The 57671-nt window shown below is 28.8% G+C and carries 51 protein-coding genes (1 of these 51 running past the window's edge); 21 read left to right on the top strand and 30 right to left on the bottom strand.

Annotated elements, in window-relative coordinates; all coding sequences use genetic code 11:
• The 12 genes in view from OWK30_RS09725 to OWK30_RS09670 are tightly spaced (at most 34 nt apart) and all read right to left on the bottom strand, a layout consistent with a single transcriptional unit that may run on beyond the window.
• On the bottom strand, positions 1-741 hold the 5' portion of the coding sequence (locus tag OWK30_RS09725) for a DMT family transporter (protein ID WP_423325999.1). 117 nt of this gene lie to the left of the window's left edge; 741 of the gene's 858 nt are visible here — the first part of the coding sequence; its start codon is at positions 739-741; its stop codon lies beyond the left edge, outside the window.
• Positions 738-1364 (bottom strand): HAD family hydrolase, encoded by a 627-nt coding sequence (locus OWK30_RS09720; protein WP_423325997.1) that lies wholly within the window; start codon positions 1362-1364, stop codon positions 738-740. Before OWK30_RS09720 ends, OWK30_RS09725 begins: the two co-directional genes overlap by 4 nt.
• Positions 1357-2268, bottom strand: coding sequence for a tRNA dihydrouridine synthase (locus OWK30_RS09715; RefSeq protein WP_423325995.1), 912 nt, complete (start codon positions 2266-2268; stop codon positions 1357-1359). Before OWK30_RS09715 ends, OWK30_RS09720 begins: the two co-directional genes overlap by 8 nt.
• A 34-nt stretch (positions 2269-2302) precedes the next feature.
• On the bottom strand, positions 2303-3292 hold the full coding sequence (gene tsaD / locus OWK30_RS09710; RefSeq protein WP_423325993.1) for a tRNA (adenosine(37)-N6)-threonylcarbamoyltransferase complex transferase subunit TsaD: 990 nt from the start codon (positions 3290-3292) through the stop codon (positions 2303-2305).
• 2 nt (positions 3293-3294) lie between these two features.
• Positions 3295-4461: a divergent polysaccharide deacetylase family protein gene (locus OWK30_RS09705; protein WP_423325991.1), complete on the bottom strand. Its 1167-nt coding sequence runs from the start codon at positions 4459-4461 to the stop codon at positions 3295-3297.
• The gene (locus OWK30_RS09700) at positions 4439-5734 is read right to left on the bottom strand and encodes a S41 family peptidase (protein ID WP_423325989.1); all 1296 of its coding nucleotides are present in this window, start codon (positions 5732-5734) and stop codon (positions 4439-4441) included. Before OWK30_RS09700 ends, OWK30_RS09705 begins: the two co-directional genes overlap by 23 nt.
• On the bottom strand, positions 5727-6893 hold the full coding sequence (locus tag OWK30_RS09695; RefSeq protein WP_423325987.1) for a murein hydrolase activator EnvC family protein: 1167 nt from the start codon (positions 6891-6893) through the stop codon (positions 5727-5729). The genes OWK30_RS09700 and OWK30_RS09695 overlap by 8 nt, the downstream gene beginning before the upstream one ends.
• Positions 6883-7779 (bottom strand): cell division protein FtsX, encoded by an 897-nt coding sequence (locus tag OWK30_RS09690; RefSeq protein ID WP_423325985.1) that lies wholly within the window; start codon positions 7777-7779, stop codon positions 6883-6885. The genes OWK30_RS09695 and OWK30_RS09690 overlap by 11 nt, the downstream gene beginning before the upstream one ends.
• A complete protein-coding gene (locus OWK30_RS09685) occupies positions 7776-8441 on the bottom strand; it encodes a cell division ATP-binding protein FtsE (protein ID WP_423325983.1) in 666 nt (221 codons plus the stop codon). The genes OWK30_RS09690 and OWK30_RS09685 overlap by 4 nt, the downstream gene beginning before the upstream one ends.
• Complete coding sequence (locus OWK30_RS09680; protein WP_423325981.1) at positions 8434-8649, bottom strand: hypothetical protein; 216 nt, start codon at positions 8647-8649, stop codon at positions 8434-8436. The genes OWK30_RS09685 and OWK30_RS09680 overlap by 8 nt, the downstream gene beginning before the upstream one ends.
• A complete protein-coding gene (locus OWK30_RS09675; protein ID WP_423325979.1) occupies positions 8646-9683 on the bottom strand; it encodes a DUF4388 domain-containing protein in 1038 nt (345 codons plus the stop codon). Before OWK30_RS09675 ends, OWK30_RS09680 begins: the two co-directional genes overlap by 4 nt.
• 1 nt (position 9684) lies before the next feature.
• Positions 9685-11283, bottom strand: a complete 1599-nt coding sequence (locus OWK30_RS09670) for a hypothetical protein (RefSeq protein ID WP_423325977.1) — start codon at positions 11281-11283, stop codon at positions 9685-9687.
• Between the two features lie 151 nt (positions 11284-11434).
• Here OWK30_RS09670 and argS point away from each other — a divergent pair, with 151 nt between their 5' ends.
• Genes argS through hemG form a run of 4 tightly spaced genes read left to right on the top strand, consistent with a single transcriptional unit; the run spans position 11435 to position 16361 of the window.
• Positions 11435-13069 (top strand): arginine--tRNA ligase, encoded by a 1635-nt coding sequence (gene argS, locus OWK30_RS09665; RefSeq protein ID WP_423326001.1) that lies wholly within the window; start codon positions 11435-11437, stop codon positions 13067-13069.
• Complete coding sequence (locus tag OWK30_RS09660) at positions 13069-13848, top strand: SPOR domain-containing protein (RefSeq protein ID WP_423325974.1); 780 nt, start codon at positions 13069-13071, stop codon at positions 13846-13848. The genes argS and OWK30_RS09660 overlap by 1 nt, the downstream gene beginning before the upstream one ends.
• Complete coding sequence (locus OWK30_RS09655; protein ID WP_423325972.1) at positions 13845-14966, top strand: poly-beta-1,6-N-acetyl-D-glucosamine N-deacetylase PgaB; 1122 nt, start codon at positions 13845-13847, stop codon at positions 14964-14966. The genes OWK30_RS09660 and OWK30_RS09655 overlap by 4 nt, the downstream gene beginning before the upstream one ends.
• 36 nt (positions 14967-15002) lie before the next feature.
• Positions 15003-16361, top strand: a complete 1359-nt coding sequence (gene hemG / locus OWK30_RS09650) for a protoporphyrinogen oxidase (RefSeq protein ID WP_423325970.1) — start codon at positions 15003-15005, stop codon at positions 16359-16361.
• Here hemG and OWK30_RS09645 read toward each other — a convergent pair.
• A complete protein-coding gene (locus tag OWK30_RS09645; RefSeq protein WP_423325968.1) occupies positions 16356-16751 on the bottom strand; it encodes an RrF2 family transcriptional regulator in 396 nt (131 codons plus the stop codon). The two genes, hemG and OWK30_RS09645, sit on opposite strands and share 6 nt — an antisense overlap.
• Before the next feature lie 118 nt (positions 16752-16869).
• On the opposite strand from OWK30_RS09645, the gene OWK30_RS09640 reads away from it, so the two are divergent.
• From OWK30_RS09640 to OWK30_RS09580, 13 genes are all read left to right on the top strand, one after another.
• Positions 16870-17268, top strand: coding sequence for a hypothetical protein (locus OWK30_RS09640; protein WP_423325966.1), 399 nt, complete (start codon positions 16870-16872; stop codon positions 17266-17268).
• Complete coding sequence (locus tag OWK30_RS09635; protein ID WP_423325964.1) at positions 17261-17710, top strand: N-acetyltransferase; 450 nt, start codon at positions 17261-17263, stop codon at positions 17708-17710. The genes OWK30_RS09640 and OWK30_RS09635 overlap by 8 nt, the downstream gene beginning before the upstream one ends.
• Positions 17711-19030 carry a TldD/PmbA family protein gene (locus OWK30_RS09630; protein WP_423325962.1) on the top strand — a complete coding sequence of 440 codons (1320 nt, stop codon included), beginning with the start codon at positions 17711-17713 and terminating at the stop codon, positions 19028-19030. It abuts the gene before it with no gap.
• Positions 19031-19061: 31 nt separating this feature from the next.
• Positions 19062-20183 (top strand): peptide chain release factor 2, encoded by a 1122-nt coding sequence (gene prfB / locus OWK30_RS09625; protein ID WP_423325960.1) that lies wholly within the window; start codon positions 19062-19064, stop codon positions 20181-20183.
• The gene (gene alr, locus OWK30_RS09620; protein ID WP_423325958.1) at positions 20167-21258 is read left to right on the top strand and encodes an alanine racemase; all 1092 of its coding nucleotides are present in this window, start codon (positions 20167-20169) and stop codon (positions 21256-21258) included. The genes prfB and alr overlap by 17 nt, the downstream gene beginning before the upstream one ends.
• The gene (locus OWK30_RS09615) at positions 21248-22021 is read left to right on the top strand and encodes an MlaE family ABC transporter permease (protein WP_423325956.1); all 774 of its coding nucleotides are present in this window, start codon (positions 21248-21250) and stop codon (positions 22019-22021) included. Before alr ends, OWK30_RS09615 begins: the two co-directional genes overlap by 11 nt.
• Positions 22022-22029: 8 nt before the next feature.
• Complete coding sequence (locus OWK30_RS09610) at positions 22030-22785, top strand: ABC transporter ATP-binding protein (protein ID WP_423325954.1); 756 nt, start codon at positions 22030-22032, stop codon at positions 22783-22785.
• Between the two features lie 12 nt (positions 22786-22797).
• On the top strand, positions 22798-24375 hold the full coding sequence (locus OWK30_RS09605) for an MlaD family protein (protein WP_423325952.1): 1578 nt from the start codon (positions 22798-22800) through the stop codon (positions 24373-24375).
• 8 nt (positions 24376-24383) lie between these two features.
• A complete protein-coding gene (locus tag OWK30_RS09600) occupies positions 24384-24623 on the top strand; it encodes a MoaD/ThiS family protein (protein WP_423325950.1) in 240 nt (79 codons plus the stop codon).
• Positions 24620-25411, top strand: a complete 792-nt coding sequence (locus tag OWK30_RS09595) for a 1,4-dihydroxy-6-naphtoate synthase (protein ID WP_423325948.1) — start codon at positions 24620-24622, stop codon at positions 25409-25411. Before OWK30_RS09600 ends, OWK30_RS09595 begins: the two co-directional genes overlap by 4 nt.
• A 122-nt stretch (positions 25412-25533) precedes the next feature.
• The gene (locus OWK30_RS09590) at positions 25534-26076 is read left to right on the top strand and encodes a methyltransferase family protein (RefSeq protein ID WP_423325946.1); all 543 of its coding nucleotides are present in this window, start codon (positions 25534-25536) and stop codon (positions 26074-26076) included.
• Positions 26073-26930 carry a diacylglycerol/lipid kinase family protein gene (locus OWK30_RS09585; RefSeq protein WP_423325944.1) on the top strand — a complete coding sequence of 286 codons (858 nt, stop codon included), beginning with the start codon at positions 26073-26075 and terminating at the stop codon, positions 26928-26930. The genes OWK30_RS09590 and OWK30_RS09585 overlap by 4 nt, the downstream gene beginning before the upstream one ends.
• Before the next feature lie 54 nt (positions 26931-26984).
• The gene (locus tag OWK30_RS09580; RefSeq protein WP_423325942.1) at positions 26985-29159 is read left to right on the top strand and encodes a hybrid sensor histidine kinase/response regulator; all 2175 of its coding nucleotides are present in this window, start codon (positions 26985-26987) and stop codon (positions 29157-29159) included.
• A gap of 84 nt (positions 29160-29243) precedes the next feature.
• On the opposite strand, the gene purB is transcribed toward OWK30_RS09580, so the two are convergent.
• The 17 genes from purB to OWK30_RS09495 all read right to left on the bottom strand — a co-directional run bounded on the left by purB (position 29244) and on the right by OWK30_RS09495 (position 50800).
• Positions 29244-30680, bottom strand: a complete 1437-nt coding sequence (gene purB / locus OWK30_RS09575; protein WP_423325940.1) for an adenylosuccinate lyase — start codon at positions 30678-30680, stop codon at positions 29244-29246.
• Positions 30681-30685: 5 nt separating this feature from the next.
• Positions 30686-31981 carry an amidohydrolase family protein gene (locus OWK30_RS09570; protein WP_423325938.1) on the bottom strand — a complete coding sequence of 432 codons (1296 nt, stop codon included), beginning with the start codon at positions 31979-31981 and terminating at the stop codon, positions 30686-30688.
• Positions 31978-32631: an HAD family hydrolase gene (locus OWK30_RS09565; RefSeq protein ID WP_423325936.1), complete on the bottom strand. Its 654-nt coding sequence runs from the start codon at positions 32629-32631 to the stop codon at positions 31978-31980. The genes OWK30_RS09570 and OWK30_RS09565 overlap by 4 nt, the downstream gene beginning before the upstream one ends.
• A complete protein-coding gene (locus OWK30_RS09560) occupies positions 32618-32995 on the bottom strand; it encodes a hypothetical protein (RefSeq protein ID WP_423325934.1) in 378 nt (125 codons plus the stop codon). The genes OWK30_RS09565 and OWK30_RS09560 overlap by 14 nt, the downstream gene beginning before the upstream one ends.
• Positions 32996-33240: 245 nt before the next feature.
• On the bottom strand, positions 33241-34161 hold the full coding sequence (locus OWK30_RS09555; RefSeq protein ID WP_423325932.1) for a dihydroorotate dehydrogenase: 921 nt from the start codon (positions 34159-34161) through the stop codon (positions 33241-33243).
• Positions 34154-34933, bottom strand: a complete 780-nt coding sequence (locus tag OWK30_RS09550) for a dihydroorotate dehydrogenase electron transfer subunit (RefSeq protein WP_423325930.1) — start codon at positions 34931-34933, stop codon at positions 34154-34156. The genes OWK30_RS09555 and OWK30_RS09550 overlap by 8 nt, the downstream gene beginning before the upstream one ends.
• Positions 34934-34944: 11 nt before the next feature.
• Positions 34945-38175 carry a carbamoyl-phosphate synthase large subunit gene (carB, locus tag OWK30_RS09545; RefSeq protein WP_423325928.1) on the bottom strand — a complete coding sequence of 1077 codons (3231 nt, stop codon included), beginning with the start codon at positions 38173-38175 and terminating at the stop codon, positions 34945-34947.
• Between the two features lie 245 nt (positions 38176-38420).
• Positions 38421-38963, bottom strand: a complete 543-nt coding sequence (locus tag OWK30_RS09540; protein WP_423325926.1) for an SWIM zinc finger family protein — start codon at positions 38961-38963, stop codon at positions 38421-38423.
• A 94-nt stretch (positions 38964-39057) separates the two neighbouring features.
• Positions 39058-41352, bottom strand: coding sequence for an ATP-dependent DNA helicase RecG (recG, locus tag OWK30_RS09535; RefSeq protein WP_423325924.1), 2295 nt, complete (start codon positions 41350-41352; stop codon positions 39058-39060).
• On the bottom strand, positions 41352-41801 hold the full coding sequence (locus tag OWK30_RS09530; RefSeq protein ID WP_423325922.1) for a chemotaxis protein CheW: 450 nt from the start codon (positions 41799-41801) through the stop codon (positions 41352-41354). Before OWK30_RS09530 ends, recG begins: the two co-directional genes overlap by 1 nt.
• An 83-nt stretch (positions 41802-41884) precedes the next feature.
• A complete protein-coding gene (cimA, locus tag OWK30_RS09525) occupies positions 41885-43462 on the bottom strand; it encodes a citramalate synthase (RefSeq protein WP_423325920.1) in 1578 nt (525 codons plus the stop codon).
• Positions 43452-44681, bottom strand: a complete 1230-nt coding sequence (locus tag OWK30_RS09520) for an aspartate kinase (protein ID WP_423325918.1) — start codon at positions 44679-44681, stop codon at positions 43452-43454. Before OWK30_RS09520 ends, cimA begins: the two co-directional genes overlap by 11 nt.
• Complete coding sequence (locus tag OWK30_RS09515) at positions 44678-45838, bottom strand: cofactor-independent phosphoglycerate mutase (RefSeq protein WP_423325916.1); 1161 nt, start codon at positions 45836-45838, stop codon at positions 44678-44680. The genes OWK30_RS09520 and OWK30_RS09515 overlap by 4 nt, the downstream gene beginning before the upstream one ends.
• Positions 45838-47154 carry a homoserine dehydrogenase gene (locus tag OWK30_RS09510; protein WP_423325914.1) on the bottom strand — a complete coding sequence of 439 codons (1317 nt, stop codon included), beginning with the start codon at positions 47152-47154 and terminating at the stop codon, positions 45838-45840. The genes OWK30_RS09515 and OWK30_RS09510 overlap by 1 nt, the downstream gene beginning before the upstream one ends.
• An 86-nt stretch (positions 47155-47240) precedes the next feature.
• A complete protein-coding gene (gene miaA, locus OWK30_RS09505; RefSeq protein WP_423325912.1) occupies positions 47241-48158 on the bottom strand; it encodes a tRNA (adenosine(37)-N6)-dimethylallyltransferase MiaA in 918 nt (305 codons plus the stop codon).
• Positions 48159-49841 (bottom strand): DNA mismatch repair endonuclease MutL, encoded by a 1683-nt coding sequence (mutL, locus tag OWK30_RS09500; RefSeq protein ID WP_423325910.1) that lies wholly within the window; start codon positions 49839-49841, stop codon positions 48159-48161.
• Positions 49838-50800, bottom strand: a complete 963-nt coding sequence (locus tag OWK30_RS09495) for an acetyl-CoA carboxylase carboxyltransferase subunit alpha (RefSeq protein WP_423325909.1) — start codon at positions 50798-50800, stop codon at positions 49838-49840. The genes mutL and OWK30_RS09495 overlap by 4 nt, the downstream gene beginning before the upstream one ends.
• Positions 50801-51091: 291 nt before the next feature.
• On the opposite strand from OWK30_RS09495, the gene ald reads away from it, so the two are divergent.
• The 4 genes from ald (at position 51092) to OWK30_RS09475 (ending at position 57512) form a co-directional block, all read left to right on the top strand.
• The gene (ald, locus tag OWK30_RS09490) at positions 51092-52201 is read left to right on the top strand and encodes an alanine dehydrogenase (RefSeq protein ID WP_423325908.1); all 1110 of its coding nucleotides are present in this window, start codon (positions 51092-51094) and stop codon (positions 52199-52201) included.
• 492 nt (positions 52202-52693) lie between these two features.
• A complete protein-coding gene (locus OWK30_RS09485) occupies positions 52694-53965 on the top strand; it encodes a cytochrome ubiquinol oxidase subunit I (RefSeq protein WP_423325907.1) in 1272 nt (423 codons plus the stop codon).
• Positions 53966-53975: 10 nt separating this feature from the next.
• A complete protein-coding gene (locus OWK30_RS09480; RefSeq protein WP_423325905.1) occupies positions 53976-55055 on the top strand; it encodes a hypothetical protein in 1080 nt (359 codons plus the stop codon).
• Between the two features lie 150 nt (positions 55056-55205).
• Positions 55206-57512 carry a vitamin B12-dependent ribonucleotide reductase gene (locus OWK30_RS09475; protein WP_423325903.1) on the top strand — a complete coding sequence of 769 codons (2307 nt, stop codon included), beginning with the start codon at positions 55206-55208 and terminating at the stop codon, positions 57510-57512.
• The last annotated feature ends 159 nt before the right edge of the window (positions 57513-57671 follow it).

The following is a 57671-nucleotide window of genomic DNA, read 5'->3' as shown; positions in this document are numbered from 1 at the left end:
TACTAGATATATAAATACTGAAGCTCGAGTTGCTCCTATTTCTTTAATTCCGTTATAAAACCATATAAAACCTAATATTGTTGCAAACACAGATAATACAATCAAAGATAATGCTACATTAAAATTAAAAACCAGACTTTTTGTAAAAAAGTCATTTATAGCAAAAGGTATTAGTAATGTAGTACCCCAGAATATGGAATATGCTGTTGATTCAATTGGAGAAAGTGTGTTAAGAGCCATTTTGCCAAAAATTGTGTAAGCAGACCAAGATAAAGCTGCAAATACTATTAGAATATCACCAATGTTAAGATTTAAAAAAGCTGTTTTGTCAATATGGCCGTTTGTGATAATAAATAGTAAACCAATGAATGATAATATCAAGCCAATATAATTTAAAACTTTTAATTTTTCTTTTAAAAAAAGATGCGTTATTAATGCAGTAATAGCAGGATTTATTGCAACGATAATTGAAGCTTTTGATGCATCTGTGAGGTCTAACCCTTTCAAAAAAAATATATTATAAAGAAATATTCCTGTGAATCCGCCTATGAAACACATAAGAAATTTTTTTTTATTGAAGCGTGTAATACTTCGATTGATAATTAAAACAAATATCATTGAACTAATTAAAAACCTAAAAAAAGCAACAGAAAAAATAGGAAGATATTTAACAGCTACTTTTCCAGCTGTAAATGATGCTCCCCAGAATATAGTTGATAAAATTAATTTTAAATAAATCATAAAAAATTCAAAATTTCCATGTGGTTATGAATTATTGGAGAATCTTCCAACTTGTTTTTATAAGCTACAAACATGACTTTTGCATTTTTTGCAGCATATAGATCATTCGTAGTATCTCCAATATAAAGAGCATTTTCTGGTTTTATTTGGAAGAAATCTAAGATTTTGTAAATACCTTCTGGATTAGGTTTTGGATTTTTTACGTCAAAGGAAGTAATTTTGATTTTAAAATATTTATTAAGTCCAAAATGATCTAATAAATAATGAAGTGATTGGCCCCTGTTTGTAAAAATTGCTAAATTATAACCGTTGTTATATAGTATATTTAAAGTTTCTTTTAATTTTTTTTCTGGTTTCATTAAATTTAAAAATTGCTTAAAATTCATATTTTTTGCAAATTCTAATATTTTTTCTATAAGCATCTCATTATCTGTTAACATTCTGATGATTTCTTCATTTGTTTTCATTAAAGCTTTTTTCACTTCTTCATGATTATCTCTTTGAATTTTTGGAAGGTTAAATTTTTCACAAATAAAGTCATAATATGCTAAAACAGCTTCCTCACTATCGAAAAGTACACCATCACAATCGTAAATTATAGTGTTTATTTTATTTTTATTCAACGAAACCCTCCAGTAACTTTAAGAATTCATTTTCAGTTTTAATTTGGTAAATTTTTTTTCTAAAATCAGATGAATTTTTATATCCTTTTAAAAACCATATGGAATATTTTCTGACTATATCAAGATAGTTTTTTCTAAATGCCTTTTCGTATTGTAAAAGTTCAATAATAAGCTGTTTTTTATCTTCTAAACTCAAAAAATTATATACATCTTTATCTTTCTTAATTGCAGAAAATATCCATGGTGCTTTCATCATTGCTCTGCCAATCATCACAGCATCTACACCTGTATCAAGCATCTTATAAAAACTAATACGGTCGTAAATATTACCATTGCCTATCAATAAAATATTTTTTTTAAGATTTACAATCTCATTTAATGCCATTAAGTTAGTTTCTCCACTAAACATTTGAGATTTTGTTCTTGCGTGAAAAGTGAGAATATCAACACCTTCACCTTCACAAATCTTTAAGATTTCCTTGTAAACATAAGACTTCTCATCCCAACCAAGTCTTGTTTTGACAGAAATTGGTTTATCAGTGGCTTTTCTCATATTTTTGACAATTTCTCTCAACTGTTTTAAGTCTTTCAAAAGATATGATCCCGCATAGGATTTTAACACTTTTTTTACAGGACAACCTGCATTAAGATCGTAACCATCTGGATTTGATACCTCTTCGCATACTTTTATAGCATTATAAAATGATGTAGGTTCATAGCCAAATAGCTGCAAAAAAACTGGATGATCATTTTCTGTAATTTCAATATAATTTAAAGTTTTTTTAACTTTTCTTTTTATACCTTCTACTGAAACCATTTCTGTAAATATAATACCATCAAAGAATTTTCTTAATATCCTTCTAAATGGTAAAGTAGTAATACCTGCAAGGGGAGCTGCAACCATTTTATTTTTTTTTATTTTATCTAAAATTAGATTTTTAGTTAGTGATATATGGCATAACATCGTATGCGGTTTCTTTTACTCCCATAAACTTTCTTTTATTAAAAAATTTGTAGGCTGTATAAGCAATCATGTCTCCATTGTCAGTACAGAGTCTTTTTGATGGGAAAAATAGCTTTATTCCTTTTGTGCTATAATAAGTTGATAGCTTATTTCTCAAATAACTGTTTGCAGAAACTCCACCTGAAATTAATATTTTCTTTATTTTAGATTTATAAATAATTTTATCTAATTTGTTTATAAAATTATTAAATATTGCAAACTGAAAAGAAGCTGCTATATCTTCTAACAAATATTCCTTTTTCTCCAAAACATTTAATACTGCAGTTTTTAGTCCACTAAAGGAAAAGTTAGTACTATTTTTTAATGCAACAGGAAATTTTATTTTATACTCATCTCCTTTTAGTGCTAGCTTTTCAATTTCAGGACCTCCGGGATAAGGCAAATTCATCATTTTAGCTACTTTGTCATAACATTCACCAACGGCATCATCAACAGTATGAGATAAAAGATAGAAATTATATGCTTTATCAACTTTATATATATGGGTATGCCCGCCAGAAATTATGAATGACAAATAAGGAGGTTTTAGTGTGGGATTTTCTATTTCACATGATAAAGTATGTGCAGCAAGGTGGTTAACCGGTACTAAAGGTTTTTTAAGACCATATGCAAGTCCTTTTGCAAAAGCTACTCCTACAAAAAGCGAACCAATAAGTCCTGGAGTATTGGTTACTCCTATTAAATCAATATCTTTTTTATCGATTTTTGTATCATTCAACAGTGTTAAGAATATATCTTCTAATTTTAATAGATGATTTCTTGAAGCAATTTCTGGTACAACACCACCAAATTTTTTATGCAAATTTATTTGTGACGAGATAATACTCCCTTTGATTCCTTTTTTAGAATCATAAATTGCCATAGAAGTTTCATCACAAGATGTCTCAATTCCTAATACAAGCATAACTAATTTATCACCTCTTCTATTCTTGAAATTGTAATTCCTTTTTGCCGTAATTGTGGTAGTTCTTCTTCTAAGACTTGAATAGTATTTTCTTTTAAGTGACCAATAATTATTATTGTATTGTATTTTTCAAAAAGGGATAATGATTCGTATAATTTTTTACGGATATAATTTCTATTGTCTAGATTGTCGATAAACTTTCTATTTATACCACATTTAAGTTTTAAAGATTTACATACTTCATATGCGACTGTTTTAGTGCTAGTATGACTATCAATAAAAGTATCTGTATATTTTTTTAGTATACTTAGCACCTGTTGCATTTTTTCTTTATTTTCTGTTAATGCTGAGCCCATATGATTGTTTACTCCGTCGATGATTCCAAGATTATCTATATCTTTTTTTATGATAATTTCAATCAAAGACTTTGGTGTATTAAGGTAAATTGCTCCTTTACCTGGATCAGTGTTTGGATAGGTTTTAGGTTGCATTGGAAGATGTAAAAAGACAGTTTTGTTATACTGTCTTGCAATTTTTGCTGTTTCTCTTGAGTGTTTTAAAAAAGGGATAATAGACATCGTTATAGGATAGGGTAGAGATGCAAGTTTTTTAGCTAACTTAATATTATTACCACAATCATCAATTATTATTACTAATCTTTTATTAACATGATCATTTTTATTAGAATATATTTTTTTGTTTTTGTTATTATCTAATTTTATAATTTTTGATATTTTAATAACAATTTCAATTAATTCGTTTTTAGCGTATAATTCATTTTCATCAAAATATTTTATCTTAAAATTTTCTTTCTTAAGCAAATTCCCAAGGTTATAAAAAACTGTATCTATTTTATTTTCATTAAGACTTAAATAATATTTTAAAAGAATTTTATTGTTTTTTTTGATAAATTCATGTTTGACAAAATCCTTGTCAATTTCTAGATCAAAAAATATTGCTTTAATATCTTTTTCTACTTGTTTTGCATAATTGAACCTTGTTTTTTCAACTGTTAAATCCCTTTTAAGGTTATTTACCTTAATGTTTATTACAGCAAGAATAATAAGAAGTACCATTACAAAAAAAATTCCACCAACGATAACCGCTGGTGGAATAAGTTGTTTTTTCTTTTTCTTAGTCTTTTTACTAATTTTCCTCTTTGTTGCCATATTTTATCAAACCTTTCATAATGTCCATCGCAAATCTAAGTTGTAGATCATTATTTAAGTTATCTTCTAATTGATTCTCTGTAATATTAGTAGTATTATCTTCTAACTTATCATTGGTCAAATGATTTTCTAAATCTTTTTCTTTTATAATAGGGTGGTTATTTTCTATTACGATTTTTCCTTCTGGAATCACTATATCGGGCTTTATTCCTACATTTTGAATAGAATTGCCATTTGGTGTATAATATCTAGCTGTAGTAATTTTTACTGCGGAACCGTCATTTAAAGGAATAATTGTTTGAACACTTGCTTTACCAAAGGAAGTTTTTCCAATTATAATTGCTCTACCGTAGTCTTGCATTGCACCTGAAAAAATTTCTGATGCCGAAGCAGAACCTTCATTAATAAGAACAACCAAAGGTATTTTGAGGTTTCTGTATGAAAGAAGCCTGGATTTATAATGTCTTTCTTTACCATTACGATCTTTGGTAAAAACAACAGTTTTACCTGCAGGGATAAAAATACTTGATACATTAATTGCTTCATTTAACAATCCACCAGGATTATTCCTTAAATCAAATATTAAACCTTTGATTTTTTCTTTTTCTAGTTCTGAGAGAGCGTTGATTACTTCTTTAGAAGCGTTATTTTTAAAACTAGTAAGTTTAATATAACCAATATCACCATATTTTTTATATTTTACTGCCTTGATTTTTATTATAGCTCTAGTAATTGTTACATCAAAAGGTTTATCAACCCCTTTTCTAAAAATTGTAATTGTAACTTTCGTGCCTGGTTTTCCTCTTAGTTTTTTAACAGCTTCTTCTAATGTTATATTAGCTGTGGATTTACCATTAATTTTTATTATTTTATCTCCAGCTTTAATTCCTGCTTTAAATGCTGGAGTATCTTCTAATGGAGCAATAACTGTTAAGATATTATTTTTAATACCTATTGTTATTCCTAATCCTCCAAACTCACCTTTTGTTTCAATCTGAAACTCTTTAAACATATCCTTATTAAAATAGTTGGAATGAGGATCAAGTTCTTGTAGCATACCCTTAATGGCACCATTTATGAGTTTTTCTGTGTCAACTTTTTCTACATAATTTTCTTGTATTATAGACATTACGTTAGTAAATTTTTCTAAAAGCTCATATTTACTATATTTGGCTGCGTATACATTATTTATTTTAAAGGTTATAATTGTAAATGTAGCTATTAGTAATAATGATATAACTATAGATAGGTAGATTAACCTCTTTTTATTCATTTAAAGACCTCCTTTTCAACCATTTTAAAGGATCTACTGCTTTACTCTCTTTTCGTATTTCAAAATAAAGATAAGCTGATTTGTTATTTAAATCAACATCAATTATACCTATTTTATCTCCTTTTTTAACTTTTTGGTTTTTTTTCACCAAAACTTCATCGATATTTGCATACAAAGTATAAAAAAATTTATCATGATTTATAATTACAATATTTCCTAAACCTCTTACCCAGTCGGTATATTTAACTTCACCGTCAAAAATAGTATAAACATAGCCGTCACCGGTAATTTGTATTTTTATCCCTTTGTTGTATATTTTTCCTTTAAAACCTTTTATTTTTTTTGGACCAAAGAATTCAACCACATTCCCTTCTACTGGCCAGGGAAGGTTGCCTTTATTCTTAAAAAATAGACTATTAACAATCTTTTTTTCACCTTTTTTTACAAGCTGATTATCAAGACTTTTAAATCTCTTTTCCAACTCATTTTCTTTAGATTTTAATATTGCTAAATATTGTTTTATACTGTTTTCATCTTCATTCAATATGGCAATTAGTTGTTTTTGTTGCAGTTTTTCATCTTCTAACTTATTAATTATGGAAACTTTTAATCTTTTTATAGCATTTATATCTTCCAGCTTGTTTTTAATTTTTTTATGTAGTATTTTAAGCTTTTTTTGAATAAGTTGATACTCTTTAATCAAATCATAAACTTTAAGGTTTATATTTTCTAAAAGTTCAAAATTATTTTTAACTTCATAATATTTTTTCGTAAATAATAGTAATTTTAAACGTAAGTATTTTTGGTTGTCTATAATATAGATATTAAATTTTCTGATTCTTTTTTTAAGAAAATTATTTTTAGTTTTCAATTTTTTTATTTTATATTCTATTTCTTGTTTTTCTTTTATTATTTTTTGCATTTTGGAATTAATTTTTCTTAATATATTTTTTTGCCTATTAATTGATTTTTCTAGAGATTTTAATTTTTTTTCAATTGATTTTTTACTTCTAAGGATTGTATCCAATTTTTCTGTTTCATTCTTTATTTCTTTTTTTACCTTATTAAGGTATTTTACAATACTATCGTATTCTTCAATGATTTCAGCAGAAAATACATTAAACGCTACAAAAATTAAAAAGATTACCCTAATTATCATGTATGGAACCAGCACTTTTTAAAAAACTTGATGCGCTAAAATAACTAAAACCAATAATCAAAATTAAGAAAACTATAAGATAAGTAAAGACTATTTTAGTATCTGGTAATATAAGAAATTTGAATTCTAAAATAGAGAGTATAGCTTTAACACCGATATTGTATATTATATATGTTAGAAACGCTGCAAATATAAAAGATATTATATTTTCAATAACTGATGCAATGATTATTGGAATTAGTATAAAAGATTTTGTAGCACCAACAAGACTAAGTATTTTTATTTCTGTCTTAAATTTGTACATATTCAATTTAATCATATTATGAGTTATAGATGCTATTGATAATGAAATAAATATTAATAGAATCAGAAAGAAAAAATTTAATGAATATTTTATTTTCATGAAATTTAATATCCATGTTTCACCGATTGATGTTTTTTCAACTCCATTGAATTGTTCAATTTGTTCTTTTAACCTGTTTATATAGTTTAAATCTCTAAAACTTTCTTTTATTTTAACTTCGATAAAACTTGGAAACAACTCAGTAGGTAACAGTTTTAAATATTCATCAATGTATTCATTTTTTATCAAAAAATTATAGGCATCTTGGCTGGAAAAGTATTTTATATTTTTGATCCCTTCTAGTTTTTTTATAGAATTTTTAAGATTATTAATAGTATCCTTATCATCAGTTTTTAGATAAATTCTTATTGCCTCAACTGATGTGAGCTTATCAAAAAAGCTGTTTGTTGAATATATTAATATTCCAATTGTATTTAATAAAAGTAAAATTGTAATTATAGATATATTACTATTTAAATTATTCGTTAAATTCTTTTTAAAAAATTTTATACCTTTTAAAAATAAAAATAGCATTTTTTTCATTTTGATAAGTCGCTTACAAGCTTTCCATTCTCTAATTTTATAACTCTTGCAGGATATTTATTAATCATATATTCATCATGAGTTGCCACTAAAACAGTTGAGCCATTTTTAGCAATATCTTGTAGTAGTTTAATTGTTGTTTCAGCCCTTTCCGGATCTAAATTGCCAGTAGGTTCATCTGCTAAAATTATTAATGGTTCATTAATTAAAGCCCTTGCAATAGCTACTCTCTGTTTTTCTCCTCCAGAAAGTTTTTTAACAACAGTATTTCTCCTTTTAAATATATCAAGTTTGTGCAGTAATGGTATTATTTTATTTTCCATATGAGCTTTATCTAAATAAAATATTTCAAGGGCAATTTTAATATTTTCATATACAGTATAATCTTCAAGCAATTTAAAATCTTGAAAGATGACCCCTATATTTCTCCTTAAATATGGGATACTATTTTTTGTGATATAGCTAACATTTTTTTTTCCCACAAGTACTATGCCTGATGTAGGATATAAGTCAGCATAAATAAGTCGTAACAAAGTGGATTTTCCGGCGCCACTTTTCCCTGTAATATAAACAAATTCACCACGATCAATTTTAAAAGATACATTATTAAGTGCTTTTTTATCTCCTATAAAACTTACCGAAACATTGTGAAAATCAATCATCCTTAGTTAATTGCCCCAGTTTTATTTGATTTTCAATTTCTTGATGAAGTTTTAAAGTAGTTTTAAAGTCATAAAAAGGTTCACTTTTTTTAAAAATAACCATCCCATTAGAGAATACACAAATGTTGATTTTGTTGTTATAAACTTCAGTCTGAACATGATAAGTTTTATTTTTATATTTTACTATTGAATTAAATGATCTATTCATTCTTTCTTTTTTACCATTATTTTTTTTGGATTATGATAAATAACAGGTTTATCTTTCTCTAAGTTGGTTATTTTATCAATAAATACTTTATAACTATTATTTCTCTTTTTTATTTCTTCTGCTATTTTTTTATTAAAAATAATGGAATTTTTTATTACTTTTATATTTGTTAAATTTAAAACAAAAAAATACATTATGACAACAAACAAAACTATTAATCCAAGTTTTCTAAGAGTATTAAAAAAAACACTCTCACTTATCTGTGTAACTTTATCAGGTGGTTCTATTAGTCCATAATTTATAAGTTGAAAAATTACTTTTAAAACAAAATAATCCCCAAGTGAAGTTTTTTTTATAATATCATTAATGGTATTGTTTCCATTAACTAAGTTGTACACTGTATATGCATCATTATTTAATAGTATCTTTGAACCTTGTTTTATGACAGGATCACGCTGTTTTGCATCATTTGATAGTATAATATAATCTTTGTTTCCTTCTTTTTTCTTGTAAATAAGATTTAAATCGTTTATTTTCTTTCTAAAAAGTTTCAACTCATCAATATTTTTTAGTGCATCAAGAATAATCATATCAAGTTTTATAGGTTCTATTTCTTCAGAGTTAAAATCAATGCTTGCATTTATAAATTCATAATTACCAGTTTCTAGGCTCAAAATTTTTTCAAGTTTGTTAATAATGAAACTTTTAAAAATTTCCTTTAATTTTTTTTTATCTAAAATTTTTTCTTCGATAAGTAATTTTCCAAATCTTAACGGATATTTTTTTTGTTTATCTAACAGTTCTTTTAATTTATCGTTAGTTATAATTTTTTTGGTTACTAAATAGTTTCCTATTTTCAAATCATCATTCTCTGACTTAATTTTTACATCTACTAACCTACCTTCATAAAAGTATATTTCACCCAAAAAGCCTTCATTATTAGAAATTTTCAAAATTCCAGATTTCTGGTTTTGCGATATGATTTGTAAAACATCTATAAGGCTGAATTCCTTAATATTACCTTTTAAACCCATTTTAATTCCTCAAAATATTAATTAAATATAATAATAAAAAGATTGTTATAAAAAATAAATATACTGGATAAAAAACATATTGGTAACATACGGATGTATCGGAAGCGATTAATTCATATTTAAAAGTTATGATATAGAGATTAATTGCAAAAACTATTATTAAAATTATCGAATAAATTAATTTTTCTTGCAATAGCTTTCCGCATCCAGGTAAGATGATACTTAATAAAAATTGTAATCTTTTTGTTTTAATTTCATTATTTTCAATCAATGACCTGTGTTTCATTAATTCAACTGCGTCTGCAACCGTTTCATGACTTAGATAATTTCTACATTTTTCACAAATATTATTATGCATGTGACCATCATCACATTTAATGCAATATACTTTTCCACATTTATCACATTTAAAAAGATGTAACTTAGACAATAATGTGTTTAATATTGATGCAAGAACAAATATAATTATAGTGACTATAAAAAGTTTTTTGTTGAAAGTTATCATGTAATCATTCTTATTATCCTTTATTTCAAAGTATGGTAAATAAACAGGTTGTTGATTTATCAATTGATATTGATTAAAAATTCTATAGTGCCATTTATATTTTTGCAATTTTAATAAAATATTTTCATAGGTTTCAAACTTAAAATTCTTAGCATAATAAACAGCAAGATTATACAGCACATTTGGATCAGTTGCCAGATTATATTTGTTGATTAATGAAATAGCTTTTTCTACTTTATTACTTTTAAGCAGTAGAATAATATAATTTACTAAATCTTGTTTATTGTTATAATCAAAATTTATCGTATTGAAATCTATTTCTGCATAGTCTGATTTTATAAGAAAGATTTTTTTTTCAACATCGTTTGAAAAGTTTTTGTTAATAGAAATAGGTTTTGCTGCAAAATTATATATATATTTTTGATCGCTTTTACTTTCAAATCCTATTAAGGAAAGAATAGTAAGTAATAACATGAAACAACCTAAGATGATTTTAACTTTTGGTTTTTCAAAGCTTATTAATAAAATCACAAAAAATAATGAGATTTGAAAAAAATAACTGGGTAAAGTAACAATTAAGCCTAAATAAAAAGTTATAAAGACAATTATATTAAATAAACCATAAATACCTTTATTTTCTAGATGGTTATGCAAGAATAGTGGCCAATTTTTAATTAAAATATATAAAACTAATAATATCGAAATAAAGAAAGATACGTAATAGACAAAAGTGACTAAAACAAAATTGTTAATATATTCTAAAAACATGAAAAAATCTACTTTTTGCTGCAAGATTTTTGTAATTAAGTTTTTTTCTTGAGGATAGAATTCTCCTATAACATTCACAACATCTGCTGATAGGTTTTTTTTATTTTTTAATGCTAAATCTAGTAAGGTATATGCCAATAGTTTATCATAAATACCTTTTTCTTTAATAAAAACAGTTTTTAAATAATCTAAATTTTCTTTTGAAAAATTTGTTCTGAGAGTCATTATCGCTGTTGTTAATTCATTACTATAATTGATATCTCTAGCTAATGAAATATGTTGAAATACTATAAATAAAATAACAATCAATAAAATTATCTTTTTCATAAGATAATTTTATTTTAAAAAAATAGAAATTTCAACAAAATGTTACAAAACTTAAAATCATTTATTTAAATTGATTGAATTTTTTCTTTACTTGTTATAGAAATCTGGACACATTTCTGATATAAAATATTAAATTTGAAAAATGGAGGAAATGTTGGAAAATACAATAAGATCTATTATTAAAAATTCATTAGATAAAATGGGTGTAACTGATTTTGATGATTTTATAATCGAAGTGCCTAAAAGGTCTGATAATGGTGATTTTGCAACTAATGTAGCGTTAAAGTTAGCGAAGATTATAAGCAAAAATCCTAGGGAAATTGCTGAAAATATTGTAAGTTTTATTGAAGAAAATGATTTTATTGAAAAAGTAGAAATTGCAGGCCCAGGTTTTATTAATTTTTTTATAAATAAAAAATTCTATGAAGAGATAGTAAAAAATATATTAGAAAATGATAAGTATTTTTTTCTTGATTTTGGTAAAAGCAAGAAAGTTCTTTTGGAATTTGTAAGTGCTAATCCAACAGGTCCTTTGCATATAGGGCATGGTAGAGGTGCTGCTTATGGAGATACTCTAGCAAGACTGTTGAAAGTTGCTGGTTTTGATGTAGATACGGAGTATTATATAAATGATGCCGGCAATCAGATGAAAATGCTTGGAGATAGTATTTACGAAAGATATAAACAACTTGTGAAAAAGAAATTAGAAGAATTAAAAGATGGTTATAAAGGTGAGTATATAATTGATATTGCTAAAAAAGTATTAAATAATTATGGTGACTTATTGATAAATGATCCTGAAAAGGGATTTGATGTATGCTTTAGAGTAGGTTTAAATGAGATAATGGATAGTATTAAAAATGATTTAGAACAATTTAGAATCATTTTTGATAGATGGTTTAGTGAAAAATCACTATTTACTGAAGGAAAGGTGGATAAGGCATTAGAAATATTACAGAAAAACGGTTATTTGTATGAAAAAGATGGGGCTCTTTGGTTTAAATCTACAAAATTTGGAGATGAAAAAGATAGAGTAGTAAAAAAAGCTGACGGTTCGTATACATATTTTGCTTCAGATATTGCTTATCATTTAGATAAATTAAATAGAGGTTATGATATATTAATTGATGTATGGGGTTCAGATCATCATGGTTATGTTAGTAGGATAAAAGGTGCTTTGAAAGCTCTCGGCGATAATGATGATAAACTAACAGTAGTATTGATACAGATGGTCAACCTTATAAAGGAAGGGAAAAGAATATCAATGTCTACAAGAGCTGGCGAATTTATTTCATTAAAATGGTTGTTAGATGAAGTAGGTGTTGATGCAGCAAGATATTTTTACTTAATGAGAGATCACAATGCTCAGTTTGATTTTGATATTGATTTGGCAAAATCAAAATCTTCTGACAATCCAGTGTATTATGTTCAATATGCACATGCTAGGGTTAACAGTCTTTTCGAAAATGCTAAATTAAAGAATATCACATTTATTCAAGGTGAAAATCTTGATCTACTTTCTGAACGTCAAGAAAAAGAGTTAATTAAAAAAATGTATGAATTTAAAAAAATAATAAAAGCTGCTGCGGCTCATTTTGAACCACATAGAATAACATACTATCTTCAAGATTTAGCTGCTCTTTTTCATAATTATTATTATAATACAAAAATTATTACTGACGATTATTATGTAACAAATGCTAGGTTAAACCTCTCTAAAGCGGTTGCTATAACAATAAAATTTGGATTAAGTATTCTTGGAGTAAATGCTCCGGAGAAAATGTGATGAAAGATTTTGAGAAAATAAAAGAAAAGAAGAACAAAGATGATTTTAAGGGAGTTCTTTTCATAGGGTTAATATTTGTTATTGCAGTTGGAATAATAGTTTTCATTATAATTCAACTAACCAATCAATATATAGAACTAAAAGAAAAGCTTACTGAAGAAAATAGAACATATGAAGACACATTGACTAACCCTAAAGAATCAGAAAAGAAAATTATTATTTCGTCAAAAAATAATTCTGTAATTGATGTAGAACAAATTGAAAATAATGTGAAAAATACACTTAGTCTTAAAGAAGAACTATCTGAAGATAATAAGAATAAAACGATAGTAGGTAAAAGTATTAACCATACTTTAAAAACAAATAATTCAACAAAGATTATAGGAGATTCTAAGAAAACAGTAAAGGAAAATAAAGTCAAGACAGAGCAATCTTTAAAAACAGCAAAAACAAAAAACAAAAAACATGTATCTATTAAAATAAAACATAATAAACAAGTAAATAATGATAAAATAGTAAGAAAATCTAACTTAAACAATAAGACATATGTTGTACAATTAATGGCATTTAAAAACAAAAAAGTTGCAGAAAATAAACTTGTGAAAATCCGAAAAATTTTACCGGATGCTTTTGTTATGAAAATTGATTTGGGGAGTAAAGGAGTATGGTATAGAATTAGATGTTGTTATTCGGAAAACTATGAAACTGCAAAGACAAAGGTCGAAAAAATAAAAAAGCAGTTGAAGGTTAATCCAATAATAGTAAAAACAAATCAATGAAAAAAACTATCTTATTCTTTTTATTTATTTTATTTAACACTATAATTCTCAATGCAAAAATTGTTTTAGTCAATAATGAAAAACCACAAAAAATCGTTGGTGTTCAAATTTTTAATATGCAAAAAAGTTACAAAAATAATTTAGATTATTATTTTTCATTATTAAAAAAAGCTGGGGTAAATACTGTTTTTATTCGAGTTTTTCAAAACGATGGTGATAGATATCATTATGGTATAAAAACATCTTGTAAACACGGACTATATTTTAAATCTGATAAAGCATGTACAGTTTATGATATTTTACCAGAATTTATTAGGTATGGTAAAAAATATGGGATAAAAATATATGCATGGATAGGAACAAGGAAACTTTCCTTTTTAGTAGAAAAGTATGGCAAAAATAAGACTTTTTACTTATCTAATAACAGAAAAAGAGAAGGATACGGTGTAGATCTCTTTTCTTCTGTTATTTTTAAAGAATTAATTTCAATTTTTAGAGAATTAGCAAGATATAATATAGATGGTATTTTACTGCAGGATGATTATATATTGAGGATAGATGAGTCAGCTAGTTTTGATGCTTTAACAAAATATTTAATAGATCATGATAAAAATTTATCACCAAACTATACCTTTGATTCTCTTCCAATAGATTTTTTTACTTGGAAAAAAGATTATTTAGCAGATTTGTTAAATAGAATAAAATGGGAAGTTAAAAAAATAAATCCAAAAATTAAATTTGCTGTAAATATTTACTATGAAACATTGTTAGATAAAAATAAAGGAATTAAATGGTATGGGCAGTGTATTGACACTTATAACAAATTAGGATTTAAATATTTTGCATCAATGCTTTATAGTGAACAAATTAAGAAAGAAATGAAATTTGATAATAATAATTATTTAATAATGTTAGATAATATTTTATCGGTATGGTCAAATAAAATATATCCATCTTACCGTTTAATTGCTAAGCTTCAAATAAGAGATTTTAAAAAAAAGGTAAAAATAGATAAAACTTTTTATGAAAAAACATGTAGATTAATTAATAAATATAATGTAAGCTATATCCTTGTTCCATTTGAAGATTTGGCTGACTTAGATTATATTTGTAAATAGATTTTTATTTAAATTGTTAATATGTAGAGGTGTTATATGAAAGTTGGTGTTATTGGAGGAGGAATTTCTGGTATTTCTGTATCGTTCTGGTTAGAATTTTTTGCAAAAGAGAATAATAAGAGTATTGAAATTTATCTTTTTGAAAAAAGTTCCAAACTTGGTGGTACTATTGACACTTTTAAGCAAAACGGTTTTGCTATAGAGTCCGGTCCAAATGGGTTTTTAGATAGCAAACCATCAACAGTTATGCTTTTTGAAAAAGCTGGCTTAAAACAAAACTTATTGCCAAGTAACGAAAAAGCAAAAAAACGATTTATAATGAGAAATGGAAAGCTTCATAAACTACCAGAAAAACCTGGAGATTTTTTATCTTCACAGTTATTAACCTTTAAAGGAAAATTGAGAGTTATTGGTGAACTATTTGTTCCTCAGAAAAAAAATATTTATGATGAAACTATTGCAGAATTTGCTAAAAGGAGATTAGGAAAAGAGGCACTTGATTATCTCATTTCGCCAATGGTTTCTGGAGTATTTGCAGGAGATCCTGAAAAATTAAGTCTTAAATCCTGTTTTCCTGTTATTTATGAATTGGAAAAAGAGTATGGGGGACTTTTTAAAGCATTGTTCAAAAAGAAAGGGAAAAAAAGTGGTCCAGCTGGCCCAGGAGGGAACCTTACTTCTTATAAAGGTGGACTTATAAACGGAGTAAACGATCTTGCTACTAAATTGAAAAATACCAAAATATTGTTTAATAATTCTGTTGATAAAATTATAAAAGAAAATAATATGTTTGTTGTGTTTGCAAATGGTAATAAATATGTTTTTGACAATATTATCATAACTTCTCCTGCATATATTTCTGCTAATTTTTTAGAGTATTTGAATAAAGATTTAGCCAGTGAATTATCAAAAATTCATTATGCTCCAGCCTTTGTCATCGGTTTTGGATTTAGATTTGATGATGTGTTAGATCCTCTTGATGGTTTTGGATATTTAATTCCTTTAAGTGAAAAGAAAAAGATTTTAGGTGCATTATTTACATCTTCTATTTTTCCAGAAAGAGCACCTGCAAATCATAAGCTTATTAGAGTCATTATGGGTGGGGATAAAAACAGTTGGATTTTAAATCATACACCAGATGAGTTGAAAGAAATAGCATTTGAGGAAATAAAAGATATTCTTGGTATAAAAAATCGTCCGTTGATATATAAATATTTTTTATGGGAAAAGGCAATTCCTCAATATTATAAAGGTCACAGTGAAATTGTAAGTAAAGTTAGTATGATATGCAAAGATATACAAGGTATTTATATAGGTGGAAACCTACTTTATGGTATAGGAATAAACGACTGTACAAAAAGAAGTTATGAAATTGCTAAAGAGATTTTCTCATAAAAAATCTCTTAGGGTATAACTTTTTAGGTCGTTAACAAACTTGATTTTTATATTATTTAAAATATTACTTATACTGCAATTTTCGATCTTATTACAGTAAGTTGGATTATCAAGACATTCATTAATAAATATTTCTCCATCCACAGCAGTAATTATATCATACAATGTAATTTCATCAGGTTTCTTTTTTAATCTAAAACCACCTTTTTTCCCTTTACCTGATACTAATAATCCTTTTTTTGCTAAAACTTGCAATATTTTTCCCAAGAAACTATCAGGAACTTCACAAAATTTAGAAAGTTCACTACGCATAAATACCTTACCATTTTCAGCTTTTGCAAAAAAAACCATAACTCTGAGTGCATAGTCAGTTGCTCTTGTAATTTTCATATAATCTCCTTTTAAGATAAAAATACTCTTAAAGTATTTTTTTGTCAATTTTTATTTGACTTGATTTTTTAACCTCTTTAATACAATATAAACAAAAAACAATAGATGGAGGTTTGATGTGAAAAACTATCTGATGATGTTGCTTTTATTAATAATATTTAATTCAACGGTTTCTTGTGTTGCTCCAGTTGTTATTGCTGCAGGAGCAGGTGCAGGTGCTACATACAGTTTGACTGCAGATTCTGTTTCAGATAATTTTGCAGTATCTAAAGAAAGAGCTGTAGAGATATTTTCCCAAATAATTAAACGTGAGAAGGGTAAACTAATACTTGTTTCCATATCAGAAGGAAAAATCAATGCTGAGATAAACAACATAAAAATATATTTTAGAGCAAAACCTTTAACCCCTAACGCTACGAAAGTAATCATAAAAGCAAGAAAAGGTTACAATTTATTACCTGATAAAGAAACTGCTATTAATCTTTTTAAAAAATTTGTTAAGGTTATAAATGGTTAGAAACGCTGTAATGAAGGATGCAAAAGTTATACAGCAATTAGTTAACAGTTATGCAAAAAATGGGGAAATGCTTCCTCTTAGCATAAATGAAATATATGAAAATATTTTAAAGTATTTCGTTTATGAAGAAAATGGTAAAATCTTTGGTTGTTGCGCCCTTTTTCCATCATGGGAAGACTTAGCAGAAATTCGGTCTTTAGCAGTATTGCAAGATAAACATAAGAGAGGAATAGGTAAAATTTTGGTTGAACAATGTATAAATAGAGCTAAAGAATTAGGTGTTTCTAAGGTATTTGCTCTTACTTATAAGGTTGATTTTTTTAGGAAACTAGGATTCAAAATTATAAACAAAGAAAAATTGCCAAAAAAAATCTGGTCTGACTGCTTGAAGTGCTCAAAATTTCCAGATTGTGATGAAATTGCTGTAATTAAGGAGATTTAGATGAACTATTTTGAATTAATTAAATTGATAGATCATGAATATGATAAAATTAATATATATATAGAAGATATTGTAAGTTTTAAGATAACTGTAAAGATGGGGGAAATTGAAGATTTAAAAACAGTTAAAAGTCGAGAACATTATATAAGAGTTTTACACAACGGTAAACTTTGTACCTATAAAATTTCAGGAATGGATTTAAAAGTTATTAAAGAAAGTTTCTCCAAAATTAAAAACTTATTTGATTATTTAAACTTTGATCAATATATTGATTTTCCGAAAATTGATAAATTTAATAAAAAGTTATTTATTAGGGATGAAGTTTTTGAAAAATTAGATCATAATAAACATTTGACAACTGCATTAGAAATAGAAGCAAATGCTTTAAATTTTAGCAATTATATTAAAAATGTTAGACATACAACTTTTTCTTCAACACTGGAAAAAATATGTCTAATAAATTCTGAGGGGGATGTTGTTTCACAAGAATCTACTTATTTTTCAGGTTCTACATATGTAGTGGCAGATAATGGGAAAGATTCTCAAAGTGGTTATGATTTTTCGGTTACAAGATATTATGATGATTTTGATTACAATCTTGTTGGAGTTAGGGCTGCAAAATCAGCAGTAAGACTTTTAAATGCTAAAAAGTTAAATAGTGGTAAATATTATTTGGTGTTTGAAAACACAGTTATGGCAGAATTCCTTGAATTGATATCAGATTTGGTAAACGCGGAACATATTATCAAAAACAAAAGTTTTTTAAAGGAAAAAATAGGAGAAAAAGTAGCTAGTAATGTTCTTTCAATTTATGATGATACAAAGTTGGAAAGAGGTGTTGGAAGTTATTATTTTGATGATGAGGGGGTTGTTGGCAATAAAACTTTTGTAATTGTAAATGGCGAATTAAAAAGTTATTTACACAATAGTTATACTTCTAAGAAATTAAATACCAAAAATACAGGTAACGCATCATTGAGTAATAGTGGAAAAATAGAAATTTCTTCTTCAAATTTTATTTTAAAAGAAGGTGAAAAAGATTTGCAATCAGAAATCACAAAATATAATGATGTACTTTTAATAACTGATGTGATGGGTATGCATATGGCGGATCCTATAAGTGGAGAATTTTCTGTTGGTATAAATGGTATTTATTATAAAAACGGCGAAGCTATAACTCCATTTAAGGAAATGGTGTTAACTGCAAATCTTAAAGATTTACTTGAAAACTGTGCTATCATTTTTAATGATATTAGAGATTTTGGTGGAATAATTACTCCATCTGTAATGTTTGATAAATTTTCTGTTAGTGGTAGTTAATTATTTTAGAATATGTGTTTATGAGGTCAATATGATTATTGAAGAGTTGATAGAAATACTAGAAAAAATTGATGAAAATATTAATTCTTTTAGAAAAATAGTTAATAAAGAAGAGTTAGAATCTAAAATAGCAGAAATTGATAGGAAATCGATGGAAGATCCAGAATTTTGGAGTAAAAAAGAATCAAAGCAACTTCTTAAAGAACAGTCTGTATTAAAAAAGTTTTTATCCGAATGGGAAGAGCTGACAATATTGAGGGATGATATTGATGTTTTAATTGAGCTATATAAAGAAGGTTCTGAAGAAGTTGAGCAGGAACTACTAGATAACATTGAAACTTTAAAAAAGAAAGTCATAGATTTTGAATTGAAATTAATATTAAGCGGTGAGCACGATATAAACAATGCTATTGTCACTATTCATGCTGGTGCAGGTGGTACAGAGGCTTGTGATTGGGTATCTATGCTTTTTAGAATGTATACTCGATGGATTGAAAGAAAAAAGTTTAAATATGAAATATTGGATATGTTACCTGGTGATGAAGCGGGAATTAAATCTATCACTTTTAATGTAATAGGTGAATATAGTTATGGTTATCTAAAAGGTGAATCTGGAGTTCACAGACTTGTTAGAATTTCTCCCTTTGATTCTAATAATAGGAGACATACATCTTTTGCATCTGTATTTGTTTTACCAGAAATTGATGAAAATATTGAAATTGAAATTAATGAATCAGATTTAAAAATAGAGACATTTAGAGCTAGTGGAGCGGGCGGGCAGCATGTAAATACAACAGATTCAGCTGTAAGAATTACTCATCTCCCAACAGGGATTGTAGTTACTTGTCAGAATGAAAGAAGTCAACACAAAAACAAAGCCCATGCAATGAAGATTTTAAAAGCTAGACTTTACGAATATGAAATGGAAAAAAGGAATAAAGAGAAGGAAAAACTAGAAAGCAGTAAAACAGAAATAGGGTGGGGTAATCAAATAAGGTCTTATGTGATGCATCCTTATAAAATGGTAAAAGATTTAAGAACAAGGTATGAAACAGGTAATGTGGATGCAGTAATGGATGGGGATATAGATGATTTTATCCGTGAATATCTTCTTATGGAGGCAGGTATAACAAAAGATGTTGACAAAAATTAAAACCTTGAGACCTACCTACGCTTATATTGATCTATCGAACTATAAACATAATATCGAGATAGCTAAAAAATTGTCTAACTCAAAAATTATAGCTATTGTAAAGGCTGATGCTTATGGTCATGGTGCTATAAAAATAGCAGAGTTTGCATACAAACAGTGTGATATAACGCATTTTGGTGTCGCTACAATAGAAGAAGGAATAAGCTTAAGGAGAAAGTTAAAAGATGCTCATATAATTGTACTAGGTTATGTCGATGAAAAATATTATGATGAAATACTGGCTAATAATCTTATACTTACAATCTATGATTATAATTTGGCCTCAAGTTTCAATAGATATCTAATCTCAAAAAATTGTATTCACCCTGCTGCATTGAAAATTGATACAGGGATGAATAGACTTGGATTTGATACAAGTATTAGTTATTTTGAATTATCAAGTACTTTTTCAAATATCAAATTTGTTTTGTGCATGACACACTTATCTTCTTCTGATACTGATAGAAAATATACAGAATTACAAATTAAAACATTTAAAAACTTTTTAAGGAGAGAAAACTTAAACATCCCTTCTTCTGTGTTTAACTCATCAGCGATATGTTTTTATAAAAATGATTTTGACTATACAAGGCCTGGTATTATGACTTATGGTTATGTATACCCTGAAAATAGTTTTAGCCTAAAACCTGTAATGAAAATATTTTCAAAAATTGTTCATGTAAAAGAGTTGAAGAAAGGTGATAAAGTTAGCTATAATCAAATGTTTATAGCTGATAAAAAAATGAAAATTGGTGTTGTACCTATTGGTTATGCTGATGGTTATTTTAGAAGCTTAAGTAATAAAGGTTTTATGTATGTCAATGGAAAGCGTTGCAATGTAGTAGGGCGTGTATGTATGGATATGACAATGATAGATATATCTCATCTTAGCGACAATGAGATACTGGAAGAAGTAGAAATATTGGGTGAAAATGTTGGGGCTAATATATTGGCAGAACTATGTAATACAATTAGTTATGAAATATTATGTGCAATTTCAGATAGAATTCCAAGGGTTTACAGTGATGATTATTAATTTTTTTGAAATTGTTGGATCTCCTGTTTTAAAACTTATATTAGGATCTGGTAGGTTATTTTTAATATTTATTGATACAGTTCGATGGATGTTTGTTCCACCATATAGGATTAAGCTCTTATTTAAACAAATGGAATTTATAGGGGTAAGTTCACTGTCTGTAATTATACTTACAGGAACATTTACAGGGATGGTTTTTTCTTTTCAAAGTTATATAGGTTTTCATAAATTTGGAGCAGAATATATGGTTGGAACTGTAGTAGGAATAGGAATGGCAAGAGAATTGGGACCTGTTTTAAGTTCAATTATGGTCGCAGCAAGGGCTGGTTCCGCTATTGCTGCAGAAATAGGTACAATGAGAGTGTCCGAGCAAATTGATGCTTTATATGCTTTAGCGGTAGAACCTGTTCAATACCTTATCGTTCCAAGAGTTTTAGCTGGTGTAATTGTTATGCCAATTTTAAATGTTATAGCTGTTTTTTGTGGTATAGTGGGTGGTTACTTTGTTGGAGTTGAAATTCTTGGGATAAATAAAACTCTTTTTTTAGAAACCATGTACAAATATGTAGAATTTGAAGATTTGTACAATGGGATTATAAAAGCAACTGTTTTTGGGTTGATTTTGACGCTAGTGGGTTGTTATAAAGGTTTTTATACTACAGGTGGGGCAGAAGGAGTAGGAAAGTCAACAACAGAATCAGTAGTAATGTCCTGTGTCTTGATACTAGTATTTGATTATATTTTAACAGCAATAATGTTTTAGAGGATTGTATGGAAATTGCAATTGAGATAATAGATTTGCATAAAAGTTTTGGGAGACACAAAGTACACAAAGGTATAGATTTAAATATTATAAAGAACGCTATTACTTGTATAATCGGTCCTTCTGGTACAGGCAAAAGTGTTTTACTAAAACAAATGATGGGACTTATTAAACCTGATAGTGGTAAAGTAATTGTTTGTGGGGAGGATTTGTCTACACTTAGTAAAAAAAAGTTATTAGATATAAGGAAAAAATTTGGTATGCTTTTTCAAAATGCAGCATTGTTTGACTCAATGAACGTATATGAAAATGTAGCTTTTCCATTAAGAGAACACACAAACCTAAAAGAAAAAGAAATAAAAGAAATAGTTTTAGAGAAATTGGCTCTAGTGGGGTTGAAAGACGTTGAATATAAAATGCCTTCTGAGTTATCAGGTGGTATGAGAAAAAGGGTAGGGCTTGCAAGAGCTATTGCCCTTGAGCCTGAAATAATTCTTTATGACGAACCTACTACAGGACTTGACCCTATAATGACTGATGTCGTAGATACTTTGATTTATGATACGCAGAAAAAGTTAAACGTAACTTCTGTGGTGATCTCACATGATATAGACTCTACTTTTAAAATTGCTGATTATATTGCTATGATTTATGATGGAAAAATAGTAATGTATGGCACACCAGAAGATTTTAAATCATCAGATAACCCTTATGTTGTGCAATTCTTGAGTGGATCTAAAGATGGACCTATAAAAATAGGATAAATGGGGGATTAAATGCGTTATTCGTTAGAGGCAAAAGTCGGTGTTTTTGTTGTGTTAGGACTTTTATTGCTCGGTTATATGACCACAAAAGTGGGTGATATAAATTGGGGTAAAAAAAACGGGTATGAAGTGATCGTATATATAAATGATGCAAATGGACTTGTGAAGGACGCTATAGTAAAATACCGTGGTGTTGAAGTTGGAAAAGTAAAAAATATAGAACTAGTGGGAGATAAAGTAGAAGTTAAAGTGATAATTAATAATAGATATAAAATTCCTGATAACGTAATTGCAACTATAAGATCAGCTGGATTTCTTGGGGAAAAATATCTAGAGCTTATCACTAAAAACGAGAAAAATACAGGTTATCTTGTTGCTGGCAGTCAAATTGATAAATACAAAGGGACTGTTGATCTTGACCAACTTCAAAATAAACTTGCAGACATTGCTGACGATATAAAAGCTATTACTGAGTCTTTGAGAGAAGTACTAGCATCAGATAATGGTAAAACAAACATGAAACTTACTTTGGAAAATATACGCTACTCTACAGAGTATATCAGAGTTATGCTTGAAGAAAATCAGAAACGTATTAATCAGATTGTAAAGAATGTTGAAACTATTACTTCATCATTAAAAGAAATAACATTAAGTAATCAGCAAAATGTTAATGATTTGATTGCTAATCTAAAGGAAGTATCTGAAACCTTAAAAACTCAAACTCCTCTAATTGCTACTAAAATTAATAATATAACTACTAACATAGATGAACTTATAGGAAATTCAAAGGGTGATTTACGCAAAACAATTTCTAACATGAAGGTTGTTACTACAAAATTGGAAAAAACAGTGGATAACCTTAATGCAATTACTGATAAAATAAATAACGGACAAGGTACGATTGGAACACTTATAAATGATAATGAGACAGCTCAAGATGTGAAAAAAACAATTAAAGGTTTAAAAAAACTTGTTACCGCTTATGATAGATTTAAGTTTTATTTATCTTTTAGTGGTGAAAAAATGTGGGATACAGGAGAAACAAAGGGGTATTTACATCTAAAGATTCAACCACGCAAAAACAAATATTATCTTTTGGGTGTAGCCACAAGTACTGGTGGAAAACCATACACCGTGGTAACAGACTATAGTTTTACAGGTGATATTCCATACTATGTTGATGGTAATACAGGTGCTACTAGTAGTAGTTATTCTGTTACTGAAACAAGGAGAGAAAAAAACTCTCTTACTTTTATAGCGCAGTATGTTCAAAGGTTCTATGATCAACTTGACTTAAGAATAGGTCTTATGGAATCTGAGTTTGGAGTAGGTGCTGACTATTTTCCTTTAAAAAATGAGAAATTACAACTTAGTTTTGATGCATATGATTTCTCAGATGATTCCGAAGACAGAAAACCTCATTTAAAAACAAAGCTACAGTATAATTTTACTAAAAATCTTTTCTTAAATATTGGTTATGATGATTTCTTAAATGATGAAACAAGAAGTGCATTTTTTGGTGGTGGAATTATTTTTCTTGATGAAGATTTAAAGTATCTTTTTGGGAAAGTACCGTTACCATCTAATTGAGGGTGGAAATGATAAAAGTTAAGGCTTATGCTGACTTGACAAGATATCTTACTAAAGAATCAGGTAAATTTGAAGTAAATTTTGATAATAAAGGAGAAGAAGTTACTGTAGAAGAAATAATAAACTATTATGGTATTCCAGGTGAAAAAATACAAATTATTTTGGTAAACGGTCTCCATTCAGATGAAAAAACAATTGTGAAAGATGGTGATACGGTGGTTTTCTTTTCCCCAGTGGGTGGTGGATGAAAAAACTTGCACTTGGTATTTCCACATGTCCTAATGATACTTATATTTTTGGTGCATTAATAAACAGATTAATAGATACACCTTATGAATTTAAAGTTGTTCTTGATGATGTGGAAGTTTTAAATAATATAGCTATCAATAATTTTTTGGATATAATAAAAGTTTCTTATGGAGTCATACCAAAATTAATTGACAAATACGTAATACTTAAAAGTGGTGGTGCGTTAAGTTATGGTTATGGACCTATTTTAGTATCAAAAAATTTCAAAAAGATTGATGAGTTGAAAGGAAAGAGTATAGCGATACCAGGCTTTAATACCACTGCTTATAATTTATTTAAATATTTTTATGGCGATGATTTTAACTTTTTTCATTTGAGATTTGACAGAATAATTCCTGCAATTATAAAAGGTGATGCTGATGCTGGACTATTAATTCATGAAGGAAGATTTGTTTATAAAACTTTTGGATTAAATCTTATATGTGATTTAGGTGTTATATGGGATGAAAAATTTAATGCACCTATTCCGCTTGGTGCGATCGTTTTAAAGAGAGAACTTATTGAGCTTACTCCTGAAATCAATAGTCTTATTAGGAAATCATTAGATTATGCGAAAAACAACTTTTTTGAAATAAAACCGTTTGTTGAAAAATATGCTCAAGAATTAAATGAAATAATACTTAGAAAACATATTGATGCTTTTGTTAATGATAATTCTTATGATTTATCAAAATATATAAATCAATTATCTACTTTTCTAAACATTGATCAATCTTGCTTTGTGTAATAACATTGCTTTATTTTGACAAAACTCTTTTATTTTTAATAAAATTTACTTATTATTAAAGTATGAAATATTATTATATACTTGCTTTTTATCTTATTTTTTATTGTATATTGCATTCAATAATGGCAGATGATGTTATTATGAATAAAATATATTATAAATGGTGGTATAGAAGTTTTTATGTTATGGTTTCAGTGTTTTTATTGATTCCTGCAGTAATCTTTTATAATAAAATTGAAAATAGTATATATTTTTTCAATCCTCCTTTAGTGATAAAGATAGTGCTTTATATTGTTAGTATAGCGGCTTTATTATTTGGTTACTATGCTTCTAAGTCTTATAATAATAGTGAATTTTTAGGAATTAAACAAATAAAACGGTTTTTCAGCAAAGGTGTGACAGAGACAAATCCTCATAAAAAAATGTTAGTTGAAGGTGCATTAGGATATGTAAGACATCCATACTATTTTACTGGTATTGTATTACTGTGGTCAAGACCATTAAAGTTAAAAGACTTAATAGTAAATATTATTTTTACATTATATTTCATAATTGGTGCAATAAATGAAGAAAGAAAATTGATAAAATATTATAGCACAGAATACATAAATTATAGAAAAGAAGTTCCAATGTTAATACCAAAATTCTTTAGGTTTAAAAAATGAAAACTATTATTGTTGCGAATCCCGTAAGTGGTTCATTTAATAGAGAAATATTTGATAACTGCTTAAAGATACTTTATAAAAAGCTTACAGATATAAAAGTAGTTTTTACTGAATATGTAAATCATGCAGAAAAAATATCTCATAATGAAGAATATGATTTGATAATTACTGCTGGTGGAGATGGTTTGATAAATGAGGTAATAAATGGAATTGAATCAAGAAGAGATAAAAACAAAGCTATACTGTTTTATAATTTACCATTTGGCACCAGTAATGTATTTTGTAGGGAATATAATATCCCATTAAAACCTGAGCTTGCTGCAGAAAAAATGAGTATAGTTGAGTTTGATTCAATACCATTAGGATTTATTGGAGGAAGATATTTTACACTTATGTTAGGTGTAGGTTTCGACGCCACAGCTGTAAAATATGTAGATTTAGCTTTTAAAAAAAAATATGGTAAAATGGCGTATATCAAATCAGGGATTAATTCTTTATTATTTAAAAAATTCTATCCTTTTAATGTGTACATTAATGGAAGAAAAATTAATGCATATCATATGATTGTAGCTGTTAGTAATAAATACGCAGGAAATTTTGTTTTATCAAGAGCATTTAAAAAAAATCTCCTTAACATCTTTTACTTAGATAATAAATCTAAATTAAAACTTTTAAAAAACATTGTATCCATATCCTTTCACAAAGGATTTGTGGGTAATAAATCTACTTGTAATATTCTAAAAATATGTGGTACGGATGAGTTTCAGCTTGATGGTGATTTTTTCAAACTTAACAGTAAAAATAATTTTGTAAAGTTAAAAAAATCTTCCTTCTTTTTGATTAAATCATTATAATTAAATATGATAGTTTGATAACTATTTTTAAAGTTTTTACTTTGGGAGGTTAACTTGAATAATAAGGAAGCAAGAGATGTTTTATCAAAACTCGGCTTCATATACTATGAAGGAATTATAAAAAAAGATACAGTTCGTATCACATATATTTCCGATGAAGTTTTGAATTACATTTCTGATAAGTCTATTGTGTATAATAATAATTTTTTTAAAGAAATTTTAACAACAAACCATAAAGATGCTTTTAACTATTTTATTGAAAACGCAAAACATAAAAAATACATTGAACTACTATATCAAATTGAAGTCAATAATCAAAAGTTTTGGGTGATTGATTTTACTTTTTTTGAACATAAAGACGAGAAAATTTTATTCCACGGGTATCTAAAAAGTATAACTCAACATTTTGAAAATTTCATAGAGAAGAAAGAGATTTCAGAGTACTCTAAAAAGATTTATTCTCTTATTACAACGTTTTTGGAAAAAGATGATATAACTGAAGAGGATATTATTGAAAATTTTATTAAAATTTATAATTTTAATAAAATTGCAATTATAAAAATAGAAAATAATAAACCTAAATTATACCTGCATAATTTTTATGAATATGAAGTTAAAGAAATTATAAAGTTATTTGATTCTAAAACAATTGAAGGTGAAAATTATAAACTTTTTTACTTGTCTGACAATCAGATAGTTGTATTACCTATTAATGAAGTAAGAAAAATAGTAGAAGAACGTTTTAAAACTATTTTGAAGATTATAAGTTTGATTATTGACTACTCAAGCAAGAAAAAGCGCTTGAAAAAATCTATAAGTAACAATTTAAAACTGATTGATCAATTAAAGATTAATTATGCTTTTCTTGAGCATATTTTAGATAATTTACAATCAGGGGTATGTGTAGTAGATGAACTAAATAATATTGTTTTAAGTAATAATGTTTTCAATAAGTTTTTTAAGAAAAAAGAAGTTAATAACTTATTAGTAAATAATAACACTATATTATCCCAAAACGACAATTACTTCAAAATATATATAAAAGATTTGAAAATTGAAAATGAAATTTATAAGATGATACTTGCTGTTAATGTTACAGATATTGTTAAATATGAACAAGAGATTTCAAGATTAGATAGGCTTGCAGCAATAGGCCAACTTACAGCTGGGATAGCTCATGATTTTAATAATATATTAACGGGTATTATGGGGATGAGTAATGCATTAAAAATGCTTGAAAGTGACAGTAAAAAATTAGAATTTTTAGAAAATATTGAAAAACTAGTAGACAAAGCAGCAGGGGTAATCAAACAACTTCTTGATTTTGCAAGGCAATCCGAAGGTACAGGACAGTTCATCGATTTAGTTCCATTTGTTAAAGAATTTACAAAAATACTAAATAATACTTTCCCAAAGAAAATAAAGATAAGTTTTAAATATAACCAATACGAAAAATATATAGTATTTGTTGATCCAGTTCAGCTCGATAGAGTTTTGATGAATATCTGTGTAAATGCAAAGGATGCCATAGGGGATAAGCAGGGAGAAATAAAAATTGTGTTAGAAAAAATAGAAATAAAAGATAATAGTTTTAAAGACCTGGTTAGTTTAGTTGAGAATGGCAAATATGTTTGTATCAGCATATCAGATTCGGGAGAAGGTATTCCAGAAAAAATAAGAAAGAAAATATTTGATCCATATTTTACCACTAAAGAATTTGGTAATGGATTGGGACTTGCTCAAGTTTATGGACTTGTAAAAAATAATAATGGCTATATTACTTTTGAATCAGAATTAGGGGAGGGAACAACATTTTATATATTATTACCTGAAGCAAAGTCAAAAAATGAATTTAAAGAAGAGTTTAAAAAAAATAAAAGAAATGAAAATTTATTGATAAATAAAAAAATACTGATTATTGATGATGAAAAATATATTATAGAACCTCTGATTATGTATCTTGAAAACTATGGGGCAGATATAGATTTTACCACATCAGGAGTTGAAGGAATACGTTTAGCTGAAAAAAATACTTATGACGTAATTATTACTGATTATTATGTGGCGGATATAGATAGTCTAGAACTTTTGGAAAAGCTTAAAAGTTTATGTAAAAACATCATTGTGATGTCAGGTTATCCTGTAAAAAATATGGAATTACCTTTTTTAAAAAAACCTTTTGCTCTTGATAAACTATTAGAGTTAATAATAGAGCTGTTTAACAATTAGTCTCTGCCACTGAAAAATTGTATATAAACAAATAATTACTTTTCAGCTGCAATTAAATTATATTAAAAAGTAAGGATTAAACTATTAAACTTTTATTTCTATATTTATACCCAATTCATTTTTATATTTTTCAATAATGGGATCAACTTCTTCATTTATAAATTCTAAAACCTGCTCAGGGGCTCTGCCAATAAACTCTTTTGGATCCAAAAGAGTTTTTATTTCATTTTCATCTAGTGGGACACGATTATCTTTTATCAATCTTTCAAGCAAATCATTTTCCATCCCTTCAAGCTTTATTTTTTTACCAGCTTCCATAGAATGAACTCTGATTATTTCGTGCATTTCTTGCCTGTCAGCGCCTTTTTTTACTGCTTCCATTATAATATTTTCTGTAGCCATAAAAGGTAATTCTTGTTTGATATGTTTTTCGATCATTTTTTCATATACAATTAAACCGTCTGTTATATTAATCAATAAATTGAGTATCGCATCTACTCCCATAAATGATTCAGGAATAGTAATTCTTCTATTTGCAGAGTCATCGAGAGTGCGTTCAAACCATTGAATAGCATGTGTCATATAAGGATTCAAAGAAAGAGTAATAATGTGTCTTGCAAGAGCGCATACCCTTTCACTTCTCATGGGGTTTCTTTTGTAAGCCATAGCACTTGAACCAATCTGTTTCTTCTCAAAAGGCTCTTCAACTTCTTTTAGGTTTTGTAATAATCTTATATCAGTGGCCATTTTATGGGCTGACTCTGCTATTTTTGCAAGAAGACTTAACACTTTTGTATCTTGTTTGCGAGTATAAGTTTGTCCTGTTATTTTTAAAACTTTATCAAATCCCATCTTTTTAGAAACAATTTCATCCAGTTTTTTTACTTTTTCACTATCATTGTCAAAAAGTTTCATAAACGAGGCCTGAGTTCCAGTTGTTCCTTTAACACCTCTAAATCTTAAGTTTTGTAAGAGATATTCAAGTTCATCAAAATCAAGCATAAAATCTTGAAGCCATAAAGAGGCCCTTTTACCAACTGTGGTAAGTTGAGCAGGTTGATAGTGAGTGAATCCTAAAGTAGGAAGATGTTTGTATTTTAAGGCAAAGTTTCTTAAATTATAAATTAAATTTACCAATTTTTTTCTAATATGAATCAAGGCCTCTTTCATAACAATTAAATCGCAATTATCACCCACATAAGCTGATGTGGCACCAAGATGTATGATTGGCTTGGCATTTGGAGCTATCTTACCGAAAGTATGAACATGAGCCATTACATCATGCCTCAAACTTTTTTCCATTTCTTTTGCATACTCAAAATCGATATTATTTATATTAGACTTCATTTCTTTAATCTGCTCTTCTGTAATTGGGAGCCCTAGTTCTTTTTCAGCTTCAGCCAAAGCAATCCATAGTTTTCTCCATGTGCTAAACTTTTTTTGTGGAGAAAAAATATATTGAATTTCTTTGCAAGCATATCTCTCAGTTAGTGGATTAACAAAAGTCTCGTATCTACTCATTTATTTCACACCTCACTTATTTTCTTCCCCCAGTACTTTGCTTTATCCAAAATTTCCTCTTCATCAACTGTTATAATTTTTCTATTTTCCATTACATGGTTACCATTTATAAAAACATCTGTAATATCGGATGACTTTGCAGCATAAATTAGTTGAGACACAGGATTATAGAGAGGTTGAAGATGACATTTGTTTAGGTCTACAATGATTAGGTCTGCAAAATTTCCTTCTTTTATTTGCCCTGTATTTTCAATATACAATCCTTTTGCTGAATTTATTGTTATCATATACAGTGCTGTTTTTGCATTTATTGCTGTAGCATCATTACTGTAAGCTTTATGGAATTTTGATACCACTGAAACTTCTGCTAAAATATCAAGATCATTGTTACTTGCAGCACCATCTGTTCCGATAGATATATTAGCTCCAGCATCATGCAATTTTTTTATTTTGGCAAAACCACTTGCAAGTTTTAGATTACTTTCCAAACAATGAGAAATATTTATATGTTTTTCCCCAGAAAGCTCAATTTCTTCATCACTTAAATGCACCATGTGGGCAAAGATTGATTTTGTATCAAGCATTCCTATTTCATTCATTAGTTGTAAAGGAGTTTTACTATACTTTTTATATATTTCTTCAACTTCCCACTCAGTTTCCGCCAGATGAGTGTGAATAATTAAATCATATTTTTCAGCAAAAGCAACACATTTTTTATAATTTTCAGGTGATACAGTATAAGGTGCATGGGGGCATATTGCAATACGTATCAGTTCATTATTATTATATTTCTCAATTAGTAATTTAGCTTTATCTAAATAATCCTCTGAGTTCTTGGCAAATTTTGTTGGGAAATCTAATACCCCTGCACCTACAACACCTTTCATTCCTACTTTAATCATTGCTTGAGCAATTGAGTCAGAGTAAAAATACATATCATTTGCACAAACAGTACCATTTTTAATCAGTTCACAAGCAGCAAGTAAAGTTGCATCATATACGAATTCATCACTAAGCCACTTATTTTCTGCAGGCCAAATATATTTCTTAAGCCATTCCATTAAAGGAAGATCATCAGCAAGCCCTCTAAAAAAAACCATTGGCAAATGTGTGTGTGTATTAATAAATCCAGGGAAGATAGCAGAATTACTTCTATAGATTATTTTATAGTCATTTTTGATATTTTCGGGTAATACTTTAATTGTTTTTTCAATTTTTTTGCCATTAATCAATAAATAAGAGTTTTCAATAATCTTGTCTTCATAGTATATAAATTTAGCATAAATTGCAATTTTGTTCATTCTACCCCCTTTATTATCACATTAAGTATTTCCAATGGTGAGTTAACTATATAGTCTGGAGTAATCTTAGCTAATCTCCCATAACCATAAGAACAGTAAATTGTAGATAATCCAGCATAAAACCCTGACTCTATGTCCGTATAATTATCTCCAATCATAAATGAGTTTTTGTTAGGATTTATATTGTATTTTTTAAATAATTCTAATAGAGGAATAGGGGAGGGTTTTTTTTCTATAAAACTATCTCCGCCAAACCATTCTTTAAAATATTTATCAAGATTAAAATGCCTAACTATAATATCTGTAAATTTATAAGATTTGTTTGAAATAATGAACAGGTGTGGAGTAGTTTCTTTTAAAGTTAATAATACATAATCTATTTGTTTATATTTTTTTGATGTTTCAATAATTTTTTTATTGTATATCTCTCTAAAAAACTGTTCTATCTCTTTATTATAGTTTTTTTTACCAACAGCTCTTTCAATTAGTTTTTTTATACCATCTCCAACATAAGATTTTGTTGTACTTATATCGAATTTAGGGTAGCCAAAATTATCTAACGTAATCATTAAAGATTCATGTATATCATTCAAAGTATCAATCAGGGTACCGTCTAAATCAAAAACTATTATTCGACTATTTGCTTTCATCATTTTTTGTAGCGTATTTAATTACTTCATTTCTAAAAATTTGTAGAAATTCATCTTCTTCTAAATTATTTAATACGACATCATTTTTAATTAGTTCTAAAAGTGATTTTTTATATTTGTCATCCAACATACATCTTAACGCTATAGTAGAGTTACATGTTTTGCAATTCCGTAGGCTAAGTATTTCGTGAATATCAGAACAATCAAACAGTTGTAAACTTTGAGGTGCAGGAAGAGTTGTATTATCAATAAATTCTTTATAGTTTTTAAATAATTTTCCACAACTACATTTTTTTGGAAACTGTGAATTTATAGACTTAATTATTTTATCAATGAGATGAAAACTTTTATATGTTTTTGTCATAAATAACCCAACAAAAATAAACAAAATAAATTTAATTTAAAATAGATAAAAAATCAATATTTTTATTTTAGACTTTTTAATTAACATAATATATCTTATCGGACGTAACAAAATCGAGATTAAGTTCAGGTTTAGACTTAGCTTTTTAAATGATTATGGTTTAATGGAGAAAAACGTTAGAAAACATACATTAACGAACATTAAACACTAAGTTGAACTAGTAAGTTCATACTTAAAAACTTCGATCAAATATCGAGGCTACCTGTCAATTCTGATATATTATTAATTCTATTTTCCTCTATATACTTTGATAAATCCTCTATTATTTTCAAAGTAGTTTCAGGATCTACAAAATTTGCAGTTCCAACCTGGATAGCCGATGCACCTGCAATAAAAAATTCAACAACATCTCTATAGTTCATTATACCGCCAATACCTATAATTGGAATGTTTACAGTTTTAAATACTTCATATACCATCCTAACTGCAACAGGTTTTATAGCTGGCCCACTAAGCCCTCCTGTAACATTTGAAATATGGGGCTTTTTAGTAACGATATCTATTGACATTCCAAGAAGTGTATTGATGGCACTTATTGCATCAGCACCTGAATTTTCACATATTTTAGCAAAGAGTTTTATATCGGTAACATTTGGTGATAATTTAACTATTAATGGTTTATTTTTAATATTTTTTTTGACTGCTGTTACTACTTTTTCAGTCATTTTTGGATCAGTTCCAAAGGCAATCCCACCTTCTTTTATGTTTGGACATGATATATTCATTTCTAACATATGTATATCAGCTACGTCTAGCTTTCTAGCTACCTCAACATACTCATCTATAGTTTTTCCCCAGAAATTAACAATGATATTTGTTTTATATTTTTTCAACATTGGTAATTTTTCTGTTAAAAAACGATCTACTCCAATATTTTGTAATCCAATTGCATTAAGCATTCCTGCTGGTGTTTCAATAATTCTTGGCATCTTATTACCAGACACTACATGTAACGATAATCCTTTAATACTAATTCCACCGAGTTTTGATATATCAATAAACCTACTATATTCAATTCCATAGCCAAATGTTCCACTTGCTGTAATGACAGGATTTTTAAATTTTATACCACAAAGTTCTATTTCTAATGGATTTTTATTAGCCATCTAATTTCTCCCAATCAATTTTTGTCCCATCAAAAACTGGACCTTCAACACAACATCTTTTTTGTACAACACTATCTTTTTCCTTAAAATATACAATACAACCTAAACAGGCCCCTATTCCACATGCCATTTTTTCATCTAAAGAGACTTCTATGTTTATTTTATTTTTCAAAGCAAAATTTACAGTAGCCTTCATCATCGGTTTTGGACCACAACAATAGATTTTATCAATAATTTCCTCTTTATCAAAAAGTGTTGTTATGCGCCCTTTTTTACCAAGACTCCCATCTTCGGTAGATATCTCTATTTTATCACAATACTTCTTAAATTCATCAACTAGATGTATATCATCTTTACTCTTACCACCATAATAGAGTACAATACTATTGTTTTTTTTCTTTAATTCTTTTGCTAGGTATAGCAATGGTGCAATTCCTACACCACCACCAATTAAGGCGATTTTACTACTTTCCACAAGCTTGAAACCATTTCCAAGTGGTTCTGAAAACTTAATAATGCTTCCTTCTTTTATATTTGTAAGTAAGTTTGTTCCCTTACCTACAATTAGATATAGTAATGTAAACCCATTATCATCAACATCACAGATTCCAAATGGTCTTCTAAGAAGAGGATCAATAATATAATCAAATATCTGTGTTTTCATCATAAAAAATTGACCAGGTTTGCATTTTTTAACGAATTCTCTGTTTTCAATCTTCATATAATAATACTTACTATTTAATCGTTTATTAAAAACTATTTTCCCCTCCATAAAATCCCCTTTTATTTAAGTTCTTTATAATATTCTTGCAATGATTTTACATCTAATCCTTCGTTGAGATAAGCTTCTACACCATTTACGCTAGCTATGGCAGCTTCCACTGTAGTTACGTATGGAACATTATAGTTTAAAATAACCCTTCTTATAGAATTTGAATCTAGTCTGGATTTTTTACCTTCGGGTACATTTATAACAAAATCTATTTTCTCACTCTTTATATAATCCACAATATTTGGTCTACCTTCTTGAACTTTCAAAACATGCTCAACTTCAATACCATTATCTTTAAGAAATTTATACGTTCCTGTTGTTGCAACTATTTTAAACCCAAGTTTTTCAAGCTTTTTAGCTACGGGTAAAATATCTTTTTTAACACTATTTTTGACACTGATAAAAACCGTTCCTTTTTTAGGTAAAGAGTTATTTGCTGCAAGTTGTGCTTTATAATAAGCCCTACCAAATGTTCTATCTATCCCCATTACTTCACCAGTAGATTTCATTTCTGGTCCAAGTATAGGATCAGTTCCTGGAAACTTTGTAAATGGAAATACCGCTTCTTTGACAGTAAAATATGGCATATTAGGTTCTTTAGTAAACCCTAAATCTTTTAATTTGTATCCAACCATTACTTTAGATGCTAATTTAGCTAGTGATACGCCAATAGATTTACTCACATAGGGTACAGTTCTGGAAGCTCTTGGGTTCACTTCAAGTACAAATAACTCATTGTCTTTTATAGCATACTGTATGTTCATAAGACCAACCACATTAAGTTCTTTAGCCAATTCTTTCGTAGCATTAACAATTTTATCACTTAAAGTTTCTGAAATTGATCTTGGAGGAATAGAGCAAGCAGAATCTCCAGAGTGAATACCAGCCTCTTCAATATGCTGCATTATTCCTGCTACAACAACTAACTCACCATCACTGATAGCATCTACATCTATTTCTACGGCGTTTTCCAAAAATTTATCAATTAAAACAGGATGTTCTTCGCTTGCTTCCACAGCATGAACCATATAATTTTTTAGAGACTCTGCATCATAAACAATTTCCATTGCTCTACCACCTAAAACATAGGATGGTCTAACAACTACTGGATATCCGATTTCTTCAGCAATAGATAAAGCTTCTTCGAAGTTTTTAGCGATGCCATTTTTGGGTTGTTTAAGCCCTATTTTGTTTAGTAGTTTTTTAAATCTTTCTCTATCCTCTGCAGTATCTATACTATCAGGTGAAGTCCCGAGAATTGGTACACCTGCTTTTTCTAGAGGTACGGCAAGTTTTAGTGGAGTTTGTCCACCAAATTGAACAATCACACCAAAAGGGTTTTCTTTTTCTATAATGTTCATTACATGCTCAAAAGTAAGTGGCTCAAAGTATAGTCTATCTGAAGTGTCATAATCTGTACTAACAGTTTCTGGGTTGCAGTTAACCATAATTGTTTCATAACCAACATCCTTTAATGCATACGTTGCATGAACACAACAGTAATCAAATTCTATTCCTTGCCCTATTCTGTTTGGCCCACCACCTAAGATAATCACTTTCTTCCTATCCGTAACTTCAGCTTCACATTCTTCTTCATATGTTGAATACATATACGGAGTAAAAGATTCAAATTCTGCAGCACATGTATCAACCCTTTTATAAACAGGAGTTATCTTTATTGATTTTCTTATTTTTCTTATATCTTCTTCAGTTGTTTTTAACAATTTAGCAAGTCTTTTATCAGAAAAGCCCAATTTTTTTGCATTAAAAAGAATATTTTTATCTATTTCAGTTAATGAAATACTCTTTAATTTATCTTCAAATTGTAAAATTTCAAAAATATTATGCAAAAACCATTTATCTATTTTAGAAAAACTGTATATTTCATCGATGTTAAACCCAGCCCTAAATGCCTCCGCAATATACCATACTCGTTTATCATTAGGTCGTTTTAAATAAGAGATAATTTCTTCTTTTACTTTTTCATTTTTCAGTTCTTGTTCACTAAAAATCTCATCAAAACCAGTTTTACCTATTTCTAGTGAATTTATTGCTTTTTGCAAAGCTTCTTTAAATGTTCTGCCAATAGCCATTACTTCGCCTACAGACTTCATCTGTGTAGTCAGAGTATCATCCGCTCCCGGAAACTTTTCAAAAGTAAACCTTGGAAATTTTACTACGCAGTAATCTATAGTGGGCTCAAAACAAGCGGGAGTTTTTTTTGTAATGTCATTAGGTATTTCGTCTAATGTATATCCTATAGCTAGTTTTGCTGCAATTTTAGCTATAGGAAAACCTGTTGCTTTTGATGCAAGAGCAGAACTTCTAGACACTCTGGGATTCATTTCTATAATTACTTGTCTACCAGTTTTAGGATCTACTGCAAACTGTACATTTGAGCCACCAGTGTCAACACCGATTTCACGCATTACCTTTATTGCAGAATTTCTCAATTCTTGATATTCCTTATCTGTTAATGTCTGAATAGGAGCTACGGTTATACTGTCTCCAGTGTGTACCCCCATTGGATCAAAGTTTTCAATACCACAGATAATTACTACATTGTCTTTTAAATCACGCATCACTTCTAATTCTATTTCTTTCCATCCTATAATAGATTCTTCTACTAAAATTTCATTGACAGGTGATGCTTCAAGTCCCCAGATAACATATTCTTTATATTCTTGTAAATTATAAGCAACATTACCACCTGTGCCACCAAGTGTGAAAGAAGGTCTTATAATCGCTGGAAATCCTATATCTTTTATAACCTCCATAGCTGCTTCATAAGTGTTGATATAAGCACTTTTTGGCATATCCAAACCAATTTTTGCCATTGCTTTCTTAAAAAGTTCTCTATCTTCAGCTTTTTTAATTGCGTCAATTTTTGCTCCAATAAGTTCTACACCGTATTTTTCAAGAATTCCTTCATTATGCAAATCAATAGCTAGATTTAAAGCAGTTTGACCGCCAACAGTGGGAAGTAAAGCATCAGGTCTTTCTTTTTCAATAACTTTTGCAGCAGCTTCCACTGTTAGAGGTTCAATATATGTAGCATCAGCAAATTCTGGATCTGTCATAATAGTTGCAGGATTTGAGTTTATTAATATTACATTATACCCCTCTTCTTTTAAAGCTTTTACTGCCTGGCTTCCAGAATAATCAAATTCACATGCTTGACCAATGACTATTGGTCCTGAACCTATTACTAAAATCGTTTTAATATCATTTCGCTTAGGCACAACTTCCTCCCTTGAACAAATTGACAATATATAATCTTTTTAAATGGAATTTTCAACTAAAAAGAATTCTGGAGTTACCATATTTTATTTTTTATTAAACATAATTCTTAGCAATTTTTTAGAAATAACTTATTAATAAATTTTTTTAAAATAGTTTCTGAACTGTTTTAGACAATAAAAACATAGATATTTATTTTATGAAAAGGGGGTAAGTTCAACTGTCCCCCATATTTTTCCTACTAATATTATACTTCAAAGTCTTTTTCTAATATATAAAGGCAAGCTAATTTTATTGAATCAGTAAGCACATGATATTTGTCTTTTTCTTCATCTTTAAGAATTGCAGCTATTTGTTGTAATGAAACACCTATTAAATCAGATAACTTTGCTACCCCTACCCCTTTTTTTCTAAGCTCGTCTATTAATGTTTTTAATTTGGTTGTTTTCAAATAAAATGAAAGCTCATCTAAAGTTTTTATACTATCTCTTTCTATTTTTTCATCAGTTTCAAAAACCCATGGAGTATAAATGTATGTTAAACCCAAAGCAGCTGCATGCTTACAAAACATTTCTTTAGAAGTTTTACATTCACAGCTATATTCAAGCGGATCTGAGTCTATCTTCAAAGAAACGTTGTATACTCCATGATTCCCTTTAATTTTACCAACTATTATGTTATCTTGGATTTTACAATCAAAAAATTTACCTACATAATTTTCAGCTCTTTGTAAATTAATTGGAGTACAGATATTTCTTAACTGATCCTCTGTTAACTTTAACAACTTCATTGGAGGCCTCCTTAGGTTTGTTTGTGCATCTTCATATACTTAGTATATTTTAAATCATATTCATCTTCAAGGAAATTTTATAGTTTATAACAAATCAACCAACTTTGATTAAATCAATACCGTATTTCCATTTTTGCAGTAAAACTTCTCTAATAATTTTATGCTTAGGATTTGTTAAAAACGGGTCTGATTTTAGTATTTCTTCAGCATCTCTCCTTGCTTTCTGAAGTATTTTTACATCTCTCACAATATTTGAAAATTTAAACTCTGGCAAGCCAGACTGTTTTGTCCCAAAAAAATCTCCAGGTCCTCTAATTTGAAGATCTATTTCTGATATTTTAAAACCATCATTATATTCTACCATTGCATTTATTCTTTTTTTCCCTTCTTCAGTAATATTTCTAGAGTAAACGAGTATACAGTGGGACTGTAGATCGCCTCTTCCCACCCTGCCTCTAAGTTGGTGAAGTTGAGATAACCCGAATCTTTCTGCGTTTTCAATAATCATAACTGTTGCATCAGGCACGTCAATACCCACTTCAATTACAGTTGTTGAAACCAAAACAGCTAGATCCCCATTTTTAAATTTTAATAAAATTTCTTTTTTTTCATCACTTTTCATTTTTCCATGTAATAATCCAACCAAATTTTCACCAAAAAATGTTTTAATTTTTTCATAATTTACTGTTGCAGCTTTCAACTCAATTTTATCGCTTTCATCAATTAAAGGATATATAAAATAAGCTTTGTGACCTTTATCAATTTCTTTCTTAACAAACTTTAAAACTTTATCAATTTCTTTCTCTGAATAAGCTTTTGTAATCACAGGTTTTCTACCTGGAGGCATTTCGTCTATAATTGAAATATCTAAATCACCATAAAATGTAAGAGCAAGTGTCCTAGGTATTGGAGTAGCACTCATTAATAAAATGTCTGGATTATAACCTTTATCAATCAATAATTTTCTCTGAATTACTCCAAATCTATGTTGCTCATCAATTATAGCGAGTCCCAGATTATGAAACATTACATTATCCTGTATCAATGCATGGGTACCAAAAACAAAGTCAATTTTACCTTTCATTATCATTTCTTTTAGAAAATCTTTGTCTTTTTTTGATGTAGAACCGGTTATCAATGCAACTTTAAATTTATTACCAAACAGTTTTGTAAAATTAAAAAAGTGTTGTTCAGCTAGTACCTCAGTAGGAGCAATTACAGCAACCTGATAATTATTATAAACAGCAACAACACCAGAGATAAAGGCTACTATTGTTTTTCCACTTCCCACATCTCCTTGTATAAGTCTATTCATTTGGTTGATTTTACTCATATCATTAAATATTTCTGCCAAAACTTTCTTTTGACTCTTTGTAAGTTTAAATGGTAAGTATCCTTTGATTTCCTCAAGTTTGTTTAGATCAATACTGAATTTTATTCCTGCAGTGTTTTTTATTATACTTTTGTGATTTAATAATCCTAATTGTAAATAAAAAAGTTCTTCATAAATAAACCTTTCAATAGCAGGATGATTTTTTAATTCGATTTTTTTAGCATCTTCAATGTGTTGAGGAAAATGTATTAATTTTAATGCGTTTTTTATATCAGGATAATCATACTTCAGCAAAATATATGCTGGCAGTGTTTCAACTAAGTTATTTAAATAATTTTTAAAGCATGTTGAAACAAACTTAATGAAATTTTTATTAGAAAGTTTTGTTGGCAGTGAATATATTGGATAAATTCGATTTAATTCGAAATCAGACAAAAAAACAGGATGGGCAATTGCATTAAAACCATTGAAAAAAACTTTCTTACCAAAAATGTTATATTTTTTATTTAATTGTAAAATTGTATCAGGGTATTTTTTAGTAAAGTTAAACCAAATACCTAATGTTATTTCTTCCTTTTCATTCTCAAAACTGGCACAATATATTTTTTTATTGTATTTAGTATAAATAATTTCTTTTTTTATTAACTTCCCACAAAATAGTATATTTTTGCCATAATTGCTATAATATTCATACCGATAGGGAAAATGATAAAAAATGTCCTCTACAGTTTCTATATTTATTTTTTTTAGAATCTTAGCTATTTTTCCACCAATACCTTCAATTTTGGTCACAGGTATTTTCAATGAATTAAGTTGAAATTTAGAAATACCGTAGATATGAAGTGTCAAAAGATATATTATATGATTTAACTCTTCGTAAGAAGGTTTTTTATCATTTGTAATCAAACTATTGATAGCAGATTTAATGGTTAAGTTTTTATCACCAACTGATAGTAATATTTTATTTAGATAATTTTTATGATTTTTATAAAAACTGTTTACATCTTGATTAATTTTTTTTAAAATTTTTAGTAAATCATTTTTACTGTCGCTCATTAAAAATTACTTAGACTATCAGTTTCTTCTTCAGAAAAAACTTTTTCAATATCTATAATTATTATCAGACCCTTATCAGTTTTTGCTACACCAGTTACAAAATTATCATCAATCCCTGATGAAACAGCTGGCGCATCTTCAATTTTATTATCGTCAATTCTTACAACCTCATCAACACTGTCAACTATCACTCCAATTTTTTTGTTTCTTATATTCACCACAATAATTCTTGTAGTTTTTGTATACTCTGTTTCCTCTAATCCCAGTTTCTTTTTTAAATCTATTACGGGAATAACCTTACCACGTAAATTTATTATCCCTTCGATAAAATAGTTAGCTTTGGGAATAGGAGTAATTTCCATCATTCTTATAATTTCATCCACTTTCATTATATCTATAGCAAATTTTTCATCTAAAAGAGTAAAAATAACAAATTGATTTAATGCCATGTCAAATCCTCCATATAATTAATCAATACTAAAATTTGGCAATTAATTATAAAGTCATTTTATAAACTCCAAAACTGTACACATTACTTATAAGCATCTTTAAATAACTTATATTCTATTGAATCTACTAATGCCTGATAACTAGCATCAATGATATTATGGGCAACTCCAACAGTACCCCAAGTATCCTTATCATCTTTAGACTCTATCAATACTCTTGTTAATGCTTTTGTACCATCTTTTCCCGTTAAGATCCTAACTTTATAATCTACTAATTGAACTGTTTTTAAATTTGGATAAAATCTTTCCAGTGCTTTTCTTAATGCATTATCGAGGGCATTTACAGGTCCATTTCCTATTGCGGCTGTATGTTCAATTTCACCACCTACTCTTAACATTACCGTAGCTTCCGCAAAAGGCGGTTCTATAGCACTCCTTTTTTCATCTATCACACGAAAACTTAATAAATCAAAGAATTTTTGAAATGTACCCATGGCCTTTCTTATCAATAACTCAAAAGATGCTTCAGCCCCTTCATATTGAAAACCTTTATTTTCAAGTTCTTTAAGCTGCTGTAATAATTGTGTAATCCTTTCATCTTTTGGATCAATATCTAGCCCAAAATCTTTCGCTTTATAAATGAGATTACTTTTTCCGCTTAAATCCGATAAAAGTACTCTTTGCTTGTTGCCGACGAGTTCTGGTTGAACATGCTCATATGTCCTAGAATTTTTTAGAATGGCACTAACATGAACACCGCCTTTATGTGCAAACGCAGATCTACCAACATAAGGTTGATGAATATTATGTTTTAAATTACCTAGCTCGTTTACGAATCTTGAAACTTCTTTTAATTTCTTTAACTGTTCAGATGAAACACATTCATAACCGTATTTTAACTGAAGATTTGGGATAACAGAGCACAAATTAGCATTTCCACATCTTTCACCGTAACCGTTTATAGTCCCTTGAACATGCACTATACCATGTCTAACAGCAAGACATGAGTTTGCAACAGCACAGTCACTATCATTATGACTGTGTATACCAAGGGGATAATCCCCAACCTCTTTTTTAACAGCTTCAATTATTTCTACAAGCTCATCAGGCATTGTACCACCATTAGTATCACATAAAACAAGACAATCAGCCCCACCCTCTATAGCTGCTTTAAGTGTTTTAATCGCATAATCCTTATTTGCCTTATACCCATCAAAAAAATGTTCAGCATCATAAAATACAGTATCAACCCTTTTTTTCAAATATTGAACTGTATCATATATTATTTCTAAATTTTGCTCTAAAGATATTTTTAATGCTTCTGTAACATGGAGATCCCATGTCTTACCAAAAATTGTTAGCGTAGGTACACCAGCCTGTAATAAAGCTTGCAAGATCTCATCATTGTCACAAGATTTTTTTGCACGTCTGGTACTACCAAAAGCAGCTATACGGTCAATAGAGACATTTGATTTTTTAATTGACTGAAAAAATTCGATATCACGAGGGTTAGATCCTGGCCATCCCCCTTCGATATAGTCTATACCAAAATCGATAAGTTTTTCAGCTATTCTTACTTTGTCTGGGACGGTAAAATTAACATCTTCAGCTTGAGTACCATCCCTTAAAGTGGTATCATAAAGCGTTATCTTACGAGACATCATCCCCCTCCCTCACAAATTTATCATGTAGTACTCTAACAGCAAGTTCGGTAAACTTTTCGTCAATCACACAAGAAGTTTTTATTTCACTAGTTGAAATCATCTGAATATTAATATTGTTTTCTGCTAATGTTTTAAACATTTTGGCAGCTACACCAGCATGGCTCTTCATTCCTACACCAACAATTGAAACCTTAGCAATATTTTCATCAGCCAATACTTTTGATGCTTCTATTTTTTTGGATATTTTTTTGCAAAGCTCATGAGCTCTTAATAAATCTGTTTGAGCAACTGTAAATGATATGTCAGTTTTACCTTGAGTACTTACATTCTGAACAATCATGTCAACATTTATATTATGGTTTGCAAGCTCTTCAAAAATATCAGCTGCAATTCCTGGTCTATCTGGGACTTCAGTAATAGTGATTTTTGCTTGATTTTTGTCGCAAGTTACCCCTGAAACTATTACTTTTTCCATATCTTTATCCTCCTTTGTAACTAAAGTTCCTGGTTTTTCCTCAAATGATGATAAAACCATAATATCTACTCCATACTTCATACCAAACTCTACACTTCTTGACTGTAACACTTTAGCACCCAGGGATGCTAACTCTAACATTTCTTCATAAGATATTTTATCTAATTTTTTAGCATTTTTAACAATTCTAGGATCGGCAGTATATACACCATCCACATCCGTATAAATTTCACAAACATTTGCTTTCATTGCTGCAGCAATCGCCACAGCAGTGGTATCTGATCCACCTCTTCCCAATGTTGTTATATCACCTGTTTCGGGGAATATCCCTTGGAATCCAGCCACTACGCAAATTTTTCCTTCTTTTAAAGCTTGTCTAAGCCTTTCTCCTGTTATTTTTTTAATTCTTGCTTTTGAATGTGCACCATCTGTAATCATACCTATTTGGAAACCAGTAAACGAAATAGCATCATAACCCATAGTTTTCAGAGCTTGTGCCAAAAGACCAATACTAACCTGCTCTCCAGTTGAAACTACCATGTCATATTCTCTAGGATCATATTTTGGTTCAATTTCTTTAATTAAATTTATAAGCCTATCGGTTTCTCCTGCCATGGCAGAAACCGTTACAATCACATCATATCCTTCATCTTTCTTTTTTGCTACACGCTTTGCAACATTTTTGATTTTTTCAATAGAACCTACACTAGTACCACCAAACTTCATTACCACTAAGCTCATTTAGACCTCCTAATAAATAATTCGGCTATTTTATAACCATCCCTAATTTCAAAAGATGGCTTAATATTTTCATCATAAAATTCGTTTTGGTCTGGTTCTATATCGCTTCCCCAAATTATTGCAGGAACTGGTTCAGAAGCATGGGTTCTAATTTCAACCGGAGTTGGATGATCTGGAGTAATAAGTAATCTATATTTATCAAACCTTTTTAAATTATCAACAATAATGGGTAACATTTTGTCATTAATGTTTTGAATAGCTTTAATCTTTTCTTCCAAACTACCCATATGCCCAGCTTCATCTGGAGCTTCTACATGAATATATACATAATCATAGTCATTTAAAGCATTTATAGCATACTGAGCTTTACCCTCAAAGTTAGTATCAATAAATCCTGTGACACCTGGTACATCAATCAATTTCATACCTGCCAACTTCCCTATTCCTCTTATCAAATCTACGGCAGCTACAACTGCTCCTTTTATACCAAATTTTTCTTCAAAAGAAACTAAATTTGGTTTTTTCCCTTCTCCCCAAAGCCATATTGAATTCACTTTTTTAAATTTTTTATCAAGTAATTGCCATGATTTTTTAATTAACTCGTTCAATATTTCAGCGTTTTTACCTGTTGGTAAATATTTTTTAATAGACTGTCCCATAATATCATGAGGAGGAGTCGTTTTCACTTCAAAATCACAGTTTCTAATTACCATTATATTTCTGTAACCAACTCCAGCATAAAATTCCACGTTGTAGTCTTTAAACTGTTCGTTCAAATAGTCAATCACCTTTTTTGCAGTATCTTTATCAACATGATAAGCGCTAAAATCTTCCATTATCTCTTTTTTATCATCTAAAGTAACAAGATTACATCTGAAAGCAAAATCATTTTCACCTAAATTAACACCAATACTTGCAGCTTCAATGGGGCTTCTACCAGTATAAACTTCCAATGGATTGTATCCAAAAATACTCAAATTACAAACATCGCTGCCAGGATACCAATCATTAGGGGTAGTATAAATAAATCCACACCTACCCTCTTTGGCAATTTTATCAAAATTAGCTGCTCTCGTGTATTCTAGTACTGTTTTATTATTAAGTATATCTATTTTATAGTCACTCATTCCATCACATAACAACACAATATATTTCATTATCTTTTACCTTCTACTCTTATTACAACAGTTTTTTCTTTTACTACATCTAAACTATCTATCTCATTTACTGCATTTGTGATGTTTCTCCCCAAAGTTTCGTGAGTCATAAAAACTAAGGGAACTACATCCCCTGGAGAATTTTCGCCAGGCTGTATAGCTGAACTTATACTTATACTATATTTTCCTAATATACCAGCTATTTTGGAAAGAACTCCTGGCTTATCAAGAGCATTAAACCTAAGATAAAAAGATGATCTAATATCATTAATATCTCTGACAGGATAGTATTGAGTATATTTATCTTTGAATCCTAAAATAGGTGATGATTTTTTACATCCACTTTCTATCCACTTAGCAATATTAATGATATCTCCAACAACTGCACTACCAGTAGGTTTCGCTCCTGCCCCTCTTCCATAGTGTATTGTCCTATCAACTTTATCTGAAACAAGATATATTGCATTAAAAACATCAACAACTTTCGAGAGAATATATCTTTCAGGAATCATAGTTGGGTGCACTCTCACTTCAATATCATGTTCATGTTTTTTAGCTATGGCTAACAGTTTTATTTTACACCCTAACTTATTAGCAAAATCTATATCAACCTGTTTAATTTTAGATATCCCTTCTACAAAAACTTTTTCATACGGAATAACAGTATTAAAAGCTAGGGTAGCTAAAATTGTTATTTTATGTGCAGTATCTATTCCTTCCACATCAAAAGTAGGATCCGCTTCTGCATAACCTAGTTGTTGTGCTTCTTTCAATACTTCAGCAAACTCTTTTTTCTCCAAATCCATTTTTGTTAAAATATAGTTTGCTGTCCCATTAATTATACCATAAATCTCATTGATATTATTAGCGACCAAATCTTCTTTGATAACTCTAATTATTGGTATTCCACCTCCAACACTACCTTCAAATCCAAGATGCAAACCCAACTCATCAGCAAGCTTAAAAATCTCTAACCCATCTACTGCTAATAGAGCTTTGTTGGCTGTAACTACATGCTTACCTTTTTTTAGAGCATCTAAAATAAACTGTTTGGCAGGATTATAACCGCCAATTAATTCAACTACAATATCTATTTCTGAATCATTGATTATATCATAGGCATTAGTAGTTTTTATAGGAATCTCTTTTAAATATTTATCATCTTTTTCGTTTATTTTTAAATCTGCAATAGATTTCACATTTATATCGATACCTGTTTTTCTTTTAATGGTTATTTTATTATCTAACAAAACTTCTATAGTACCACTACCTACTGTACCATACCCAATAATTCCTACGTTTATACTCTTACCCATATTTGCACTTTACCTCCAAAAATTTTGTGGATATTACTACTATGACTTAACAAAGTCAAGTTTTGCTTAATGAAACTATAATTTTTTTATGTTATTTCAAAAGAAGTTATAAGTTTTTTCATGATATCCTTAAAATCTAACCTATCTACATCTATCCAAATAGTTTTATCCATGTGTTTAAACCATGTAAATTGCCTTTTAGCAAAACGTCTTGTTTTCTTTTTTATATCATTTTTTATGTCATCAATATCTCCACCATTTTTTAAAAAATTTTCAATTTCTGTATACCCAATAGCCTTAAAAGATGAATATTTACTGTCATAGCCCAGTTGATTTAAATTTTTCACTTCATCAATCCACCCAACGTCAAACATTTTATCAACCCTTTCATTAATTAGTGAGTATAATTTGTTCCTATTTCTGTAAAAAACATATACATTATACTTAAATTCAGGTCTTTTATGAAAAAGTTTATGAGCCTCAGTAAAAGGTATGTTTAAAATTCTATAAACTTCCAACGCTCTAATTATCCTTACCAAATCATTTTCTGAAACCTTTGAAGCATACAATGGATCAACCTTTTTTAATTCTTTATGTAAAAAGGGTATCCCTTTTTCACAAGCTATTTCATTGAGCTCTTTTCTTATTTCTTCATTTCTTGAGGGTCCTTTAAAGATGCCTTTTGTTAAAGACTCAACGTATAAGCCAGTACCACCAACTATAACAGGCATTTTTCCTTTATTCAGAATATCTTTAATTAAACTTTCGGCGTGATTAAAAAAATCTCCTGCTGAATAGTTATTATCAGGAGTTAAAATATCTATTAAATGATGTTTAACTTTATCAAGTTCATTCTTTGTCGGTTTGGCAGTTCCAATATTCATATATTTGAAAACCTGATAAGCATCTGCACTAATAATTTCAATATCAAAATACTCAGCTAGTTTTAATACAAAATCTGTTTTTCCAGTGGCTGTAGGTCCAGTAATTACAGGAATCCTCATTTATCTATGAAACTTTTTAAACAACTCATTTTTGTTAAGTTTAAATATTATTGGCCTACCATGGGGACATGTGTAAGGATTTTCACATTTAAAGAGATTACTTACTAGTTTTTTCATTTCGTCCATAAGAAGTCTCTCTCCAGCTTTGATAGCACATTTACATGCAATATTTAAATAAATAGGTTCTATAAAATTGTTGTTATTATCTAAATCATTTTTTACAAGAATGCTCCTTATTTCCTCTTCTATATTTTTATTCAATATCTCAGCAGGTAATGAATTAATTTTTAAAATTTTTTCACCAAAAATTTCTAAATCAATTCCGCAATTTATTAATTTTTCTCTGTTTTCTATAGCAAATACAATTTCATCACTTCCACACTCTAACAAAAATGGTTCTGTTAAAATTACTGAGTTTATTGGATTATCTTTCTTCATTAGCTTTTCGTATAACACTCTTTCATGGGCAATGTGCTGATCAATAAATAGAACTTCTTCCCCTTTTTCAACTACAATAACAGTACTGAAAAGTTGACCTAAAATTATTAAATCATTATTTTCATTATTAATAAAATTCTCTTTCTGAAGATCTTTAACGTTTTCAATTTCTATTAATTTTGTTAAATCAACAGTATATTTAATATTATCTTCACCAACGTTATGGTAATTTGATAACGCCATCTCACTGTTAGAATATTCAGTCTTTTCACAAGTATTTTTTTTAGAAAAGTTTAGTGTTTTATTTACAGCATTAAAAACAGCCTTAAATACTTTATTGGAATTATAAAATTTTACAAACATCTTAGCTGGATGAATATTCACATCCACAAAATCAGGTAGAACTTCAATATTTATAGATGCTACAGGATATCTATTATCAGGTATTTTTCTGTAATATGCTTGCAATATGGATTGTACAATCATATTATCTTTTATAACTCTTTTATTTACGCCAATAAAAATATTGTCCTTTCTAAATTTTTGAACATTTGGCAGACTTATTAAACCACTAATTCGTAAGCCATCTTCCTCATAATTTACTTCTTCTAACTCATCTACTCCAAAAATTTTCTTTCCTTTATTAATTAAGGTTTCATTACCACCGAACTCTAACAATACTTTCTCATTACCAATCAATTTAAAGGATTTATCGGGATTTAGCAGTATTATTTGTTTTATATATTTTATAATTTCTTTTTGCTCACTAATAGGTGATTTTAAAAATTTATATCTTGCGGGTATTTTTGAAAAAAGATTTTTAACAGTAACAATTGTACCATTATAAAAAGGAGTTGGTGTTACTTTTCCAACCTTTCCAAAATCAACAGACAGTTCATAACTTCCACTCTTTATATTAAAATTACTTACAGAACTTATAGCAGCTAAAGCCTCTCCCCTAAAACCGTACGTACTTATCTTAAATAAATCTTCATAAGTATCAATTTTGCTAGTAGCAAAGCGCATTATAGTGAGTGGCAGATCCTCTTGTTCTATTCCAATACCATTATCATACACTCTAATTAGTGAAACCCCACCGTCCAAAATTTCAATCTTAATTTCAGTAGCACCAGCATCAAGCGCATTTTCCACCAACTCTTTCACAATATTTACAGGTCGATCAACAACCTCTCCTGCTGCTATCTTATTTGCTATATGTTCGGGGAGAACTTTTATTTTACTCATTTAACCTCTGCAAAAACTCCTATAGCTCTATATTTATTGTACCTATCCTCAAATAGCTTATCAGAAGACATCCCTTTAAGTTCTCTGAGATGCTTTTTTATGGCAATTTTAACATTTTTAGCTGTTTCTAAATGATCCCTATGTGCACCACCCACGGGCTCTTTTATAATTTCATCAATTACCTTCAATTTAAACAAATCTTGTGCTGTCAATTTCAAAGCCTCTGCAGCTTTACCGGAATAACTTGCATCTTTCCAAAGTATTGAAGCACAACCTTCAGGACTTATTACTGCATAAACTGCATGTTCAAGCATTAACACTCTATTTCCCATTGCAATAGCAAGTGCTCCACCACTACCACCTTCACCTGTAATAACCGTAATCATGGGAACAGATAACCCAGCCATTTCTTTTAAATTTCTTGCGATTGCTTCAGCTTGCCCCCTTTCTTCAGCTTCAATTCCAGGATAAGCTCCAGGTGTGTCAACAAAAGTTATTATTGGTCTTTTAAATTTTTCAGCAAGCATAAAAATCCTTAGAGCTTTTCTATAACCTTCAGGATGTGCCATGCCAAAATTTCTGTATATATTATCCTTAGTATTTTTACCCTTTTGATGTCCAATAATTGTCACAGGTTCACCATCAAATTTAGCAAACCCGCACACAATAGCTGGATCATCTCTAAATAATCTGTCTCCATGAAGCTCTACAAAGTCTTCAAAGATATATTTAATAAAATCTAAAGTATATGGTCTATTAGGATGTCTTGCCACCATTACTTTTTGCTGAGGTGTAAGCGATTTATAAATATTAACTTTTACTTGTGATAGCTTTTTTTCTAAACTTTCAATTTCTTTAGCCAAAGATTCTCCTGATAATTCAGACATTTGTCTAAGTTCTTCTATTTTTTTCTCCAATTCAAATATTTGTGTTTCAAATGGTAAAGGTTGAACTGCCATATTGCACCTCATTTATTAAATAATAATATAATTTAGAACTTTGCTCAATATCATAAATTGCATTGTAAATCAAAACAATTAACTGAACAATAAATCATTAGGTTTAATTAATTTTAGTTTTAATAAACAATAAGTACTCTCAAAAAAAGTTGTATCACACTATTGTTACAAGTATAGTTTATATTTTTTATTATAAATATGTTTAATATTTTAAAACAAAAAATCAAGTTTTGTTTGATATTTTAAAAAAATTATAATATTTTGAATGAAATTTATTTTGTGAGGTGGTAAATGATTATTGGAGTACCAAAAGAGATCAAACCTGATGAAAATAGGATTAGCATTACTCCTGCAGGAGTACATGAACTTGTGAAAAATGGGCACAAAGTATTAATCGAAAAAGATGCCGGTATTGGCAGTGGTATTTCAAACGAAGAGTTTATCCAAGAAGGAGCTATGATAGTTGAAAGTGCTAATGAAATATTTGAGAAAAGCGAAATGATAATTAAAGTAAAAGAACCACAACCGGTGGAAATCGAGAAATTTAAAGAAGGTCAAATTGTATTTACTTATTTACATCTAGCACCAGATGAAAGGCAAACAAAAGGATTAATAGAGAAAAAAGTAGTGGCTATTGCTTATGAAACAATAGAAGTTAATGGGAAACTTCCTCTTTTAGAACCAATGAGTGAAATTGCAGGAAAAATGTCATCACTAATGGGAGCATATTATCTTGCAAAACCTTATGGTGGAAGAGGTGTGCTTGCAGGAGGTGTTGCAGGAGTTCACAATGCTAAATTTGTTATCATTGGTGGTGGAACTGCAGGTTTAAATGCTGCAAAAATTGCTTCAGGATTGGGAGCTTATGTTATAGTAATGGATATTAATTTAGAAAGAATGAGATATTTGGAAAATATTTTACCAGCAAACTGCAAAATGATCATGTCAAATAAAGTAAATATAGAAAATGAAATAAAAGATGCTGATGTTGTTATCGGTACCGTATTGATCCCTGGTGCTAAAGCCCCAAAACTTATTACCAAAGAGATGATTACAAAAATGAAAAAAGGTGCTGTAATTGTGGATGTAAGTATCGATCAAGGTGGTTGCGTTGAAACATCAAAACCAACAACCCACCATGATCCTGTTTATGAAATTGATGGCATATTACATTATTGTGTGGCAAATATGCCAGGAGCCTATGCTAGGACCTCAACTTACGCACTTACAAATGCTACTTTACCATTTGTTTTAGAAATTGCAAATAAAGGGTGGAAAAAAGCCTGCAAAGAGAGTGAATCGATTAAAAAGGGAGTAAATGTAGCTTTTGGTCAAGTAACTTGTAAGCCTGTGGCGGAAGCTCACAATCTTCCATTTAAAAACATAGAAGACATTATTTGAAATTTAAAGAGACAAAAAACTTAACTAATATTAACCAAGGGACTATTATCTAATAGATTTAGTCCCCCTCTTTTTAAATTATTATTATAAATTCAATCAACTACTAAATCAAAAATCAATAATGAAATGATTATAAAAACAGACAGAAACCTTTTATTCTTTCTGTTTCGTCTGTTTTATCAAACAATCAATCAGAAAATAAAAAATATTTCTTGATTCGAATAAAAAGTAACACTACATACATTTTTCAAGCTTTGATTCTAACGTTTTAACAAATATTATTCACAATGGATTTTAAAACTTTCAAAGGATAAAGATTTTATATAAAATTAATTGCACAATGGCAAACATCCCTAAGGTTACAAATTGCAATTAAACATAGTTAATTATTATACCATTGTATAACATATTTTAAATATGCATATAGTATAATATTTTCAATTTGTTTTATATTATGTTATAATAATTACAAAGTATGTTTGGAGGTGGTTTATGGATTACCCTATTTGGCTGATTAATAGCGATACTCCTGGAGCATTAGTCATTGCACTGGTTTCAATATTTCATGTTTTTATTTCACACTTTGCTGTTGGTATGGGGTTGTTTTTAGTATTAGCCGAAAAAAAAGCTTTAAAAGAACAAAATGAAGATTTAAAATCTTTTGTAAAAAAAACTAGTTCACTCGTATTGTTAGTATCTGCAGTTTTAGGAGCGTTAACAGGTGTTGGTATTTGGTACACTATTGCTTTAGTTTCACCTGCCGGGACTTCTGCTTTAATCCATAATTTTGTCTGGGGTTGGGCTTCAGAGTGGGTATTCTTTGTTTTAGAAATTGTTACAATACTTATTTATTACTATACGTGGGATAAAGTCTCAGATAAATTTCATGTTTTATTAGGCTGGCTCTACTTTATTGGAGCTTATATGAGTTTGGTAATCATTGTTGGAATTATTACTTTTCAACTTACTCCAGGAAAATGGATTGAAACTCATAATTTCTGGGATGGATTTTTAAATCCCACTTATATTCCATCAGTTGTAGGTAGAACAGGCATTGCATTATTACTTGCAGGACTTTATGCAATGATAACTATTTCATTTATTAAAAATGTTGAAGTTAAAAAAAGTGCATCTAGGTTTTCTGGTTATTTTGTGTTGGCAGGGTTAATTTTAACTTTTGCAGGAATGACATGGTGGGCATTTGCTATACCCGTTGATATAAGAGAACAGTTTCTGGGAGGAAATATAACATTAACTAACTTTTTCAAATACTCTGGATATATTACTGCTATTATGGGACTATTGACTTTATTGTTTATGTTTATTCTATCTCGCTATATAAATATTGCTATAGCTTTAATTATCTTAATTATGGGACAAATTAGCTTTGGTTACTACGAATTCACAAGGGAAAGAGCAAGAAAACCTTTTGTAATCAGAGACTATATGTATTCTAACGGAATTATGTTATCTGAAATAGAAAAACTAAACAAAAATGGAGTGTTATCAAAAGCTAAGTGGGCAAATATTAAAAATGAAAAAAATATGATAAAAATTGGAAGAGCTGTTTTTGTTTCTGAATGTAAAATTTGCCACTCAATAAACGGTTTTAATGCCCTTAAACCTAAAATTGAAGGTTTAGAAGTTGAAGATATTGACGCCATTCTTATGGATTTAAATTCAAACCCTCTTATGCCTCCATTTGTAGGAACCGATTCTGAAAGAGAAGCTCTTGCAAAATACTTAGCTAAAATAGCACAATAGGGAGGAATTTATGAATAATATTTTAAATTATATTCCAGCACCAGATGTTTCACCTTTACCAAGCCATCCATATATCTTTATTTTCTTTTTGGTTGTAACGCTGTTTATTCATTTTTTATTTATGAATTTAACCTTAGGTGGCAGTATAATGATTATAATTGCCAAATACTTTGCCAAAATTAAAGGAAATAACAATTATAATAAAATAGCTGAAGAAATAGGGTGGCTGAATACTTTTAATATTTCTTTAACAGTAACCACAGGTGTAGCACCATTATTATTCCTTCAAATACTTTACGGTCAATTTTTTTATACATCTTCAATTTTATTATCTTGGAAGTGGTTGTTTGTTTTATTAGCAATTATTATTGCATACTATTTCTACTATCTTTATAAATTTAAACCGTCATATATTAAATTTACTGGAGGCAAAGGGTTTATTTTTATTATTTTAGCTACAATACTTTTTCTGTATGTAGCCTTAATGCTTGTAACCAATACATTAGTTTCAATGCAACCAGAATTGTGGAAAAAAATATATTTAGGAAAAATATCTGCCTTTTCTGCCAAAACACTTTGGCTTAGATTTTTCCATTTCATTTTTGCAGCTATAGCATTCAGCGGAGCATTTTACATGCTTTATGCTAAACTAAGAAAAAGTTATGATAAAGAGTTATCTGATACTATGTATAAATTAGGAAAATATACATTTTTTATTCCAACTTTAACCCAACTTTTTATAGGTACATGGTTTTTGATATCTCATCCTGTAAACTATTACGTAAACGTTTCAACAATGATATTTTTAACCCTAGGAATTACAATGGCATTTATACCGGTTTTTTTAATAATTACAAAAAAAGAAAATGAAAAAATAGTTTTTGGATTTACATCTCTATCAGTATTATTTATGGTTTTAGTTAGAAGATTCATCGAAGTTAGTTATTTCTCAAAATATTTTAACCCTTTGTATTTAAATGTAAGAACACAATGGAGTATTTTTATTATTTTTCTAATACTTTTTGTTGCTCTTCTGGTTACGCTTTATTATTTATTTATTAAATTAAAGTATGAGATTGTCAAAAAATAATTTATTTATTTTAGGGGGTATTTTCCCCCTTATATTTTCTATACTATTAAAAAAAATAAATACCTCTTGAGAAATTTTACCTTTTATACTACAATTTATAAGTCGCTATTTTTTAATTTTATCAATAAGTTATAAAATTGGAGGAGTTTAATGTTTTCTGATAACATACTAGAATTGCTTAATGAAGAGCCAAAACTTTCTGCAAACGCACTGACTGTTTTAAGAAAAAGGTATCTAAAAAAAGATGAAAAAGGAAATGTAATAGAAGCACCTAAAGAGATGTTTCAGCGTGTAGCAATGAATATTGCAAAAGGAGATTTGAATTATGATAAAAAGGCAGATATAACAACAACTGCAAAAAAGTTTTTTGATATCATGGTGTCTTTGAAGTTTTTACCTAATTCACCAACATTGATGAATGCAGGAAAAGAATTGCAACAGTTATCTGCATGCTTTGTTTTACCTGTGGAAGATTCATTGGATAAAATTTTTGATGCTGTTAAATACACAGCCCTGATTCATAAGTCAGGCGGTGGTACAGGTTTTTCTTTCTCAAGATTAAGACCAAAAGATGATGTAGTAAAAACTACAAAAGGTGTTTCAAGTGGCCCAGTTTCTTTTATGACAGTTTTTGACTCTGCAACAGAAACGATAAAACAAGGTGGTACAAGACGTGGTGCAAACATGGGAATTTTGAGGGTAGACCATCCAGATATCATGGAGTTTATCTATGCCAAAAAAGATAAAACAAAACTTACAAACTTTAATTTATCTGTAGCTGTAACTGAAAAATTTATGGAAGCTGTCTTAAAAGACGAAGAATATTCGTTAGTAAATCCAAAAAATGGTAAAGTTGTAAAAAAACTAAATGCCAAAGAAGTATTTGATCAAATGGTAAAACTAGCTTGGGAAGGTGGTGATCCTGGAATTATTTTTATCGACAGAATTAACAGAGATAACCCTACTCCTAAAGAAGGCGAAATTGAAAGTACAAACCCATGTGGTGAACAACCATTGTTGCCTTATGAATCATGTAATTTAGGTTCCATAAATTTAGGTAAGTTTGTAAAAAACAATGAAGTTTTGTGGGATGAATTACGAGATGTAATTCACACAGCTGTTCATTTTTTAGATAATGTTATTGATATGAACAACTACCCAATTTCTAAAATTGAAGAAATGACTAAAAAGAATAGAAAAATTGGATTAGGAATTATGGGATGGGCAGATATGCTCGCTCTACTTGAAATACCATACAATAGTGAAAAAGCGATACATCTTGCTGAAGAAATTATGTCTTTTATTAGAGAAGAAGGTAGAAAAGCTTCTATAAAGTTGGCTGAAAAAAGAGGAAGTTTTCCTAACTTTAAGGATAGTATTTACCCCGAAATGGGGTTTAAAATGATGCGAAATGCTACAATAACTACGATTGCACCAACGGGTACTATTTCTATAATAGCAGGATGTTCATCAGGTATAGAGCCTTATTTTGCCATTGCTTTTTATAGAAACGTTCTTGATAATGACAAGTTAGTTGAAGTCAATCCTATATTTAAAGAGATTGCAAAGCTAGAAGGTTTTTATTCTGATGAGCTAATGGAACAAATTGCAGAGCAGGGACATTTGGAAAATATAAATGGAGTTCCTGAAAAATGGAAAAAAGTTTTCGTAACAGCTCATGAAGTAACCCCCATTTGGCATGTTAAAATGCAAGCAGCATTTCAAAAATATACTGACAATGCAGTAAGTAAAACAGTAAATTTCCCAAATGATGCCACTATTGAAGATATAAGGGAAGTATATTTGCTAGCCTATAAATTAGGTTGCAAAGGAATAACAATTTATAGGGATGGTAGTAGAGAACAACAAGTTATAAATATCGGAACTGTAGAAAAGAAAGAAGATCAGGATGTCATTGAAATTAAAGGACAATTTAAACCTCGTCCTAGACCTAAAGTGCTTGTAGGTAAAACAATTGAAATGATGACTGGTTGTGGTAAACTTTATGTTACAATCAATCAAGACGAAAATGGTGAGCCATTTGAAGTATTTACCAGTATGGGGAAAGCTGGTGGATGTGCACAAAGCCAATGTGAAGCAATTGGTAGACTTATATCATTAGTTTTAAGAAGTGGTGGTGATCCTGAAAACATTATAAAACAACTAAAAGGGATTTCGTGCCACATGAGATATGGTTTCGGTCCAAATCAAGTATTAAGTTGCGCTGATGCAGTTGGCAAAGCTATTGAACAAGCATTAAATATGCCTACTGAGATAAAGGTTATAAAACAAGAAGAAATTACCGTGGACAAATTACTAGAAGAGTTTGAAGAAAACACGAAAAAAACAAAAAATGCTATGCCTAGGAATGGTGCATGTCCAGAATGTGGTGGAATATTAAACTATGTAGAAGGGTGCGATGTTTGTTACTCCTGTGGATATTCACATTGTAGTTAGTTGCCACTAAAAAGTGGCAACTATTATATACTTATAATAAAAAGTTAATTTGTATTTATAACCATACCTATTAATGATATTCTATGTTTGCTAACGAAAATTTTTGAGTCAATCTTTTTTATCTATCAATAGATTGCAACAATAGCTTGTTTTATGTTA

It is taken from the genome of Deferribacter abyssi, assembly GCF_049472655.1.
Classification (GTDB): Bacteria; Chrysiogenota; Deferribacteres; order Deferribacterales; family Deferribacteraceae; genus Deferribacter; species Deferribacter abyssi.
This window is presented reverse-complemented; position numbering and strand designations above follow the sequence as displayed.

Coding starts and splice junctions, on each gene's coding strand:
- OWK30_RS09715 (WP_423325995.1), bottom strand. CDS start 2,268: ATGGTTGCAGCTCCCCTTGCAGGTATTACTACTTTACCATTTAGAAGG.
- tsaD (WP_423325993.1), bottom strand. CDS start 3,292: ATGCTTGTATTAGGAATTGAGACATCTTGTGATGAAACTTCTATGGCA.
- OWK30_RS09705 (WP_423325991.1), bottom strand. CDS start 4,461: ATGGCAACAAAGAGGAAAATTAGTAAAAAGACTAAGAAAAAGAAAAAA.
- OWK30_RS09700 (WP_423325989.1), bottom strand. CDS start 5,734: ATGAATAAAAAGAGGTTAATCTACCTATCTATAGTTATATCATTATTA.
- OWK30_RS09695 (WP_423325987.1), bottom strand. CDS start 6,893: ATGATAATTAGGGTAATCTTTTTAATTTTTGTAGCGTTTAATGTATTT.
- OWK30_RS09690 (WP_423325985.1), bottom strand. CDS start 7,779: ATGAAAAAAATGCTATTTTTATTTTTAAAAGGTATAAAATTTTTTAAA.
- OWK30_RS09685 (WP_423325983.1), bottom strand. CDS start 8,441: ATGATTGATTTTCACAATGTTTCGGTAAGTTTTATAGGAGATAAAAAA.
- OWK30_RS09680 (WP_423325981.1), bottom strand. CDS start 8,649: ATGAATAGATCATTTAATTCAATAGTAAAATATAAAAATAAAACTTAT.
- OWK30_RS09675 (WP_423325979.1), bottom strand. CDS start 9,683: ATGGGTTTAAAAGGTAATATTAAGGAATTCAGCCTTATAGATGTTTTA.
- OWK30_RS09670 (WP_423325977.1), bottom strand. CDS start 11,283: ATGAAAAAGATAATTTTATTGATTGTTATTTTATTTATAGTATTTCAA.
- argS (WP_423326001.1), top strand. CDS start 11,435: ATGTTGGAAAATACAATAAGATCTATTATTAAAAATTCATTAGATAAA.
- OWK30_RS09660 (WP_423325974.1), top strand. CDS start 13,069: ATGAAAGATTTTGAGAAAATAAAAGAAAAGAAGAACAAAGATGATTTT.
- OWK30_RS09655 (WP_423325972.1), top strand. CDS start 13,845: ATGAAAAAAACTATCTTATTCTTTTTATTTATTTTATTTAACACTATA.
- hemG (WP_423325970.1), top strand. CDS start 15,003: ATGAAAGTTGGTGTTATTGGAGGAGGAATTTCTGGTATTTCTGTATCG.
- OWK30_RS09645 (WP_423325968.1), bottom strand. CDS start 16,751: ATGAAAATTACAAGAGCAACTGACTATGCACTCAGAGTTATGGTTTTT.
- OWK30_RS09635 (WP_423325964.1), top strand. CDS start 17,261: ATGGTTAGAAACGCTGTAATGAAGGATGCAAAAGTTATACAGCAATTA.
- OWK30_RS09630 (WP_423325962.1), top strand. CDS start 17,711: ATGAACTATTTTGAATTAATTAAATTGATAGATCATGAATATGATAAA.
- prfB (WP_423325960.1), top strand. CDS start 19,062: ATGATTATTGAAGAGTTGATAGAAATACTAGAAAAAATTGATGAAAAT.
- alr (WP_423325958.1), top strand. CDS start 20,167: ATGTTGACAAAAATTAAAACCTTGAGACCTACCTACGCTTATATTGAT.
- OWK30_RS09615 (WP_423325956.1), top strand. CDS start 21,248: ATGATTATTAATTTTTTTGAAATTGTTGGATCTCCTGTTTTAAAACTT.
- OWK30_RS09610 (WP_423325954.1), top strand. CDS start 22,030: ATGGAAATTGCAATTGAGATAATAGATTTGCATAAAAGTTTTGGGAGA.
- OWK30_RS09605 (WP_423325952.1), top strand. CDS start 22,798: ATGCGTTATTCGTTAGAGGCAAAAGTCGGTGTTTTTGTTGTGTTAGGA.
- OWK30_RS09600 (WP_423325950.1), top strand. CDS start 24,384: ATGATAAAAGTTAAGGCTTATGCTGACTTGACAAGATATCTTACTAAA.
- OWK30_RS09595 (WP_423325948.1), top strand. CDS start 24,620: ATGAAAAAACTTGCACTTGGTATTTCCACATGTCCTAATGATACTTAT.
- OWK30_RS09590 (WP_423325946.1), top strand. CDS start 25,534: ATGGCAGATGATGTTATTATGAATAAAATATATTATAAATGGTGGTAT.
- OWK30_RS09585 (WP_423325944.1), top strand. CDS start 26,073: ATGAAAACTATTATTGTTGCGAATCCCGTAAGTGGTTCATTTAATAGA.
- purB (WP_423325940.1), bottom strand. CDS start 30,680: ATGAGTAGATACGAGACTTTTGTTAATCCACTAACTGAGAGATATGCT.
- OWK30_RS09570 (WP_423325938.1), bottom strand. CDS start 31,981: ATGAACAAAATTGCAATTTATGCTAAATTTATATACTATGAAGACAAG.
- OWK30_RS09565 (WP_423325936.1), bottom strand. CDS start 32,631: ATGAAAGCAAATAGTCGAATAATAGTTTTTGATTTAGACGGTACCCTG.
- OWK30_RS09560 (WP_423325934.1), bottom strand. CDS start 32,995: ATGACAAAAACATATAAAAGTTTTCATCTCATTGATAAAATAATTAAG.
- OWK30_RS09555 (WP_423325932.1), bottom strand. CDS start 34,161: ATGGCTAATAAAAATCCATTAGAAATAGAACTTTGTGGTATAAAATTT.
- OWK30_RS09550 (WP_423325930.1), bottom strand. CDS start 34,933: ATGGAGGGGAAAATAGTTTTTAATAAACGATTAAATAGTAAGTATTAT.
- OWK30_RS09540 (WP_423325926.1), bottom strand. CDS start 38,963: ATGAAGTTGTTAAAGTTAACAGAGGATCAGTTAAGAAATATCTGTACT.
- recG (WP_423325924.1), bottom strand. CDS start 41,352: ATGAGCGACAGTAAAAATGATTTACTAAAAATTTTAAAAAAAATTAAT.
- OWK30_RS09530 (WP_423325922.1), bottom strand. CDS start 41,801: ATGGCATTAAATCAATTTGTTATTTTTACTCTTTTAGATGAAAAATTT.
- cimA (WP_423325920.1), bottom strand. CDS start 43,462: ATGTCTCGTAAGATAACGCTTTATGATACCACTTTAAGGGATGGTACT.
- OWK30_RS09520 (WP_423325918.1), bottom strand. CDS start 44,681: ATGAGCTTAGTGGTAATGAAGTTTGGTGGTACTAGTGTAGGTTCTATT.
- OWK30_RS09515 (WP_423325916.1), bottom strand. CDS start 45,838: ATGAAATATATTGTGTTGTTATGTGATGGAATGAGTGACTATAAAATA.
- OWK30_RS09510 (WP_423325914.1), bottom strand. CDS start 47,154: ATGGGTAAGAGTATAAACGTAGGAATTATTGGGTATGGTACAGTAGGT.
- miaA (WP_423325912.1), bottom strand. CDS start 48,158: ATGAGGATTCCTGTAATTACTGGACCTACAGCCACTGGAAAAACAGAT.
- mutL (WP_423325910.1), bottom strand. CDS start 49,841: ATGAGTAAAATAAAAGTTCTCCCCGAACATATAGCAAATAAGATAGCA.
- OWK30_RS09495 (WP_423325909.1), bottom strand. CDS start 50,800: ATGGCAGTTCAACCTTTACCATTTGAAACACAAATATTTGAATTGGAG.
- ald (WP_423325908.1), top strand. CDS start 51,092: ATGATTATTGGAGTACCAAAAGAGATCAAACCTGATGAAAATAGGATT.
- OWK30_RS09485 (WP_423325907.1), top strand. CDS start 52,694: ATGGATTACCCTATTTGGCTGATTAATAGCGATACTCCTGGAGCATTA.
- OWK30_RS09480 (WP_423325905.1), top strand. CDS start 53,976: ATGAATAATATTTTAAATTATATTCCAGCACCAGATGTTTCACCTTTA.
- OWK30_RS09475 (WP_423325903.1), top strand. CDS start 55,206: ATGTTTTCTGATAACATACTAGAATTGCTTAATGAAGAGCCAAAACTT.